The organism is Legionella anisa, assembly GCF_001467525.1.
Classification (GTDB): domain Bacteria; phylum Pseudomonadota; class Gammaproteobacteria; order Legionellales; family Legionellaceae; genus Legionella; species Legionella anisa.
The window spans coordinates 469,104-526,774 of sequence record NZ_LNXS01000054.1; the positions used below are offsets into that span (position 1 = coordinate 469,104).

Genomic DNA, 57,671 nt, shown 5'->3' on the forward strand with positions numbered 1-57,671 from the left:
TTACGATAGAGAACGAACAGCTTGGCTAAATGCTCAAGGGTTCAAAGTACTGCGTTTTTGGAACAATGATGTACTACAACAAACAAGCGTCGGTTATTGAGGCCATCTTGACACATTAACCGATTCTTGACATCCCCTCTCCCCAACCCTCTTCCCGCGAAAAACAGTATCTTACTATTCAAATTCCTTGCGCGGGAGAGGGAGCAGATCGAAGCAAGATTAAGTGATGTGCCTAGATGAATGCTGAAGAGCCTACAAAAAAAATTTAGGGACATTACCTATTGCAGGAGAGCAAAATTTTTACCGGACAGTAGTGTACCTACGCAGGGATGACAGAATATATAGCGATGATAGAATATACAGCGATGACAGTCTTTTAGGCATAACTGTATACTATAGAATGCGTATTTTCCTGTTTCGATTTTGTGAGTAACGTTCAGGCTTCGGTGCCCGGCTATTTTGATTCAAGTAGCGAATGTAAACATATCCTGATGCTTTACTAATTTACATCATTTTATGCTCATAAAATGTACTATAAATTATCTTTTTTTCTGAATTGATGGATATTTTACCTATCTTATGGTACATGATATCAATATTTATGCAGGCATTGACCAAGCAATGAATTCTTCTCTGGCGCCTGTTATAACGAGTAGCTCATCAGTTAAATCCCAATAATAATCCAAAATTAGGAGTTTGTTATGTTGAAAAAAACGATTACAGCCACTCTTTGCATGATTAACTTATCTGTTTTTATTCCTGCTTATGCAAATGAGGATCTAAGCTGTAGAGTTGAGGTTGCTGTTGCTACACCACCCGTGCAATTTAATCAAAACGTCGCATTTAATGTGACCAATGAATTTGGCTTAAGTAAGTCCCTAACGATGTTCGGTGGAAAAGCACCTCAATTTATCGATAGATTACCCTGCTCTCAAGCTCCTCTGACCATCAGTGCAACCGTGTATTCAACGCCAACTTTATTTCAAGGACCGGCTATTGGTCAATGCGTTTTAAAAGCAGGACCTGTTCTTTTAAATGGTCCAGATAACAGTGTTTCAGTAGTATTCCCTTACGATTTTAATTGCCCTTTTTAATATTGGAGTATTTTGCCTACATCACTCAAATGTAGGCAAAATAAAGTTTGAATGTACTTCTTTAAAGTGAGTCATTATCTTTCTTACAGCGCATTCCCCAGCTTGCGCCTACACAAGTAAATATAGCCCCCACGAGAAACAATACAAAAATTATGAGTGCTCCTGAAGCAAGATTTGTTGGAGTCACATTGACTTCTACTACAGCTTCTTTTTGACCATTCTTTGTTAAAGAAGAAATTTTGGTGGTACCCACAGGAGTGGAAATTTGATTCACTGTAATTGGAACGGCTACTACTGTTCGGGAAACGGAATTGGTATAGGTTACTACATATTGGCTTAAAAGTCCTATCAGTGCAGCTCCCAAGATTAAAGCCAAAACCCAGGTAGTAAAACCATAAATGATCCCCAAATTACGTTCGGGACAATACAATCGCCCCAAATAACCAGAGACATAACCAGCAGCAATCGTAGAGATCACAATACCAATAATTATTCCCAACAAACCACCCACAACCACAATAACTGATCCATTACTCATCGTTTTAAAGGCACTTAACCCAATAGCAATTCCCAAAAGATTTAATAAAAAACTAAGGCCCAGTGCGGTTAGCGCACCAACAAAAACAGCAGTCCAAGAGATGCGTCTATTTGAATGGATGTGACAGTGTTCATGATCCGGTGTATTTTTATTTACCATTTGAGCCTCCTTATCTCATGACGAACATTACAACGTCAGGGAAATTTATTTTTAAGATATACTGTCAACTAATATTGGATTTTTACACCAATAACTTTCTCAATTGTCAGGGAAAAACCGCAGAACGTAGGAAAATGTAATTTGTCCTTATTGAGAAATTACTTATACATAAGTAATTTATTTTTATTAAAAAATTAACCTATATATTTTTACTTTTCAAGAGCATACAACGGCATAGCATACGTTGTATATAGTAGCCGAATTCTTAATCCTAGGATTCAGCTATTTGCTCTACATTGCGAACAATATTTTTTGCAATAGAACCTAAAGGCAAATCATTATCATCTTTACCAAAAGGCTCTTCTAACTCCTCGGATAACATTTCCAACCCCAACAAAATATATACGATCATGACCATCATTGGAATAATCAAAAATCCGAAGGTATCTACCCAACCAAAAGGGAACATGATGGCATAAAAAAGCATTGCCTGCTTTACAAAAAAGGCAAACGCAGGCGGCACATGAGTATTTACGATTCGTTCACAACTTCCAGTCATGTCAATCAAATTGGCTAAATGTATGTCCAACGCCAAGTATTGCTCCAGTTGCAATTTATTTTCTTGACGCAATTGATTAAGAATACGATACATTTTTTGGGCTACCAAAAGTACTGGATTTTTTCCTTCGAATTCATGAATACATAAGGAAAGCAACTCCGTATGGATTTCCCCATTTTCTTTACGTAAATGGGCTTTGATAACAACTGGTAATTTTTTCAACGATTCATAAAAATCAGGACATTCATGTAAGCCAATAAACGCATCGAATTTTAAACCTAAGTTTCTACAATTATTAACGATTGAACCCCATAAAATTCGTCCTTCCCACCAACGCGAGTAACTGGTGTTTACCCTGAAACTAATAATTATGGTGAGGATAAAGCTAAAAATTAGATGGAATTGACCTAAATTATTGCGTGCTACATTTTCAAAAAAATAAAGGATTAATTCAGCATACACAACAATAATGATTGTTATTGGTAATAATTTTCGAAACACTTTTTCTTTATAAAACAAGAAAAGATGATGCACCCAGGTTAAAAGATTATGTGTTCTCATCGATGCTTACCCTACATAAAAAGATACAGTGTAACGTGAGTACTATTGTGAAGCAAAACTCTTCTGTTTATGACCCCACTTTGGCATAAAAGGTTTTGTAGATTGCCCGCTTCATTCAGGCCGGTTAAGATAGAAAGAATTAAAATCTAAGGGAATAGCTCCATGAGTGATTTTTTTCAAACACCTCCGCGTTTGGGCAATCAATATGATGAAGATCGCGTTTTAAAGGCGTATCTGGAATGGAAACTCCCCTCGTCCATGCTGACGCAAATTCAGCCGGAACTGCAACGTCTTGGTCAACGAGTTATTGAAGATATCTATAAATTAGGACAAGAAGCAGAAGCATTTCCTCCAAAGCATATACCTTATGATCCTTGGGGAAAACGCATTGATCACATTGAAGTATCCCAAGCATGGAAAGAACTTGACAAAATTTCAGCAGAGGAAAAGTTAATTGCTATAGGTTATGAACGGCAACATGGTGCATTATCACGCATACATCAATTTGCCAAATTGTATTTATTTCATCCTTCATCAGCAATCTATACCTGTCCTCTAGCAATGACCGATGGAGCTGCGCGTGCCTTAGAGCTTTATGCAGATGAATCCTTAAAAAAACATGTATTCCCCCATCTGACTTCTTCTGATCCGGCCCGTTTCTGGACTTCAGGTCAATGGATGACTGAACGTACAGGAGGATCTGATGTCAGCGGTACTTCAACCATCGCAAGACCCGATGGCTCCCATTTTCGTCTCAACGGCGTTAAATGGTTTACTTCTGCCACAACCTCACAAATTGCCATGACGCTTGCCCGTATTGAGGGAGCTCCCGAAGGCAGTAAAGGACTTAGTTTGTTTTATCTGGAACTCCGGGATCAAAATGGCAAACTCAATGGCATTCGTATCAATCGCCTAAAAGATAAATTAGGTACTCGCGCCTTGCCTACAGCAGAATTAACTTTGGAGAATACCCCTGCCCTCTTAGTTGGAAATGCAGGTGATGGAGTAAAAAAAATTTCTTCTCTGTTTAATATTACGCGGATATACAATGCGTGTTGTGCCGTTGGTTACATGCGTCGTGCTCTTGCACTTGCTCGTGATTATGCAACCAAACGTGTTGCTTTTGGCCACACTTTGTCAAATCACGTGCTCCATCTGGAAACATTAGCCAGTATGCAATTAGAATTTACAGCCGCCTTCCATCTGGTTTTTCATGCCGTTGAACTGTTGGGTAAGGAGGAATTAGGTGAAGCAACAGAAATTGAACGGGCTGTATTGAGGCTTTTGACTCCTCTAATCAAACTTTATACGGCAAAGCAGGCAATTGCCTCAGTGAGTGAGGCCTTAGAAGCTTTTGGCGGAGCGGGTTATATTGAAGATACTGGGCTTCCGGAATTATTAAGAAATGCACAAGTCTTATCCATATGGGAAGGAACAACCAATATTCTCAGCCTTGATGCACTGCGCGCTATGCATCAAGAGAATGTAGCGGTTTTTTTTCTTGAAGACATCAAAAATCGATTGAGTCATATGAACAGTAAAGAACTCATTCAATCTCAAGTAAAAACTCAGCACTCCCTGCAAAAACTGCAAAATTATATTCAGTCTATGCCGCAGATGAGTGACGAAGCGCAACAAGCCGGGGCACGACAACTTGCTTTTGCATTAGCACAAACCTATGCAGCAAGTTTATTGTTAGAGCATGCACAATGGTCTGTACTACACAATAAGGACACTCTGCCGACACTCACCGCGATTCGGTGGTGTGAAAAACATCCACCAGAACTGCTTGATTTCTCGGAGAGTCATAGAAAAGGCTCACAATTACTGGCTATGGATTATAATGACTTTCACTAGGATGACCTTGTAGCCTGGGTGCAGCGCAGCGGAACCCGGGATTAAGCATTCAGAAAACCCGGATTCCGCTGCGCTGTACCCAGGCTACAAATAATTAAAATCCGTTTTCAGCAGAAAGAAATAAAAATTTACTGACTATACTATTAGATAATTCAGCTAGGGAGTTATAAAACATGAATGGTTCACCTCTGCGCCTTTTAGCTTCTTTCTTTTTACTTTTATTATTTCCTCTGTCCTTAATCGCCGCGACTAACAGTCCAATCAGTCTGGTTGGGAATCAAGGTTATGATCTCGTATCCTATCAACAAACAAGCGGGCCCCTACGAGGAAGTGGAAACCATGTCGTATTTTATCAGGGTGTTGCCTACATTTTTGCAAGCAAAGAAAATAAAAAAACCTTTGCAGCAGATCCTGAAAAATATCTACCCGCCTATGGAGGTTATTGTGCTTATGGCGTAGCAATGGGTCATAAAGTCATCAGCGATCCCCTTGCATGGAAACTGGTGAAAGGGAAACTTTATCTGAATCTGAATAAAGAAATCCAAGGCATTTGGGCAAAAGATAGTGCAGGAAATATCAAAAAAGCGGACGAACAATGGCTGAAAATAAAAGATAAAGATCCTTCAATTTAAGTGATGCAAACGCGTCAATCTTTATAGCATAGGTTGGTATCGAGGCTACAAACAATTAAGTCTTTTTTTAAAGTATTTCAAAATATCCTGTCATTGATTCATTTTTATCTCAATTTTCAGAATAAATAAAAAAATAAAAATAGTTGATTTCTTAATCAAACCTTAAGCTTTAATGTTTATAATAAGAATAAGTAAGAGCGATAAAGAATAGCTGCTTAATCATAAGTTATGAGTTATCGTTTGTCAAGAAATTGTAAAAATTTGTAAGTGTATTTTACATATATATTATATTTAAAATGCATTTTGTTAAAATTTAATATTTTTGCATTATAATTAAACTAGTAGATATGTTTTAAGCACAGTGAGGAGAAAATGATGGCTAGAGAATTTTATGAAAAAACAGAACGATTGAAACAAAAGCAGGAAGAAATAAGACGAAAAGAAAAAGAATATGGTGGAAAAATAGAACAACCATCAAAAAAAGAGATAGAAGAAAATAAAAAACAATGGCTTGACGAGATAAAAAGCGGCAAAAACCATGATCCAGCATTTAAGGCTTATCAAGATGCTCTTGCTTTAAAAAATGCAATTCAAGCTGTCTATGATCAAGATCTTATACACCAACCTGAAACAGAACAAGCTGCAACAAGATTACTTTCAAAACTTAATATTGCAATAAAAAAATGGGAAAAAGCTGCGTTGGACAATGTTGAAATTGTCAAAGTAAATCCTGGTATGTTCAAAGATAATGTATTTTATGTTGAGTCAAATCGAGTTGATACAGCACTGATGAATAGAGAATTGACTACAGATTGTGTGAATGGGGTCCAAGCTGAAAGAAATCTGTTGATGAAAGATCCTGGATTTTGGAACCAAATTGCACAAAAAATAAATGATTTTCTTGCAGAGTATAATATAGGTCCCCTATTTAATGTGGATAAGACACACTATGGTATTGAGGACAAAATTGAAGAGGGAATGGATAAATTTGATCCACGGCCAATGTGATAGTTAAATTATTTACACCTTTAAATTCCCTTTCTTATTAGAAAGGGAATTTACTGGCTTTTGTAAAAGCTAATTGTTTGGTGACTTGCTCTTTGTTTGACTTATACTTTATTAAAGCAAAACTTTGTCTCATTCAACTCCGATAATAAAATCTGAAACACTGATATTTATTTACTCCTGTAATAAATCAAAATAGCAAGCGTAGCAAGCGTAGGTTGGGTCATTTTGACCCAACAAACCCAATTCTACAGAGTTCAACTCAGCAGAACCTGTGTTTTCTTTGTTTTACGATTTGGACGGTTCAAATACTTTAGGATCTGAAACATGAATATATACCAGGATTTAAGTTGAAAAAAATTTTACATAAAAGTTCTTTTTTAATCAAACCTTAAGCTTAATTGGTTTAAAATATACGCATAAGCAAAAAATCATTCAGATAGCTATATGTATATTTTTAGCTCCATTAGGTTTATAATTATCTTATAGAATGAATTTTTAAGCATTTAGAGGAGTCAGTTATGTTTGGCAAAAAAAATAAGGATCCAAAGAAAAAAGGAACATCCGTATCTACAGATACTCGATCACTTGCAGAAATACGAGAAGCTCAAAAAAGAAGAGCGAAGGAACAACATGAGCATTGGGAAGCAAGAAAGAGTGAGACCGCGAAGAAGGAAGAAGGCACAAATAAGAAAGCTGAAATTTCACAAGTAAACTGGGATAAATTAAGAAAGAATCTTAAAAGTGAATTCGGCAGTGATGAACAAATGCAAGCGGCTGAAGAGTTTGGTGCCCACCTAAAAGGAGCGAATGGTTTTAGCATCCAAAGGCAAGCATTTCGCCTGGCTCAGGAAAAAGTACATCCAGGACCAATACCTGGGAGTAACGAATTATCACAGCAACTAGAAAAACTTATGAAAGGTAAAAAAGTACCTGCGTCAGTAACTGCTATTTTTAACCTTGCCAATGCCCTTAATAACTATAAAGGAAACTCTAAAGGGGAGATAAGCCTTGGAACTAATTTGGCCAGATTAGCTGTGGCAGGGAGATTAGGCGAAGCAGTAGGAAACTATTTCAAAGATAAGGACGAGGAGAAATTTGTAGAGAGCTGTAACCAAATAATGACACAGTTTTATAAACCTTTAGCTGCCGATGTCAGTTTATGGAATGCTATTAAAGAGTTCATTAAACCTGCACTGGAATATTTACATATTGATACGAAACGCCTCCTTAGTTCAAACGATCTTATAAAGGATAAAAATGTACAAGGTATGTTTAAGAAAGTTGTACAACAGGGTATAGAGATAGCTGAAGAAGAGCAAATAGACACAAATCTCAACAAACCTTAATATTCAATAATGCCCTGGTTGATTATTTTTTCAACCATGGCATTCAAAGTGTAGGTTGGGTCATTTTGACCCAACAAATCCAATTCCACTCACTCTCCAAATTGATCGTTCCTAAAATCATGTTCACATGCCCAATTTATCGGTAAAAGTCCTGATTTAATGTGACGATGAATACTTGAATAAGGCCAATCAGAGGCACATGTTACATATCCATGCTTTACAGGGTTAAAGTGAATGTAATTGAAATGATGCTCATAATCTTTTTCATCACGAATGAGATGCTCCCAAAATCGTCGCTGCCAAATTCCTCGTTCACCTTGTTTCTTTCTTGATGGACTAATCGATTCATTAATCTGAAGTTGATGCGTAAAAATACTTTTGATCAATCTTATTCTGAGTGAGTAATTTCCATCTCCCGTTGGGAGTCTGATCATCATATGAAGGTGTTCGGGCAAAATGACAATGCATTCGAGCTTAAAAGGGTATTTTCTTTTTATTTTATGAAAGGCTATCCGTAACTGGTTAATCTCTTTGATTAATAACTCACTATTTCTATTTTTTAAATTCAATGTAAAGAAATAAACCCCTCCGGGTACGATTATTCTTCGATATTCCATGATTTAGACTGCTTCATATTTCCTTTAAGTTATCTTTTATATAGCTTTTGGATTGTCCTTGCAATCACTTTTAATTTTGTTGGGTCAAAATGACCCAACCTACAGCTTATTTTTGGCTTAGTGTTTTGTCTTTTCTTTAGTCCACCAAACAACCAATCGGTGCTTACTTCGAGTTCATCAGCAATTTTCTGCATGGTCATGCTATCTAAAGCAACCCCGTGCAATAACGCTTCGATTTTAAATTTAGGCAATTCGAACATCTTGGAGCACGCTTGAACGCGTTCTGTCATTAAGGCAGGAACACCCAGTTCATCAAGTTCATCGTGCAAACGTTCGGTTAGTTTTTTGTTTGACATGGTAATCTCCTTCTTCGCTTTTTATCAGTGTAAAACAAGTAAGCTTAAGGATTGATTAACAAAGAGATTTTTTAAAGTGGAAATTATATTCAGTGATGCTATAATTTGCGCACTTTTAACCATGGATTGATATCATGCCAAGTACCAAAGAAATGTTATTAAATATCTTAAAAAACGCGAAAAAGGACTCCCTCCCCCCTTTTCAGAATGAATGTCTTGACATGTTTCAAGCAAAAATTAACGCCATTCCCGTCAATGAAATAACAGAAATGGATTTACGGATCAGTGCCATTCTCCTTGATCGCTGCTTTTGTGATTTGGATAGTATCTTTAGGGACGAACAACGGATTATTAGCCTTATCAATAAAAAAAATCTGAGTAACCATGATTTTTTCAAACAAGTGAATCAAATTTTTGATGATGAAATTAAAACTTTAAATAGCTATTCATTAGTAGGTTTTCATGATCAACTTTTTAAAAATGTAAAAGCAATTTTAATTGATATGAAAACCGAACTCAGTCGATTAAAAACATCCTTAGATCAACAATTAATTGATTCTTCTGAATATCAAACAAGACATGGTCTAAATTGATAGGAAACCCGGGTTACGGCTTACGCCTGCACCCAGGCTACACGATGTTACTCGTTCATAAACTATTGTAGCCTGGGTGCAGCGAAGCGTAACCCGGGAAACTCAAGAAAAAACCCAGTTCCTCTAGTTATTCAAAAAGCAAAGCCATAAAAATATGGTTTTCATATTCCCCATCGATCCGCACCGCATTTTTATGCACCCCTTCTTTTATAAACCCATATTTTTCATACAGTGCGATCGCCGCCTTATTATGTTCACGCACGGTAAGCTCTATGCGTGTTAACCCTTTTAACTGGGCCATCTGCAGTGCCGTGCTTAATAATGCCTCACCTATACCCCGCCCTCTGTAGGGGGCAATAACGCCAATTCCCAAGGAGCCAACATGAGCAAAGACAGGCCGGTCAAGCGGGCTGATATCACACCACCCCACTAATTGATCCTGATGCATTGCTACAACTTGAGGCCAATTATTTTTAATATGATCTAAAACAAACTCTTTAGTTAACTGGAAGGGCGGTCCTTCTAAAAAAGCTAAAAATTTACGCTCGCGGGCAACACTATCAACTGCGGACCAAAATGCTTCAATATGTTTTTCTTGAATAGGGACAATAGTATATTGCATAAGATTCGACTCAATGTGGGATCGAGATGTTAGTAAAAAGAAGTTTTGTCTTGGAGTCAATACGCTTAGCACCAACCTACATTATCATTCTAGCTCGATAGGATGCCCAAAACTAAAATAAGGAGAAAACGCAAAGATCATGTTATAGTTCAAATTTATCTCACAAGAACTTGAAAAATATGAAAGAAATTATAATCTATCACAATCCTCGATGCTCCAAATCAAGAAAAACTTTGGAACTCCTTCAGAGTAAAGGTGTAGAGCCTGTTATTGTGGAATACCTTAAAACCCCGCTTAATCTAGAGCAATTGAAAAATTTAAGGGCTCACTTTGCACTTAAAGATTTTGTGCGAACCGATGAGGCTATTTTTAAAGAACTGGGATTGTCCCTGTATAATGAAAATCAAGTGTTACACGCAATGCTCAAAGAACCCATATTAATGCAACGCCCTATAGTTACTTATAAAGACAAGGCCATTATTGGACGTCCGCCTGAGAACGTTCTGAAATTATTTGAGTAATTGCTTATCGTAGCCTGGGTGCAGCGAAGCGAAACCCGGGAAATCCACGAGAGGAGGAAACCCCGGGTTTCGCTTCGCTGCACCCAGGCTACAGGTATTTATTAAGATGTTAATTGATTTGGGCATCCTGCTTGATGGAATGATACCAGTGCATCATAGATACTTTGATAGTCTGCAAATGCATTTCTATTTGCTTTAATATCATCAAAAACCAAGTCAGTTCTGCCACACGTTCCCGCATCCGTGATATTTAAATGATCACCACTCGCTTTTTTGTAGGCTATAAATGTTTCGCCGCAATGCAAATGCGGTCTTTTTGACGCGCTATTTCCCAAAAACTCCTGATTCCCGCAATACGTTTTCTTAAAGTTAGGCTTAAGATGAGACATACCTGCGAATGCATTTGCTGAAACTGAAATAACAAAACACGCTGCTGCGATTGAGAATTTATTCATCATAAAGATCCAAAAAAAATGTGAAAAGATAAATTTAACACATCTCAATACAGTAACCAAGATTCACTCTCTGAAAATAAATATCTGTCTCTTGATCATGTCCCCACCCCCGCAGCTTGTCCGCGGGGTCAAGTGTTTTAGAGCAGATCTTCTCTGTATAAGATTCAAAAGCGCTCTATTTTTGCATCACATAACTTCCAGGTGCAGAAGGTAATGAGGAATCAAGATGCGGTGATGAAACACGTCTTTGCGAACTGTTGTCGACTAACCATTCATGCCAAGCAAGCCACCAGGAGCCATCCCTTTTTTTTGCTTTGGTCATCCATTTCTTTGGCCCCATATAAGGCATGTTTTTTTTATTTTCAAGAATAAAATAATAGCGTCCAGGGTGATTCGGTTCACTGACAATTCCTGCGTTATGGCCACCACTTGTCAACACAAAGGTAATATCGGTATGCATCATAAGATGGATTTTATATACAGACTCCCAAGGAGCGATATGATCATGTTCTGTGCTCACTGCAAAAATAGGTAAATGAACATTCTTCGGCGCTACTATTTCATCCTCAACACGAAAATGCCCCTCTGCGAAATCATTTTGCAGAAAGAGTTTCTCAAGGTATTCTGTGTGCATCTTATAAGGCATCCGCGTAGCATCAGCGTTCCAGGCAAGTAGGTCAATCATACCGCGCTTTTTACCCGTCATGTAGTCGTCAATCATTTTTGACCAAATCAGATCGTAGGTGCGCAACATCTGAAAAGATCCCGCCATATGCTTGGGATCAAGATAACCTTTCTCCCACATCATGTTTTTGAGGAATGCGATTTCACTTTCAGTAATAAACAACATGAGCTCGCCTGCCTTTGTAAAATCCCCTTGTGCCGCCAGCAGCGAAAGGCTTTTAAGACGACTGTCTTTATCCCTTGCCATTGCAGCAGCTGTAATCATTGCCAGAGTCCCACCAAGACAATATCCCATCAAATGAATTTTTGTCTTAGGTAAAATATTACTTACTGCGTCAATTGCTGCCATTGCGCCTTGTCGGTAATAATCATCCATCCCTAAATCACGGTCTTTCTCATCTGGATTACGCCATGAGATCATAAAGACCGTATGTCCTTTTCCAACAAGCCATTTAACCAAAGAATTTCCAGGTGATAAATCCAGAATATAATATTTCATGATCCATGCAGGTAAGATGAGTATTGGCTCTTTAAAAACAGTTTCCGTTTGTGGTTTATATTGAATTAATTCAATCAAATGGTTCGTAAATACTACTTTTCCTGGAGTAATCGCAACATTCTTGCCTGGTTTGAACTTTCCAGCACCAGGAGGAGGCAAACCAGACAATCTTCTTAGCGTATGTTCCACAGCAATCTCTGTACCTTGAATCAAATTGATCCCCCCACAACGAATTGTTTCATAAAAAAGATCGGGATTGGTCATTACAAAATTGGAGGGCGATAACGCATCAAGTAATTGACGCATACAAAAAGAAACCGTACGTTCTGAGCGCTTGGAAAGTCCAGGAACTTTTCGTGTTGCATGACCCAACCACTCTTCAATCTGGAGAAAAACTTCAGCATACAAACGCCATGGCATCAATTGCCAATTCTCTTTATGAAAGCGAACATCTTGTCCTTGTGCTGGTTGTTTATCACACAAAAGATGAGCTAAAAACTCATCCATATGTAGAATAGGATAAAAAGCCAATGCCAATAGATGCCCCGGCGATTGAGCTAATTGCAAAAGCCAGGCACAATGAGCAGTTCCTATTACGGCAGGGCTCATCCCCATAGTAATCTTGCCGAGATTTGCCTGATACAATTTATTAATATGATAAAAAAAATCATCCAATTTATTCTTATAGAGTGAGTATTGAGAATCATTGGTTTCGGATGGAGGAGCAGGTAGATTCTTTAAGCCTAAGCGAGTTGAAACATTCTTTTTTTCAGTTCCTTTCATAGTCAAATTCCTTTTGATTCCATCCAATAATGCTTTTTGCTGCGTTTTAAATAATGTACTGATGTAAATTATAGTATTATTTTCAATAGTGTGCGGTCATTACAATACAGATAAAAAAATAAAGTCATCTTGAGTTGAGCTAATATTGAAGTATGCTTAAAGAAGATATAACAACAAATCGAGGGAAAGATGAAAAATCTATTGGCTATTTTATTATGTGCCATATGTACTTCGGTACTTGCTGATGATTTGGGCAAAAATACCTATGAAATTACATGTCAAAATTGCCATGCACCTCAATTTGCAATTGGGATGAAAGCTCCCGCTGCTTTTGATAAAAAAGCATGGAATACACGTTTTAAAAATGCTGAACTGGAAGTCAAAAAAAATCCTACAGAATATAAAACTGCAATGGATTATTTATTATACAGCATGAAGCGTGGAAAAGGTTTGATGCCTCATGGCGGGTTATGCAAAGAAGCAGATGTACCGAAGAAAAATTGCTCTGATGCAGCATTCGTTCAGGCCATAAACTATATGTCACAAAATTAGATATAACTGTTTTTATGTTAAAAAGGCCTATCATGGCCTTTTTAAGGCTTGTCATGATACAAAACAATCAATTCCTTACTGGAAGAACATCCTAGTAATTCCATAACTTTGGCCAAAGTGCCTTCCACAGTTCTATAAGAAATATTCATATCACGTGCAATTTCTTTTGAACTTTTCCCGTTGGCAAGTAATCGAAGGCAGACTGCTTGTTGTTCTGATAAATGTATCGGAAGATGTGACAACTTATGAAACAGTACCCTATCCTTCTCATTTAATTTGACTGGCTTAGATTCCTCTGTTTTATTTTCCCCAACATGCTCTAAAGCAATTAACAGATGTTTTTCCAGTGCATTATCATCTGTATCAAGAGAGATACTCGCTACATTTTCGAATAATCGGTCACGTTCCGCGTGAAGTGACTCAAAAAATGTTTCGAGCTCCGTAGGTAACAATGGTGGAGGATTGCGCGAAATTCGCACTATTTGTATTGCAGTACTCACCTGCAAAAATACGACGAACTCTGAAGACAACAATTGCCGAATTGGCTCATTACAGATAATACTTGCTTCAGTGGCGACTACTATATTTTCTTTGCTTTTCAGTGTACTCAATAGATCATATTGGCATTGGTAAAAATTTTTTTGTCCCTGTGCCCCCAAAATCTCATTTAAAGTGCGTCCAAAATGATACTCTATTCCAAGATCAGCATCGATAAACTGCCAACCCAGTTTTTCAGCCAATAATTTTGCAAATAAGCCTTTGCCAACGCCTGGTAGACCGACAATAAAAATGCGTTTGTGTGAAGCCATATTTCTTTTCCTATGTGTTACTTTTTAATTAGCACGAATTGCTGAATCTAGTAAATATTATAAGATATGTATTTAAATAGCATCAATACGTATAAATACCTATCAATTACTATAATGTTTGTGCAAATAGAGATCAGGAATTCTTCTCTACTAACAATTTTTTTGCAGCTAATAAATCAAGATATGCTTTTTTCTTATCGGCTGGATTACGTAAAAGATAAGCCGGATGATAACTTACCATGAAGGGGATATTATTGTAGTGATGTAATGTATTACGTAATTGTTTCAGAGGAAGCGGTTTATTAAGTAAGAATTGCCCTGCAAAACGTCCCAAAGCCAAGATCAAATGAGGTTGAATCAACTCAATTTGACGGGATAGATAAGAACTGCATTGAGCAATTTCATCCAACTGAGGATCTCGGTTATTAGGCGGCCTGCATTTCAAAACATTGGCTATGTAAACATCCTCTTCAACGATTTCAATACTTTGCAACATTTGATTGAGTAAACTTCCGGCTTTCCCTACGAAGGGAAGCCCCTGTTTATCCTCATAAAAACCTGGAGCTTCACCAATAATCATCAGTTTTGCTTTTGTACTACCGCGAAAAAAAACAGTTTGCGTGCGGGTTTTATGTAAAGAACAGCGAGTACATGCCGCTACTTCTTTGGCTAATGCAGATAAATCCTGCTCACATGAAGAATGAGGCTGGCGTAACTCCCAGAGCTCGATTCCCATAACCTGTAGATAATAACGACTTAAAGCATCTGACATAGAAGGCTCATTTCAAAATATAAATTGCTAGAGAAAATTGAAGGGTTATTTTCGTTTTTAATTTTTGATAAATCAATGCTGCTTTTATGAAAAATAATGTAGCCTGGGTGCAGCGCAGCGGAACCCGGGTTCAATAAGCAAAATATTTCCCGGGTTCCGCTGCGCTGCACCCAGGCTTCATAAAACATTATACAAATTTAGCGGCCTCTTTAAGCATCACGTGACGTACATCTTCAAATTGGGTTTCATTCCAGATATTTTCAACACGTAATGTTCCGTTATCGAGGCATTTCTCATAAGCGGCCAATCCAATCAATATATGTGAAAATTTAATCTTCCTAAATTTGCTTAATGCGTCAAGTAACGTCAATCGTTCAATTGCAGAACCTGAAATATCATCACCAAACTCGCCATCAATTCCATTAAATTTTGCAGCAAACCATTCTTCTAAAGGCTGACCTTTCATGATAAAGCTGTGAGATATTTGTGAACCACCCAGTACTCGAGTATCCAGGTACTGCTGAATATCAACACAAACAGTATGTCTTTTTATGTAGTGTAATGCTTCAGCAAATAATAAGGTTAATTTAAATGTCTCAACCTGCACAATAGCACGTAATTCAATAAGAGACTTAAGTGTATGCTGATTTTTCAGTTGTCTTTCTTTAGAGTGTTTACCTGAAGAGGCGTCCATAGTGCTCTTTATCTCTTCTATTTGATGGTCAAGTTTATTAATTATCCTTTGTAAGCGAGTAGCATTACTTTCCTGAGTAAAAATTTGCTCTCGCAACCAGTCGTTCAGTTCTGAAGACAGAGATTGAGCTTGCTTGCTTAAAAATGCGTTTATTAATGCCGCATTAAAATCATGCTGAGTTAAATCATCATATGATTGAGCTGCCTTGATATAAAGATTTGCATGTTCTTCCTCCAAATGCTCTTCCAACATTTTGCGCTGTAAATCATCAATTTTGGCAGAGTTGGTTATTTCAATCATCCCTCCTCCAGGCAAAAGATAAGATCCATGATGTTGTGCAAAACGAATTCGTCCCTGTGTATCGACATGGATTCGATCTACTGCCTCATTTTTAAGCTTTCCCCCCATTTGAATTTGAATGGGGTATAACTGAGCAGTAGGAGGACAATCAATATCAAGCTCATCCAAGTTAAAAAGATGTGATTTATTGGTTTTCTCCAGATGGACTTTTTGTGCTGCACGAAATTTTTTCCAAATTTCTGGCGTATACTCATGAATTGGATGTTTCAATCTCATTTGACCTGGAGTTTTACCAAACTCAAACCATGAATTTAATTGCTTATCCATTTCCATGTCATAGAAATCGAATAAAATATCAAAGTACTGCTGGTGTTCTATACGGTGCAAAACATCAGCGTAATTAATGAATGTCGCTGCGTATGCTATAACTTTATAATGAGTCTTTGCTTGAGTTTGATGAGTTACTTGTCCGGAAAGCTTCTTGATACCTGCAATTTTATCCTGCATCATGGCGCATCGGCCATGAGTATTCGCTTCTTTATATTGGATTAACATAGGGCCGATATCTGTAAATAACTGCACAATGACTCTCCTCATTCAATCAAAGCATTTTTTATACATCTAAGGCATATTCCTTTGAAATAATTAAATACCTTAGTTGATTCAAGTTTTTATGTCATTATAGTTAATGATTTTGAATTATTTTGCTAATATACCTTCTGTTGTCATTTAGGAAGAAAATAATTCATGACATTAGCGAAAAATCCAAATCCTTATTCAGCGGACACAGCGTTTCAAGATGGCAGGTTACGCCAAGCTCAATTCAAGATGCTTGCCATGCTTGAAGTAGTAGATGCCATCTGTCTTAAACATGGTTTGGACTATTGGCTTGATGCGGGGACTCTTTTAGGGGCTGTACGGCATCAAGGTTTTATCCCTTGGGATGACGATGTGGATATTGCCATGCCACGTGCGAGCTACGAACAATTTTTACGTGTAGCACCCGCTGAAATCCCAAACTGGATGTGGCTGCAAACAATTCATAGCGATCCAGGCTATTTCAATATGGCTACCCCTTTAAAAATCAGAGATCGCGCCAGCCGTTTTATTGAAAAACACGAAAAAGGTAATGAACCTTACATTCAAGGTATCTTTATTGATGTTTTTGTCTATGACACCATGCCTGTAGATCCCAAACAACGTAAGCGATATAAATTTTATGCTAAAAAGCTCTCAAGGTTGTTAAGTACTAAGTACAGTAAAGTAAAAATAGGACACTATCCTGCCTTCTATAAGGCTATAGCCTCTTTTTTTCCTAAGTCTCTGCTTGAGTTGTGTTTGCAAAAAATTATTCATCAGGCAAATACCAGTAAAAGCCCTTATATAGGAAGAGGGTATAATTGCGTAGGAAGAAATTTAATCAAAAAGGATGAGATATATCCTTTGCAACGTGTTGCATTTGAGACTAAAGAATTTAATATTCCGCAAAATGCAGAAATATTTCTTATTCAGCAATATGGAGATTATTTGCAGCTGCCTCCCGAAGAGCAAAGAGTAATGAGGCATTGCAAAGAGCTTATCCCACATCTGGAAGAAATCATCTAATCCCTCTTTCCTTACTGGCTTACTTGATATTGACAGATAATCATGCAATCGGTTATTATTATACCCAGTATCAAACAAGCACATCATTAAAGAGGCTTAAACACATCATGGACATAATCTCTTAAGTACGCCCTAAGCACGGGGCAATGACGGTAGCAGTCACATTAACTGCCCATTTGCACTACTTAAGTGAGTTACATGATGCATAAGCCAATTCAATTTAAAAATCTTTGTCTTTCTTTTCCCCATAAAACATGTTTTGTGGACTTTAGCGGCCAAATTTCCTATGGCAGTCGTATTGCGATTATTGGACGTAACGGCTCTGGAAAATCCACCCTACTTAAATTACTTGCAGGAAAACTTGAACCAACTCATGGTGATATCCGTTTTCCTCAAGAATTAAATATAGGTTTTGTGCCACAAGTTATTGAAGAATTTGATTCATTAAGTGGAGGGCAGCGTTTTCATAAATTATTAACTCAAGCACTCGCATCCGATCCTAATCTTTTGATGCTTGATGAACCCAGTAATCACTTGGATCGTCACAATCGACGCTCTTTGATGAGAATGCTTGCTGATTATAGGAACACTTTGATTATGGTGACTCATGATATTGAATTACTGCAATCCACTGTAGATACGATTTGGCATATCGATCATGCTGAAATACATGTCTTTACAGGATGTTATGAGGATTATATACGAGAAATCAATATTCAACGCAGTGCGATTGAAGGTGAAATTGCGGATCTGATACGTCAGAAAAAACAGATCCATGCAGATATGATGAGAGAACAGGCACGAGCTAAGAGCAGCAGAACTCAAGGTGAAAAACACATCCAGCAGAGGAAGTGGCCTACCATCGTTTCGCAGAGCAAAGCAAGAAACTCCCAAGAAACTTCGGGTCGTAAAAAAAGTGCAATCAATCAAAAAAAACGGGAATTAACTCAGCGTTTATCTGCGCTTTACTTACCGGAGGTCATTTATCCTAAATTTACTATGCATGGAGTAGAAACCAATCAGGCTTTAGTGACAGTCAGTGAGGGAACTGCAGGGTATGAGAAAAATAATCCTGTTCTGCGGGAATTGAGTTTCTCAATAAAAGCGCGTGAACGGATTGCGATTCACGGGAACAATGGCTCCGGTAAATCTACTTTACTCAAAGCCATTTTGAGTAATTCATCGGTAATAAAAAAAGGAAGCTGGGCCATTCCCCACCCTCACGAGATTGGTTACCTTGATCAGCACTATAACAATCTGCCATTAACAAAGACCGTATGGGAGTCTATAAGTTGTTTAACAGATAAATCCTATACCGAAATTAGGAGCTATTTAAATGATTTTTTATTTCGAAAAAATGAAGAAATAAATGCGTTGGTTTCAACCTTATCCGGTGGAGAAAAAGCCCGACTCTCCTTGGCACAAATCGCAGCAATTACACCCAAACTACTTATTTTGGATGAAATGACGAACAACCTGGATAGAGAAACTCGAGCTCATGTAATCCAGGTGCTCAAAGTTTATCCAGGTGCACTGATTGTGATTTCTCATGACCCTGATTTTTTGAGTGCTATTGAGGTAACTGACGGATATGAAATAAAGGATGGATTATTAAGATCCATATAGGCCTGCTTCAATTTCTACTCTCTTGGCCAAACTGCCCTGATTTTCTGTGTCGCTATGCTCACATACAAATCAGGTCATTTTGAGTCCAGTTAGCGAAATGTAAACAGGCGCTTCTAACAAAAACCGAGTAAAAAGTATGAATAAAAAAGACAGTTCATTAAGCAATTTTTTCCTCAGTCTGATAAAGCCCTATAAAGGGTATGTTATTGGATTATTATTTACCGCTGCATATTGGGGAATTAATAACTCACTTTCACCTTATATGTTAAAGCTTATTATTGATAAGGTTGCTGCATATTCAGGTGATAAGGCAGCTGTATTTAATGCGATAAAACCCAATGTTATCGTGTACATTGTCCTTTGGGTTTTGATTGCCATGGATATGCGTCTTTCGGATTGGTTCAGATTAAAGTTATTCCCCTACATACGTTATGATTTAGTGAATCATATGTTTGCCTATTTGAATCAACATTCGCATCGTTTTTTCCAAAATAACTTTGCAGGGAGTTTATCAAATAAAATTTCTGATATGACTGCAGGCACCATAGCAATGTTCACAACGATCGATGATGCAGCAGCTCAAATTGTTGGTCTTATCATTGCAATTATCAGTATGCTGCTTGTACATCCTGTATTTGCCTTAATTTTAATCATTTGGGCGATTATCTTTTTGGGAATTGCAATAGTTTATTTCAAGCCGGTTCAGGATTTGTCTAATTTGTTTGCTACCAGTAAAACGACGTTGGTCGGGAAAATTGTTGATAGCATAAGCAATATTACAAACTTGCGTTTGTTTTCCAGAGCAAGCTACGAAAATAAATTAATTCGAAATACAGTTCAAGATACCACAGATAAAGATCAGAGCATGCAGTGGACTATTTTGAAAATGCGTGCTTTTTGGGATGCAAGTATTATTGTGCTGATTGCTACCAATTTATATATGCTGGTCGTTATGTACAGTAAAAACCAAGTATCAATCGGCGACTTTAGTTTCATTATCTCATTATCGATCAGTATTTTTTACAATTTATGGTACCTGGCAAGTCAATTTGTACTTTTTGCAGAAGAATTAGGTAAATGCAGACAAGCCCTAACTCTGATTTCAGAGTCACATGAGATTACTGATAAACCCAATGCACAAGCTCTAATCGTCACACAAGGACATATTGAATTTAAAAATGTGAGTTTTCACTATGATGACGGAGCGCATCTTTTTAAAAATAAATCCGTGGTCATAGAGCCTGGGCAGAAAATTGGTCTTGTAGGTTTATCAGGCTCCGGAAAAAGCACTTTTGTTAATCTGATTCTCCGTTTGTTTGACGTAGAGTCGGGACAAATTTTGATTGATGGAAAAAATATTTGCGATGTGACCCAAGAATCATTGCGCGAAAACATTGCTATGATTCCTCAAGATGTGACTTTATTTCATCGCACCTTAATGGAGAATATTCGTTATGGCCGCATTGATGCAACGGATGCAGAAATCATTTCAGCATCAAAAAAGGCGCATTGCCATGAATTCATTTCCCAACTTCCTGAAAAATATAATGCTTTGGTTGGTGAACGGGGAATTAAGTTATCGGGAGGGCAACGACAACGGATAGCTATAGCCAGAGCGATGTTAAAAAATGCACCCATTCTCATTCTGGATGAAGCGACTTCTGCCTTAGATTCACTGACTGAAAAATTGATTCAAGATGGTCTGCATGTGTTAATGCAAAATAGGACAACTATTGTTATTGCGCATCGACTCTCTACTTTATCCGAAATGGATCGGATCTTGGTTTTTGAAAAAGGTCGTATCATTGAAGACGGTTCGCATGAGGAACTCATTAAAATACCAAGTCATTACAGTCGTATGTGGCAGATGCAAGCCGGTGGATTTTTACCTGATAAGATGTAGCGAGTAACGTGGAGGATTAAGCACTTGTAGCCTGGGTGAAGGCGAAGCCGTAACCCGGGAAATAATTGGTGAAATGAAATCCCGGGTTCCGCTACGCTGCACCCAGGCTACAATGCTCCGGGTTTTTTACATTGAAGCTTCTTCAGTAACTGTTCTTTTACTTTGTTCATGCTGAATGATCATTTCAGAAAGTGCTTCTGGTGTGACATCTTTTTTAGCATCAATTGCACGCTCACTCCATTTAGGAATTCGCACTGCCTTAAAAAAATTATTTTCAGCTTGTTCAAAACGTTTATCAAAATTGACCGTATGAATCTTGCTAAATCCAGTGATTTTTCCCTCATCATCTGCATCCAATTCTACAATGGCTTTTTGAACTGCAGTTTTAGCATCTAATTTTGTACCCTTGATTTTTTCCTCTAAAATCTTTTTAGCATCTTCTATCGCTTCAGAAAAAAAGACCTCATGACCTAATGAATAACCACAAACCTGTTCGAATGCTACTGTGTGGAAAGGAGAAACTACATAAGAAGCTAAATCGGTAAAACCATCACCTATCTTGGTATATGCAGGACTAACGATTGCGTATATCTTTTTCATTTTATTCCCTAAAATTAAAAATATATAAAAAGTCCGTTCACGAATATGAACTGGCCCAATCCCATTTAAATGCGTTTAAATATTATCACATTTGTCTTATTTGTATATGACTACAAAAATTCGGTGTGTTTCTGATGCAAATCTTCCCTAAAAAATAGACCTCTTTCCAAGTGCGAGAAGATGCGGACTGTACACACAGTCACATGAGAATTTGAGCACCGCATCGACGATGCAATTCGCCTCCTCAGTAGCGTTTGGAAAGAGGTCTAATGAACATTGAGAGTAATTTTCACTCGCTCATCTATACTCAAAATACCCCAGTTAAAAATTTTGATTTTTTTGCAAGACGCACTACTGGGCTGACAAAAAGGAGTTTTTTATGAAAGTTAATTATTTGGTTACTTCCCTCATTTTAATGCCACTATGTAGTTTCAGCCAGACTCAGGATGATGTTACTACTTTAAATCTGGAGAATAAAAACAGCCATGTCATTACATACTCTAATGAAACAGAAAATTTAATGCAAAATAAGTCGTTTACCCGCAGCATCGATTATCCTACTCAAATCATTCGTATGGAGAAAAATATAGAAAGTCAGCAGTTTTCTTGCGATGAGGTGAATGACCAAATTGATAAAATCTTAGTACAACATATAGTAAATGAGAAATTTATTTATGCAATTTATATTAGTTGTTATTATAACCCGGAAACCAGATTGGCAACTCAATTCATTATCAACAGTTATTTTGACCCTTTAAGCGATGAAGCAATTACCTATTTAGAATCCTATCTCAATGAATACAATGGTACAGATCTGTTAGGAACACAATACAAAATTGAATCCGCAAAAGGTCTTGTCATTTCCTTAGAGATTGCTGCAGGAATGAAGAAAAAACCCAATAGACCTCCTTTTACAGAATATAGAAAAGACCATAGCAGTTTCTATTTCAAAAGCAATTACGAAATGAAAAATAAGTTATTTAGCGATATTTATCAAAATTTCTTTACTCCTGATCCAGATAAAATACTTCCTTTCCTTGATAAATGGATTTCGTCACATGCAAGCTCTACTTATAAAGCCGTCTTAAGAGATTCAAATTACGTTGAACTACAGCCTGAAAAAATTTTTCTCATGGACAATGAGGAGATATTTGTATCGAACTTGAAACAGTACTTTTCCCATTTCTGTGAGCCCTATGAAAATCATCGATGCTTGAATCGGGCAGGAAAAATTGACCGTGAGGAAAATAATTCAAAGGTAGCCTCATAAATTATGAATCACGTAGCCTGGGTGCAGCAAAGCGGAACCCGGGATTAGTCATGCTGCATTCTCGGGTTCCGCTTTGCTGCACCCGGGCTACATCAATTAATGATACATACCTCTAACCCAGCTCAGGTTCAAATGAAGATACTTTTCTGGGCTTTAATTTAACGTGTTCCTCGGCAATGGCTTTATCATTCACAATCTTAGTCACACATGCATCAGACCAAACATTTAAAGCAGTTTCCAGCATATCGATTAAGCCATAGAAAGGTAAAATAACACCCATAAGCACAATAGGAACATTCATACTGGATAACAAACTAATACTCAGAAAAAAACATCCCATGGGTACGCCAGCATTTCCAATAGCAGCTACTGTGGCAACGAATACCCATAAAACCATTGTGCCATAAGAAATTGGCATACCGTGATTCTGCATTAAATAAATCACCGTAGCAAAAATAAAGGCTGCGCACCCATTCATATTAATACTGGTGCATAAAGGTAAAACAAAACGGCTTACCGATGGTTTTACCTGCAAATTCTTTTCTATGGTATTCATTGTGACAGGTAATGTCCCTACTGAAGACTTAGAGAAAAAAGCTACTGATAATGCTGGAAGCATGGACCGCATTGCTGCAAAAGGCTGAATTTTATTCTTTTTTAACCATAACGGTAATACCACAAAACCTTGAACTAAATTAGCTAAAACAACAATCAGTAAATATTCACCTATCCCTTTAATATCCATACCTGAGCGCAACTGAACAACCGTTGAAGTAATAAATCCAAATAATCCCAATGGAATAACTGTGATAATCCAACGCGTCATGACTAAAAACATACCATGTGCACCACGGAAAAAACGCGTAATGGTTTCACGGGACTCTTCATCAGGAATTTGTCGTACGGCAATACCGATAATAATACTTAAGAACAATACCCCCATAACTTGTTGTTCAAGAAAAGGAGATAATAAATTAGTAGGTATAATATTCGCCAAGTAACCTAAATAACCCAAACTACTCGCTGATTTGATTGTTTGTGCATCCAGATCAACCCGAACCGAACTGGGTTGGATTAAAATATAAAGCAAGCAACTAATCACTGCAGCCACGATGGTAGTAGAAAAAGTATACTTAATTGTTCGCTGCCAAATTTTTTTCATGAACCCATCATCAGTCTTATAATTGGCCAAGGTAACTATTATCGATAGAGAAATAATGGGTAAACTAATGCACTTGAACAGCTTAATAAACAAATCAGAAATCAATAAACCTGTCTCTTTCAAAACAACTATATTTGACATCCCGCTGGCAATACCCAAACCTATCATTAAAGCGTAAATCAAAGGAGTACTGAAAATGATTTTTTTTTGTTGATGCGCTGCACACATGTTGATGATCCTCAAAAAAACAAAAAAGTTAGAAATAAGAAAATTAAATTAGCAGCAACAACAAGAAACAAGCTTAAAGTGGGCGAGGGTTGAACGATGTGGTGTCTGATTCGAATGAGTTAACATAATAACCTTACATTTTTTTCTGATTAAAATATGTACAGAGAGAAGTATTCTAACACATCCAGCATGTTCGTCAAGAGATTTTAAGCTGGTAAGCGATTAGTCAACTAATTCGATACAATTGATTTGCTGCTTTAAACGAATGATCCGACGATAAGCATTTTCTATACGTTGCTGTTCTATTTTTTGCTCAAAAATCAAACGTTCAATGACCTCTATCAATTCTGGTGCCGTAATTTTTGCCAATTGATTCGCAAAAATCAGCATATCTGCTCCGGCATTGATTGTCAGACATAAAGCATCTTCAAGTGAATAATAATCTGTAATTGCATGCATTTGTAAATCATCTGCAATGATTACTCCATCATAGCCTATAGTCTCACGCAACACGCCTGTTAAAATTTCGTGAGATAAAGTTGCAGGTAGCCCCTGGTTATCTAACTGTTTATTCACTACATGCGCTGTCATAATCATAATTGGTCTATAAATATCGCGCACTAATTGATAATATGGAATCAACTCTTCTTTATGGAACGTTTTTGTAACATCGACACATCCTTTATGAGTATCGCCAATCGCACTACCATGACCTGGGAAATGTTTGTAACAACATGCAATACCATGATGATAAAAAACATCAACAAATTTTTTGGCTAAATGAATTACATCATTATGATTCGCTGAAAAACTACGTTGTAAACTTCCAATAATTCCTTGCTCGTTTTGTAAATCTAAATCAATAACTGGAGCAAAATTAAGATTGAAACCCAAAGACTTCAATGTAAATGCCATTTGAGTTAACTCAGCCTGCAACGCCTCGGGCGATAATTGTGCCATATTATGTGCACTCATAGTCGGCATACATCCTTCAACGTGAGACAATCGATCTATGGATCCTCCTTCATAATCTATGGCAATTAATAAAGGCGAACCATTATTTTTATAATTTATTTCTGCAGAATAATGATTGAGTTGATGTGTTAATCGTTTGATTTGTGTCTGATTTTTTAAATTTTTACCATATATACCCGTAGAAGCATCTTGATCAAATAACAAAACGCCGCCTAATCCATCTGTGGAAAGCCACTCAGCTACTGGACTTTTGTCATGAAGGTCACAGCCATCAAATCCCATAACCAACATTTGACCAATTTTATTTCTAAGAGTAATCATCAGTTGCTCCGTCAACAAAACAAGGAAAAATCTTGATGTTGTAACGAGAATCATATACAAAGATAAAAATTAATGCCATTTATATCTTTTTGGGAGGTATTGCCGGAATATCACTAAAATCACAACTGCAATTACCTGACCCCTTAGGAGGAAGAGGAACGAGTGAGAAATCATTCGCAAAACAAACAGTTACGTTCCAAGCTGAATCACCAGGATTTATTGTATTAGGTAAAGACCAATAATTTTTAGCAATATAAGTTTTCCCTTCGTCATTTTGCCAAAAAACTGGAGAAAACTGGGCTCGATACATTAATTTCTGGCCTGGTTCGCAAGAGAAAGTCTGGCGTGTCCAGGATTTCTTAGCAGGCACAGTAACTGTTGTTAAAACTTTGGCAGTTACAGCGTCCATTACATTTACAGATACCTCATAATCGGCCCAACAATTATCTTTAACTAAAGTGTAATAACACGTCATAGCAGCCCAAAGAGAATTTGATAAAACCAGGCTGAGAATGAAAATAAAAGTTTTTACTAACATGATTCCATCCTTTTATTTAGAGTGTAACAACAATTTGTTTTGCTTCAAAGCAGACATCATTAAAATGTATCTGAACCGTCTTTAGAGTCTATTTATTCATAGTATATACAATATCAATCATTAAGTTATAAATTTAGGCCAAGAGGTTGATTTTATTATCCGACCTGTATAAGCTTGCCCAAGTTGGAGAGATGGCCGAGCGGTCGAAGGCGCACGCCTGGAAAGTGTGTATACGGCAACGTATCGAGGGTTCGAATCCCTCTCTCTCCGCCAAGTTTGATAAATGGCAGTTAAATCATGACTGAAGGTAATAGATCAGGCTCCCATGTGAATATTTACTCGAACGGTTGGATTTAAGCACATACGACTGAAGCACCTGCCGTTTTTTATGTTTAATATTCCATAGGTGCTTTTGCAATGATGGAACTGAAATCCTTATTTGTGGGCATGCAAGAGATTATGAACAATTCATTTAGGGATATGGCATATGAAATTAATTATAATAGGAATTTTATTATCATTTAATGCAATCGCTGGTGATTATTTCCCTAAACTGACATCACAAGATCAGCCATGGTCTGTTACTGCAAGCGCTGGTGCAGGTAATTATCAGATATCACCAAGAGACAAAAGTGTTCCAATAGGACGATTAGCACTGGCCAATGAAATGATGCTTGCAGGAAATATTGCTTTGGGCTTGGAATTAGGACTGCAAACGGGTACTCACATAAAACTGAATATACCCCGGGAAACTTTTGAGGCTTTTAAAAAATGGATTCCCCTGCAAACTACCCTTGCTCCTACCTTGGATTTATTAATAACCAGTAAAAGTGATCCTCTGGGTAATAGTTCTTTTTTTGCCCAACTAAAAGGTGGGCTTGCCTACAGGCATTGGCGGGATAACCGTGTTCCTCTGAACGATATTTCTCAATTAGCAGGTGAAGTACAGGCAGGATTTGGTTATCCAATCACCGCATTAGCCAACCTAAGCTTACTATATCAAGGGATATTCAGCGGTAATGGACCAAATTTTCATTTGGATACCTATTCTAAAAGAGAGCAATTATCTAACATTCCTACGTTACATGCCGTGCTCTTGGGATTATCGGTTAACCTATAATTCATCGCTGCTCATCTAGGAGCTGTTTGCATTTTTAATATCTTGGTTTTTTGTACCTTTATGCTCACATGCATGGTGTATTCTGCGCTTCACTCGAAGTATATTAGGCTATAATGTAATCAAAATGGATCTACTTCTCTATTGAGTTGCAGGGAGTATTATCATGAAAGAACAACATTATGCCTATAAAATAACTCATGGCACATCAGGCATGAATTGCCCTCATTCTACCTTGGAAAAAGATAGGATGGTGGATTTATTAAAAGAAATAGAAAGCCAGCATAATGAAGGAATATTTTGGATATTTAAACAATTTGGCGATCAACCTCAAGAACCGTTGTGCATCATCGACTGCTCAAAAAAACGAATTTACTTTCATTATTCCGGCGAAGTTGAAGACTTAAAGAATGCTATAGCCAATCTAAGCCATTAACTTGCCGTCTCAAAATGAACTATGTAATATTTTTAAATCAAAAATAATTATTATTTGATCATTTTGATCTCATTTATCACATGAAAGCTCTGGACAAATGATCTTTTTTTGGTCAACATTTCACTCAACTTTTATTTCCACACAACGAGAATATTTATGTCTTTAAAAACCAAAATAATTATTATAAGTTCCATCATTTTTAGCCTATTACCCTGTGCTTACGCTGCCTCAGCAGCAAAGCATGTTGACAGTGATACTGCCATGCAAAATGCTGTTTTATTCTATATAAACGAATACAGACAGAAACATGGCTTATCCAAGCTTACAATGGACAACCATATGGTAATTCAAGCCAGACAACACTCCCAGGATATGGCCAATCATCGCATGCCTTTTGGTCATCAAGACTTTGGAAAGCGTATTGCTAAACTGCGCTCACAAATTAAAAATACTGGAGGTGCGGCAGAGAACGTTGCATACAACTACAAAACAGCTCAAATTGTAGTCAGTCAATGGGTTAAAAGTCCGGGGCATAGAAGAAATATTGTAGGAAATTATAATCTGACAGGGATAGGTATCGCCCGCGATAAACAAGGTAAACTCTATTACACCCAAATTTTCCTACAAACAGGCAAGAGTCCCCGAAGTTACACTGCAAGAAGACCTTACGTCGGCGTTCCCTTCTTTGGTATTAAAAGACAGGGTTAAACAAGAGAATTAAAAATTCGTAGCCTGGGTGAAACGAAGTAGAACCCGGGTTTCGCTACGCTGCACCCAGGCTACATCATTAATAGTGTCTAATAACTATTGTTTCATCCGCATCCCGCTCATTTTTCTCATCAATTCAATGAGCTGGATATTCTTTTTTCAACTTTAACGAAATCTTTGCAAAAAACCACGGAAATTATATGGCATTAGCACCAAGACTGGCCTATCATAGAATCATAGACAGTACACATTGTTCAGCCAACATTATTACTGTAGGAGCCAGATTGAGAGTGCGGTGAGCATGCTTAGCATTGTACTAAGAAGCCTAAAAACACTCCGGAGGAGTCCACCTTGGTAAAAAGGACTGTACTCAATCTTACTGTCTATCCGGATTCCATAAAAGGGGCGTATTAAATAATACGCCCCTTTTTTATTGACACTCATACATAGTCTGAACTACCCAGAATTCTATAATCATTCCTTGCCTATCCAGCTGTTTTTTTTATATATAACCGCTATAATCAAATAGTTAAACCCAAGTTAGGGTCTGTTTACATTTCTACTATCTTTGACCCAAACTAGCGAAATGTAAACAGACCCTAGTATTATAATTAAATATATGGTTACAAAACGGACATTCACTCAAATGGATATTTTATTAGTTTTTCTTGTTCTGTTCTTTTTTAGCATATCTTTGGGGCTAATCAGGTTCTATGATTATTTATCAAGGAGTGAATCATGAGCTTGTATTTATGCTGTGGAATAATTGCTTTCGGCTTATTAATTTTTTTGTTAGTTGTATTATTCAAACCCGAATTGTTCTAAGCCGTGGATTTTTAATTTAATGGGAAATGGACCCCTATGACAAAACCTGGTTTCCTGCAAATTGCATTTTATCTATTCTTTTTATTGCTCCTTGTAAAACCGTTGGGTTGGTACATGGCACGCGTATATCAAGACCGTCCCTGTTTTTTAAACACTTTGTTAAAGCCTTTTGAGCATCTAATCTATAGACTCTGCGGTATTCGTGCTCAAGAGGAAATGGGATGGAAAACCTATTTATCGAGCATGCTCTTCATTAATTTAGCAGGGTTATTGGTCGTTTATCTCGTGCAACGCATCCAATTTTATCTACCACTAAATCCTCAAAAATTTGTTTCTCCTTCTCCTGAACTTGCAATTAATGCCGCTACAAGCTTTGCCACCAATACCAATTGGCAGGCTTATAGTGGCGAAGCAACAATGAGTTATTTCACACAAATGTTTGCCCTGACAGTACAAAACTTTCTTTCAGCAGCGACAGGTATGTCTTTATTAATTGCAATAATACGAGGCCTCGTAAAACATGAAAGTAACAGTCTAGGGAATTTCTGGGTAGATACTGTTCGCGGTATACTCTATATCCTATTGCCTTTGTCATTGATTTTGGCACTCATTTTGTGCTCTCAAGGTGTCATTCAGAATTTTAAGCCCTATCAAAAAATTAATTTGCCTCACCCATTTACCTACCAGAAACCTACCACCGATGTAACAGGCCAAACGGTATTAGATAACCAAGGAAATTCTAATACAACCTCGGTAAGTGTAACAGAACAAATCATTCCGATGGGACCTGCAGCGTCACAAATTGCCATTAAACAACTAGGTACTAATGGGGGTGGTTTTTTTAATGTCAATTCTTCCCACCCATTTGAAAATCCTACTCCACTCACCAATTTTTTGGAAATGGTAGCGCTCTTACTTATTCCGGCAGCTTTTTGTTTTACGTTTGGCGCCATGGCTCGTGATAAAAGACAAGGATGGGCACTATTAATCGCCATGTCCATTCTGTTTGTTCCATGTTTAATACTCGACACGATAGTCGAACAAAAAGGAAATCCTGCATTTCAACACATGGGAATAGATACTACAGCTCAATCTGAGCTTTATCCCGCAGGGAACATGGAAGGCAAAGAGACTCGTTTTGGCATTATCAATTCAGCAATTTGGGCAACAGCTACAACCGCATCCTCTAATGGTTCAGTCAACTCCATGCTTGATTCATTCACTCCTTTTGGCGGTTTAGTACCTTTATGGATGATGCATTTAAATGAAGTGAGCTTTGGTGGCGTTGGTTCCGGATTATACGGCATGTTGATGTTCGTTATTCTTACTGTGTTTGTTGCGGGACTTATGGTCGGCAGAACGCCTGAATATCTGGGTAAAAAAATCGAACCTTATGAAATGAAAATGGCATCCATTTCTGTTTTAATTATGCCCTTAATTGTACTCATCACTACTGCCTATGCTTCAGTAACAGATATGGGCATAAGCTCCATAGCTAATCCCGGCGCTCATGGTTTTACAGAAATTCTCTATGCGTTTACTTCGATGGGAAATAATAATGGCAGTTCTTTTGCCGGTTTAAATGCCAATACCCCCTTTTATAGTATCGTTGGTGGCATGCTGATGTTAATTAGCCGATATTGGCTCGCTATTCCCGCCCTGGCAATTGCTGGCTCACTCGCTAAGAAAAAAAGGATTCCCAACAGTTTAGGCACATTAGCGACTCATACACCTCTTTTTATTACTTTATTAGTCTGTATTGTCATCATTCTTGGTGCCTTGTCCTTTTTACCAGCCCTTGCTCTTGGTCCTATTGTGGAGCATTTGATGCTTTGGGGGAAATATGGATTCTAAATCACACTCTATTTGGGATTTCGGTATTATCAAAAGTGCGTTACTCGATGCATTGTTTAAATTGACACCCCATGTACAAATAAAAAATCCCGTAATGTTTACTGTATATGTAAGCTCAATTATCACGACAGTTCTTTTTATAAAAGCACTTCTAGGAGATGGGGAAGCACCACCTTTTTTTATTCTTGCTATTAGTTTATGGCTTTGGTTTACACTCTTGTTCGCCAATTTTGCGGAAGCAATGGCGGAGGGTCGTGGCAAAGCACAGGCTCAGGAGTTACGGCGAGCACGCCAGGAAATTCAGGCTAAAAAATTAGCAAAAGCATCTAAAAGTTCAAAATTCACTATTATTCCATCAGTGCAATTACGTACTGGGGATCTGGTATTAGTTGAAGCAGGTGATTTCATTCCCAGTGATGGCGAAGTTATTGAAGGAATTGCTTCAGTGAATGAAAGTGCTATAACCGGGGAAAGTGCGCCAGTAATTCGTGAAAGTGGCGGAGACCGTAGTTCAGTAACCGGAGGCACGCAAGTGCTTTCTGATTGGATTATCATTCGTATCACCTCCGATCCGGGTGAAACATTTCTGGATCGAATGATTGCCTTAGTCGAAGGGGCGAAAAGACAAAAAACACCTAATGAACTTGCATTGACTATTTTACTTGCTGCTTTAACCATCGTGTTTTTAGTGGTTTGCAGTACCTTACTTCCATTTTCAATTTACAGTGTATCAGTATCTAAAACGGGTTCCGTCATTTCAATCACAGTACTTGTGGCTCTCTTTGTTTGTTTGGCTCCAACAACTATTGCTGGGCTACTTTCTGCAATTGGTATTTCTGGTATGGACCGAATGATTCAAGCGAATGTTATTGCTTTATCTGGCCGTGCGGTTGAGGCTGCAGGTGATATCGACGTTTTATTGCTTGATAAAACAGGAACAATTACTTTAGGTAACCGACAAGCAACAGAATTTATTCCCGCGGAAGGAGTCGATATTACAGATTTAGCTGATGCAGCTCAATTAGCTTCTCTAGCTGATGAAACTCCAGAAGGTCGAAGTATTGTTATCCTTGCTAAGAAAAAATATAAATTACGTGGCAGAGCTCTTGCTCCATTGAACGCAACATTTATTCCGTTTACAGCACAAACACGTATGAGTGGAGCAAATCTCGGCACCCGGCAAATTCGTAAAGGTTCAGATACAGCGATTGAAGAATACATCAATCAATTAGGGGGCAGCGTTCCTGAAAATGTGAAAGCCAATGTTGAAATTATTTCACGTCAAGGTGGAACAGCCTTGGTGGTTGCTGAAGGTCCCAAAGTTTTGGGCATCATTCGACTTAAAGACGTCATTAAAGGAGGAATTCGTGAACGTTTTGCGCAGTTACGACAAATGGGTATTAAAACCATCATGGTAACGGGCGATAATCCCCTCACTGCAGCTTCAATTGCTGGTGAAGCAGGAGTGGATGATTTTCTTGCCAATGCAAAACCCGAAGATAAACTGAATTTAATTCGCGATCTGCAAGCGAAAGGCCATTTAGTGGCGATGACTGGTGATGGAACCAATGATGCACCTGCGCTTGCTCAAGCGGATGTCGCTGTTGCAATGAATTCAGGAACACAAGCAGCAAAAGAAGCAGGTAATTTGGTGGATCTGGATTCAAATCCAACTAAATTGATTGAAGTCGTGGAAATAGGTAAGCAGTTACTTATGACACGTGGAGCCCTGACGACTTTTAGTCTTGCCAATGACATAGCTAAATATTTTGCCATTTTACCCGCCGCATTTGGGACGACTTATCCCGTACTGAATATACTCAATATCATGCACCTCTCAACACCACAAACTGCAGTGCTTTCCACTGTAATTTTTAATGCGGTGATTATTGTTCTTCTTATTCCTTTAGCGTTACACGGAGTTAAATACCGACGCCTTCCTGCAGCACAGCTTCTGCGAAATAATGTGCTTATCTATGGGTTAGGTGGGTTAGTCGTACCTTTTATTGGCATCAAAATGATTGATATGCTTTTAACTACATTGGGTTTAACAGGATAATAAATGGTTATAGAAGCTCTAAAACAAATAAAAACTGCTTTAATGGTTCTACTCATTTTTTCCCTACTAACAGGTTTAATCTATCCTGCTGTCGTCACCGCATTAGCCCAAGTATTTTTCCCTTATCAAGCAAATGGTAGTTTGTTGCAGCGTGACGGAATACTCATTGGCTCCGCATTAATTGGACAACACTTTGACACACCCAACTACTTTTGGGGACGACCTTCTGCCACTACTCCATTTCCTTATAATGCCGCCAGTTCTTCAGGATCAAATATGGGGCCTTCTAATCCAGAATTTTTGGCAATTGTAAAAAAACGCGTTAATCGCTTGCAACAGTATGATTTAGACAATCCAAATAAAAGAAGCAAGCAATTAATTCCAGTCGACTTAGTTACTGCATCTGCCAGTGGATTGGATCCTGAGATAAGTCCACTGGCAGCTTATTATCAGATACCTCGTATCGCCAAAGCACGTCATATCTCGGAACAAAAAATTCAAGAATTAGTGAATCAGCTCATAAAAAAACGCACCTTACACCTTTTGGGGGAACCACGAATTAATGTATTGGAGCTTAATTTAGCTTTGGATCATTTAAGGACTACTCAATGACTGACAAACGCCCCGATCCTAATGCACTATTAAAACAGGTCATCGAAGAAGAAAAACAACAACAACGCGGCAAACTCAAAATTTACCTTGGCGCTGCTCCAGGAGTAGGAAAAACTTATTCCATGCTTCATGAAGCAATGGGAGAGCAGGCAAAGGGATTGGACATCGTAGTAGGCATCGTAGAGTCTCATGGACGCATCGAAATCGAAGAAATACTTAAAAATTTCGTAGTCTTACCTAAAATAACGATTGATTATCACGGTAAAAAACTACAAGAATTTGATCTCGATGCTTCTTTAAAAAGAAACCCAGGGTTAATTCTCATCGATGAAATGGCACATACCAATGTGAGTGGCGTACGGCATAAAAAACGCTGGCAAGACATTAAAGAACTGCTCGATTGCGGAATTGATGTATATACCACACTCAATGTTCAACATATAGATAGCCTCAATGACGATGTCTCACAAATCATTCATGCTCCTGTTCAGGAAACTGTTCCAGACTTCATGGTAGAGAGAGCTAATACCATAGTGTTAGTCGACTTAGCTCCAGAAGATTTGTTAAAACGTCTGGCTGAAGGCAAAGTCTATGTTCCCCAACAGGCGCGGCTTGCTGCCGAGTTTTATTTTCGCAAAGGCAATTTAATGGCCTTACGCGAACTGGCATTACGGACTCTGGCAAAACAGGTTAATACACAAGTGCTTTTATACAGGCAAGGTCAAGGTATTAGACACATCTGGCCCATAACGGAAAAAATATTGGTTTGCGTTGGTCCAGGTCCTGAATCACATAAATTGATCAGAGCAGCCAAAAGAATGGCTACCAGTTTGCAAGTAGATTGGATTGCTGTATATGTGGATTCTACGCGCACCCAATTATCCACAACACAACGTAACCAGGCCATAAAAAATTTATTTTTTGCAGAACAATTGGGGGCTGAAACGCATATTTTGATGGGTTATGACCTTGTTAAAGAAATTATCAATTTTTCCCGTGAGCAAAATATCACCCTCATTATGATCTGTAAACGAATTCGCCATCGCTGGAGAAATTTTTTCTTTCGCAGCCTCGCAGATGAGGTTTTGCGCTTTAGTGATGAAATTGATGTTTATACCATGACCGAAGTAACAAAAAAATCAAGAAAAAAATCGCTTACCAAACCAATGACGCCTTGGCTTCATTATTTTTTATCAACCTGTATTGTAGCAATCACTACACTTATTAATTATTTAATATATCCTTTAGTTAATGAAAGTAGTTTAATCCTGGTTTATTTAATAGGAATAATTTCTATTGCCACCTTAGGACGCCCAGGTCCTGCAATTTCGGGAATTATTCTGAGCATTTTGACGTATGATTATTTATTTATCCCCCCCTACTACAGTTTTTTCATGGAAAATTCAGATTATTTCCTCACTTTAGTTATGATGTTCATTTTAGCGCTCGTTATCTGCCAATTAACTTTAGTGACTCGCCGCCAGTCAGAGATTGCGCGTCTTGCAGAATATCAAACATCCGCTTTGTACACATTAAGTCGAAGATTATCCAGAACACGTGGAATAGTCAGATTACTGCGAACAGGAATCAATTTTATTTCGGAAATTTTTCACTGCGAAGTTACCGCCTTATTACCAAAAAATGGACGTCTTGTTGTTCGTGCACGAGCAAAATCACATGCAGAATTGGATGAAAAGGAATACAGTATCGCTCAATGGGTATTTGAATTAGGGCAAAAAGCAGGATTAGGAACTGATACCCTCTCGTTTTCTAATGCACTGTTTATTCCATTACTTGGTGCGCGCGGGACCGTGGGTGTTTTAAGAGTACTCTCCTCTAAAAATAATGATTTCATAACACCTGAAAAAATACAGCTGTTGGAATCGTGTGCCAATCAAATTGCCTTGGCGTTAGAGGTAGATAGTCTGCAGGAAGAATCTAATAAGTTAAATAATTCTCATTCATAAACATAATAATGTAATTGTAGCCTGGGTGCAGCGCAGCGGAACCCGGGTTAAGATAAGCTTCATGTTTCCCGGGTTTCGCTGCGCTGCACCCAGGCTACAATTTCTACTCATCTTATTAAATGTCATCCTTAGTCTGGAAAATCAATCTAAATTACAATAGGATAATGAATATTTAGGTGAAAAGGATTTACCCATGATGATTGCAACGTTACTGGCACCAGACAATGAAACCCGAGTAGCCATTACTCCAAACTCAGCAAAGCACTTTATAAAATCAGGGTTTGAAGTTGCCATAGAAAAAGATGCCGGCCTTGCTGCAGGTTTCAAAGATCAAAATTACGAAGAAGTCGGTGTTTCTATTCATGATAAAAAAAGTATCCTGAGAAAAGCTAATCTTCTTTTTTGTATTAATGAACCTGATCCCAAAGATCTAGAAGGCTTATCCCAGGGCGCCCTGGTCATAGGCCACATAGATAATGATCCAGAAAGTAAACTCATCACTTGGTGCAAAGAAAAACAAATTACACTGCTCTCAATGAACCTTATACCCCGCATCAGCCGTGCTCAAAGCATGGATAGCCTATCTTCACAGGCAAACTTGGCGGGTTATAGGGCTGTTCTAGAGGCATGCTCTCAATTCCAACGAGCCATTCCGATGATGATGACGGCAGCAGGAATGATTCAGCCAGCTAAGGTGCTTGTTCTTGGTGCAGGAGTTGCTGGTTTGCAAGCCATAGCAACAGCCAAACGTTTAGGGGCGGTAGTTTATGCATTCGACGTACGACGGGCAGCGAAAGAACAAGTTGAAAGTTTAGGCGCAGAATTTATTGAAGTGAGTCAGGATCAAGACAGCGAAACTAAAGGTGGTTACGCTTCGGAAATGAGTGAAGAATATAAAAAACTTCAAGCAGAACTTATAGATCAATACGCTAAATTAGCAGACATTGTCATTTCAACAGCATTAATTCCAGGTAGAAAAGCACCTGTTTTAGTGTATAAAAAAACCGTAGACCAAATGAAACCCGGATCAGTTGTCGTTGATCTTGCGACTTCCCGCGGGGGAAATTGCGAAGTCAGCATACTTAATAAAACCATAAAACATGGAGAAGTGACGGTTATCGGTTTAAGTAATATGGCGGGGCTGGTTCCAGCTACTGCAAGTGAACTGTATGCTAATAATCTAGTACATCTTATTAATTTGCTAGCACCCCAACCTCCAGAAATCACATTAAACCCCAGTGATGAAATCATTCAGCAAGCGGTGCTGTGTCATCAAAATCAATATCTACCGTTTCAGGCAACAAAGGAGACACAAAGTGCATGAGATTAACACTCTAGGTAATCCCTACATTACCATACTCACTATTTTTGTTTTGGCCTGCTTTGTGGGATATTATGTCGTGTGGAAGGTTACCCCAGCACTACATACTCCATTAATGTCAGTCACCAACGCAATATCCAGTATTATTGTTTTAGGGGCACTTATAGCTGCAGGAAGCCAGTTCACAGGAAAAATCACCTGGATAGGTGGTTTAGCAATATTTATTACGTCGATTAATATTTTTGGTGGATTTGTTGTAACTCAACGTATGTTACGTATGTATAAAAAATAGTTACGAAAATTAAGGATAATTTCTTATGACAGCCCTAGTTCCTTTATTTTATCTATTATCTGCTGTGTGTTTTATATTGGCGCTCAAAGGTTTAGCCAGCCCTGCATCTGCAAGGAGAGGAAACCTTTTGGGTATTGCCGGTATGATCCTTGCAGTAGGCTCGACCTTAATGATGCCAACAACATATCATCAACCTTTACTCATTAGCTTAATGATTGCAGGAGGCATAATTGGAACTTATATTGCCTTCAAAATTAATATGACTGCTATCCCTCAACTCGTCGCGGCATTCCACTCATTAGTGGGGATGGCAGCAGTTTTAGTTGCTTTCTGTGCTTTCTTAGCTCCAGCTTCGTTTCATATTGGTGTCCCAGGCGCAATTGCTAAAGCGAGCCTTATCGAAATGAGTCTCGGTTTAATTATAGGTGCCATCACTTTTTCTGGCTCAGTCATCGCCTTCCTCAAATTACAAGGAATTATGTCGGGTAAACCGATTAAGCTCATAGGTCATAACCTAATTAATCTGATTACCGCGTTAGCCATCCTCGTTTTATTGACCTTGTTTTTTATTAACCAAACACTGACGCTTTTTAGTGTCATGGCTGGCTTATCTTTTTTAATTGGTATATTGCTCATTATCCCTATTGGTGGTGCGGACATGCCAGTAGTCATATCGATGCTTAACTCCTACTCAGGATGGGCAGCAGCAGGTATTGGATTCACACTCAGCAACCATTTACTTGTTATTACCGGGGCTTTAGTAGGTGCTAGTGGAGCCATTCTAAGTTACATCATGTGTGTGGGAATGAATCGTTCCATTTTTAATGTAATTTTTGGCGGCATCCAGTCATCAGCAGCTAATTCACACACGAATGCAGCAGATGAATCACGGACCGTACGACAAGGTAACGGTGAAGACGCGGCATTCCTGTTGAATAATGCTAAAGATGTAATCATTGTTCCTGGATATGGGATGGCGGTCGCGCATGCGCAACATGCAGTCAAAGAATTAGTTGATGCTTTAGAACATCGCAACATCAAAGTTCGCTTTGCAATTCATCCTGTTGCCGGTCGGATGCCAGGCCATATGAATGTGTTGCTTGCCGAAGCGAATATTCCATATGATAGAGTTTTTGAGCAAAGTGAAATTAACCGTGATTTTACAAGCTGCGATGTGGCTTATGTAATTGGGGCAAACGATATAACCAATCCTGCAGCAAAAACTGATCCTGGCTCACCAATTTATGGTATGCCCGTTTTGGAAGTAGAAAAAGCAAAAAATGTATTGTTTGTTAAACGAAGCATGGCACCCGGCTATGCGGGCGTGGAAAATGATCTGTTTTATCATGACAATACCTACATGCTGTTTGGCGATGCAAAAGTAATGACCGAATCCATTGCCAAGGCTTTGGAAGCATTGTAAATCCGAAGAAACAGTACAAAAACTGGGGGGCTTCCCCTGGTTTTTCTATATCCCACCCAGGTCACAATTCTGCTCCTCAAAGCATGAATATTTATTTGCCATACATACAAAATAAATGTATCTTAGTCCAGTTAATATCATTATGGAGTTATTTAATGTTACGAAAATTTGGACTTTGCTTGTTGTATTTTGCCACCTCTTTAAGTACCAGTGCATATTCTACGGAAAGCCATTTGCTCCAACGAGGAGTCACAGTTGAATATGAATTACCTAGTAATGATCCTCAAATATTTCTTAATTACCTGTTTTGGCCTGTAGAAGCCAATTGCAAAATCGACTCACAAGATGAGGGGGATGATTTTTTGGTTGTAGCATTAGCTAAAAAAGGAAAAGTTAATGGTATCGACTTGTCAGTAGGAGAGTCTTTACGAATCACTGTCCACCCAGGTGAGAATTTGAAGATAAATGCAGACTCGGGCGCAAAAGTTGAAATCACTAACTTGGGCCCGCATACAGTAAAAGCGACGTGCTCTGCTGCTTAATGTACCCAGAAATTCATTTATAAAGAACACTCTAATTATATCCTGAGTTCGGCGAAGCAGAGTAACTGTTCAGAAGTTTTTTTGAACCTTGGTGGAAAGTCAGATTTGAGCTCATCTTGAGCCAAATATGGCTTTCCGGTCATAGGGGGCATGAAGCGGGTCTCTCTAGTGTTCCCTCGTCGCATGAAACTGAATTTTGGGATATCGTTCTTCAGCCATTGTTAAATTAACCCGAGTCGGAGCAAGATACATTAAAGCATCACTTCCATCCAGCGCCAGATAATCATGCGCTTTTGTCCGAAATTCACTCATTGCCTTATCATCGTCAGAATAAACCCACCGAGCACATGCTACATTCACTGTTTCATAAATACAATCTACCTTATATTCATGTTTCAAACGATGAGCAACCACATCAAACTGCAGCACTCCAACTGCTCCCAAGATTAATTGATTGCTATTTAACGGTCTAAATACCTGGGTTGCACCTTCCTCAGATAATTCAATTAAACCTTTTAATAAGGCCTTACTCTTTAACGGATCCCTTAAACGCACCAACCGAAACAGTTCGGGAGCAAAATTGGGAATGCCGGTGAATTTCAATTGCTCACCTTGAGTAAAGGTATCGCCGATGCGAATTGTTCCATGATTATGTAAACCAATAATATCTCCAGGCAAAGCAACTTCTGTGTGTGAGCGGTCACCAGCCATAAAGGTTAAAGCATTAGAAATTTGCACTTCTTTACCAATACGTAAGTGATTGATTTTCATCCCTTTTCTATAAAATCCAGAACAAATACGTAAAAAAGCGATTCTGTCCCTATGTTTCGGATCCATATTAGCCTGGATTTTGAACACAAATCCGCTAAAAGTATCTTCATTAGGTGCTACAGCCCGCTCTTGAGTTGCACGAGGTTGAGGACCTGGGGCATAACGAACATAATCATCCAATAACTCTTTGATCCCAAAATTATTAATTGCAGACCCAAAATAAACGGGTGTCATTTTACCCGCTAAATAGTCCTCCAAATTGAACTCATGGGAAGCGCCTTTGACCAGTTCAATTTCTTCACGTAATTCCTCAGCACCATCACCTAATATTTCATCCAATTGTGGATTATCTAATCCTTTAATTTGCATCGCATCTTGTTTTTGCGCATTTTTTCCGGGTTGATATAAATAAACGATATCCTCATAACGATGGTAAATGCCTTTAAAACGTTTTCCCATGCCTACAGGCCAAGTAATTGGCGCACATTGAATACCTAAAACTGATTCAACCTCATCGAGTAAATCAATAGGATCGCGACCTTCACGATCCAGTTTATTAATAAAGGTCATGATTGGCGTATCACGCAAACGACATACTTCCATTAATTTAACGGTTCGTTCCTCGACCCCTTTGGCTACGTCAATAACCATTAATGCTGAATCTACTGCAGTCAACGTACGGTACGTATCTTCAGAAAAGTCCTCATGCCCTGGAGTATCCAGTAAATTCATGACATGCTGATTATGTACAAACTGCATAACAGAAGTAGTAATAGAAATACCACGCTCTTTTTCCATTTCCATCCAGTCAGAAGTCGCATGCCGATCGGCTTTACGTCCTTTAACAGTTCCAGCTAATTGAATTGCGCCTCCAAACAAAAGTAATTTCTCAGTTACTGTTGTCTTACCCGCATCAGGGTGAGAAATAATTGCGAAGGTTCGTCGTGTATTAAAATCCTGATAAAAATCGGACATGAAGCTCTCTAAACAAAATATAATATGATCGTATGTAGTGAATTTTAAGCCATTCCTGAACAAATACAAGATGAAGCACTGTTCTCAGGAAAAACAGCAGGCTGAGAAGACTAATTAAAATAGTCATTACACCTTAAAAACGTTATGATCAAAACTCAATTCATAAATTAAGGTGTGTTGACAAATTCACCCTAGCCTACGTTTCGCGACTTGTTCGCGGGATCCAGACATGGAGAATAAGATTAAAAATGCCTGTATTAAGCAGATCGATCCTGGATTCCGCGAACAAATCGCGAAACGTAGGCAGCAAGACGAATTGTCAACTCATCCTAATAAGTTCAAGCTAAATACAACTTTATAGGAGACATTGCCCATCATGAAACGTTGCACTTGGGTTGGAACTGATAAGCCTTATTATGAACAGTACCATGACATGGAATGGGGTATCCCTGTGCATCATGATCAGAAACACTTTGAAATGCTTTTGCTTGAAGGAGCGCAAGCAGGATTGAGCTGGGAAACAATACTTAAACGCCGCGAAGCATATCGTAAGGCATTCAAACAATTTGATCCCAATGCCGTAGCAAAAATGACGGATGAGGAATTACATACCTTACTTACTGATCCAAGCATTATTCGTAATCGCCTTAAAATTTTTTCAGCGCGCAAGAATGCACTCGTGTTCTTGAAAATTGTTGAGGAATTCGGCTCCTTCGACAACTATGTTTGGCGATTTGTAAATGGGAATCCTAAAATAAATTATCCTAAAAATCTTCAAGAGGTACCGGCCAGCACCCCCGAATCAGATGTTTTATCCAAAGATTTAAAAAAAAGAGGGATGAGTTTTGTCGGGTCAACGATCATGTATGCTTACATGCAAGCAGTTGGAATGGTCGATGATCATTTAGTCGATTGTTTTTGTAAGAATCGAGAACTTAGTTCATTTTGAAGTTGAAACCCAACCCGAGTTTCGCTTCGCTGCACCCAGGCTACAATTACAGAGAACATAAGAAATAATGGTTTTATCGTAGCCTGGGTGAAGGCGTAAGCCGTAACCCGGGTTTTTGCGAGCTCAGTTGTTATGCAGATTGGTTAACGCGTTCCTGCTTTTTAAGCTCCGCGTAAAAATCCTGAGCCTTTTGTTCAATATATTTTTTGCAACCATCCGGATCAATAAAAGGATTCTTCCTGCCCTTTTGCAATGATAAGTATTTGTTTTTGAGATCAAACATTCCGGCATGAGCCCCCAGAAAAATATCACAGCGCAACGATTCGAGTACCTTCATGGAATGCTTATAATCCTGAGCAATATTAGGATAGGTTATATTATCAACCAATTTATAACCAGGATTGACGCCAATGCTTCCTACAATTACCGCCTGATAGTGCTTACCGTGATCTTTTAGTTTTATTGTCCAAGTAGTACAACCTTTAGTATGTCCGGGAGTCACATGAGCAGTTAATACAGTTCCTCCTAATTCCACCTTATCCCCGTCGTGAAGCACCTTATCCACCGTGCTTTGAGTAAAATAAGTAGTGGGGTCATTTGCATAATGAAAATCGGATTTACCACCAGATAAAACCAAAGGTACATCTTCATCCATAACCATATATTTTGCATTGGTTTGCTGCTTAATCAATTCGCTACCTGCGGCATGATCAAAATGAGCATGGCTGATCAGCAAAATTTTTGTATCGCTGAATTTAAAGCCAAGTTTCTCTATACTGGCTTTAATCATAGGAACATTTGCCTCAAGGTCACTATTGATCAAAATGTTTCCTTTAGGTGTGACAATCAAATAATTTGCGAGATCATCAGTACCCACATAATACAAGTTTCCGGCAATCTGAAAAGGTGGAAAAGAATTTGGCATTGGATAGGCAAAACTCGAATGATTCAATACCATCATCAACGCGCTTAAACATAATACTTTTTTCATAACAAAAAAATCCAAAGAAAAATAAAGCAAATTACTTGGCAAAAGAATACTTCATTTACGAGTATATAGGATACAGATTGTTTCATTTTTTTCAAATAAAATGGGCCTGGCCGTAAATTAATGGAGTTAGCGCCTGTTTACAGTTCGCTAGCTTGAGTCAAAATGGTCTGATTTTTGAGTACTTCCTAGTAATTTTTATACTCTAATTATAGAAATTTGACGGGTCAATTTTTATTAATGATTACCATAGAGTATTGATGCATGAAAATTTAAATGATCCTCGATAAAACTTGCGATGAAATAATAACTATGATCATAGCCCTCATGCATACGCAGATTCAGTGCAACTTGAGCTTTCCCACATGCTGCCTGAAATAACTCTGGCTTAAGTTGCTCTTTTAAATAAGGGTCCTGAACACCCTGATCAATCAAAATAGGCTGATGCGGCCATCCTCTTTCTGCAATGAGCTCACAGGCATCGTACTCCTTCCAGTTTTTTTTATCTGTTCCCAGATAGCCTGTGAACGCCTTTTGTCCCCATTGACATTGAGACGGCGCACAAATTGGAGCAAAGGCAGAAACTGAACGATACTGTTTCGGATATTTCAAAGCCAAAATAAGTGCGCCATGTCCTCCCATAGAATGACCAAAGATACCACAAGCATGGTGATTGAGTGGAACATTTTGCTGAAGCACATTCGGCAACTCTTCATATACATAAGTTGACATATTGTAATATTTTGACCAAGGTGATTGTGTAGAATCCACATAAAATCCGGCACCAACACCAAAATCATAACTTTCATTATCCCCTGGCAAATTAATCTCTCGAGGACTTGTATCGGGTACAACAAGAGCCAAGCCTAAATGAGCAGCAATACGTTGAGCCCCCGCTTTAGTAATAAAATTCTGTTCAGTACACGTTAATCCTGAAAGCCAGTACACTACAGGGACACTTTGCTTCTGCGCTTGTGGCGGCAAAAAAAGACCAAAACGCATCGTACAATGAGTTACCTCCGATTGGTGGGAATATACCCGTTGCGTACCACCAAAACATAAATGCTCTTCAATAAGTTCAATGGTTGCCATTTAATTTATTCCTTAACGCTTTAAAAAGTAAGCACCGTCCGAATTGACTGTCCCTGATGCATTAAATCAAAAGCCTGATTAATCTGCTCAAAAGGAAGAACATGTGTAATTAAATCATCAATATTGATTTTCCCATCCATATACCAATCAACAATTTTAGGGACATCAGTGCGTCCACGCATCCCACCAAAAGCCGATCCTTTCCACACTCTGCCCGTAACCAATTGGAATGGTCTGGTAGAAATCTCCTGCCCTGATCCTGCAACCCCAATTATGGTACAAACACCCCAACCTTTATGGCAACACTCCAGTGCCTGACGCATCAGGTTTACATCACCGACACATTCAAAACTGTAATCAGCGCCTCCCTTAGTCAGTTCAATAAGGTAAGCCACTAAATCATTATTAATTTCCATAGGATTAACAAAATCAGTCATTCCCATTTTTTGAGCCAATGCTCGACGCTCGGGTTTAATATCGATACCGACGATCTGCTCTGCCCCAACCATACGAGCTGCTTGAACCACATTAAGTCCAACGCCGCCCAAACCAAAAACAACAACACGAGATCCTGGAGTCACTTTTGCAGTATTAATTAGGGCACCTACTCCTGTAGTTACCCCACAGCCGATATAACATACTTTTTCAAAGGAGGCATCTTCACGAATTTTCGCAACAGCAATTTCAGGTAACACAATATAATTAGCAAAAGTTGATGTCCCCATATAATGAAAGATTTTTTTTCCATTAAGACTGAAACGACTTGTTCCATCAGGCATGACCCCCTGACCTTGTGTCGTGCGAATTGCCTGACAAAGGTTGGTTTTTTGGGAAAGACAATAGTCACATTGACGGCATTCAGGGGTATACAAGGGAATTACATGATTCCCAGGCTTTAGGGAAGTTACTTCTGGGCCAATATCTACAATAACGCCAGCACCTTCATGCCCTAAAATAACTGGAAAAAGCCCTTCAGGATCATCGCCAGATAATGTAAATGCATCAGTATGGCAAACCCCTGTAGCCTTAATTTCAACGAGTACTTCTCCCTTTTTTGGCCCTTCCAACTCAGCCGTTTCAATTACCAGCGGTTTCCCAACCTCGTATGCTACTGCTGCCTTTACTTGCATCACCCCCCCTACGAATAGAAATACTTATCCTAGATAATTTAAATGCAGATGAACGCTTTAGCAACGATAAACGAATTTAAACTACAACTCTTCAATCTCATTTCTTTTCTTTTAGTCTTATTTTATACTTATAGATTAAACTAACACTAAAAAGATTAAATAAATCTCAATTCAATAGGACAGAGTATGATCATTCATAGTGAATTTAAACCTGCTTGGTGGCTTACCAACACGCATGGGCAAACTCTGTATCGGACATTGACTCATCGAGAGAATGTCTCTGTTGATTCTTATGAGCGGCTTGAGCTTCCTGATGGCGATTTTATTGATCTGGTCTGGAAAGTTAATAGATTAGGAACTGATGCCCCTTTAATTATTCTAGTTCATGGATTAGGTGGTAATATCAATTCGGCATATGTTTCCACTTTGTTCAATGCATTCAATAAATCAGGTTATCGAGCTGTTTTAATGAATCTTCGTGGCGCAAGCGGTGAGCCGAATCGTCTTCCACGCTCTTATCATGGAGGAGATACCAGTGATTTGGCTCATTTTCTCAATGTACTGAAATTGAGAGAACCCAGAACCAAAAAGGCGGTGGTGGGTATTTCATTAGGTGGTAATATACTTCTCAAATGGCTAGGGGAAGAAAGCACTCAATCTTTAATTGACGCAGCCGTTGCAGTTTCTGTGCCATTCCAATTGAAAAATGTAGTTCAAAAGATAAATAAAGGATTTTCTCGTGTGTATCAGGCACATTTGTTAGAAAAATTACGCACTGTCTTTTTACAAAAACTGGATGTTATAAATTGCCAACTACCTCTTTCAAAACAGAAGCTGTTTTCCATAAAAAGCCTATACGAATTTGACGAACAAATAACTGCTCCCTTACATGGATTTACTAATGCAGATGAGTATTATCAAAAATCCAGTTCCAGACAGTATCTCTCTCAAATTACTACACCTACTTTAATTATTCATGCTTTGGATGATCCTTTTATGACACCTGAGATTCTCCCTGCTCCTGGTGAATTATCTTCAGATATTCTTTTGGAATTAAGCCCACATGGTGGTCATGTAGGATTTATTGCAGATAAAAAGCACTATTGGTTGGAGCAACGTATACCTAATTTTTTAATGGATTATTTGCTGGTCTCTTCCAATACATGTGAATTCGAAAAAATTAATTAATAACGCATGGATTAGGGGCTGTTTACATTTCGCTAGATTGAGCCCAAATGACCTGATTTTCGAGCATCGAAGCACAGAAAATCAGGTCATTTGGACCAAGATAGTAGAAATGTAAACAGGCCCTAAGCAATTTTCTTGGATAATAAAAAATCTTATCACCTCAATGAGCGCAATAACACGTATAAAAATTCAAATGGTTCTCTTAACTGTATTTGATTCATGGTATCCACGTCTTATTCACACCGCATAGATAAAAAATAATACAATATGTTCTATAATTGAAAATATAGTTTTTTTAGAGCCTGGATGATGATTAAAACAAAAATAATTAAAAATGATGGTTTACTTAAAATCTATGGAACCCATTACTCATCCCTGGCGCATAATCGCTCTGACCTGGAATACTTTAAAAGCTCCAAGGTCCGTATTTTTTTTAGAGACTCAGAGGAAAATATGCTGGCAGGTTTTTGTATCAACTCAGGTCCTAACTATCGAACCTTTCTCCCATTGAATCCATCTCAATTGCAGGAGCTCTATAGTGACTATAGCTTTGATCAAAAGAAACCTCATGAAATCACCTGTCTTTGGATTGAAAAAACCTCACAACATGCCTCTTGGGTAGTATTTCTTTATTTTATCTTATTTCTTGATGTACTTCGTTTGCCCACGGGCCCCATTATTTTTGGTACCCATGGAAAAAATATTAACAATTTTTTTTCTCTCCCTTTTCCCAAAATTATTTTTTATGAAAAGTTATTTGTACTTACAAAAGGAGAAGAATGTGATTTTTGGATTAGAAAAGGGTCTAAGTTGCAATTCTTAAGGGGTTTTATTGTACTTGCAACAATCAGGTTATTTATGGGGAATAAAACTTTAGCTCGCTTTCGTTTGTGGCTTGGTAAAAAAAAGTCAAATTAAAAAACTACAATCCTAAGTGGTACATGGAGATAGGTAGTATGAGTAGTATAAAAAGAGAACACCATTCCCTTAATGAATTGGCATTATTTGGCGGTTCACCAGTTCGCACAAAACCTTGGCCAACCTATGACAAGGGAAATGTTATCATCGATGATGAGGATACGAATCTCATTCTGGATGTGATTAAAAGCAAGCGGTTATTTCGCTATGACAACCGGGAAATCAAGGATACAAAAGTAGGCCAATTTGAAGAAGGACTCAAGGATTACTTTAATTCTGAATATGCGCTTGCTGTAAGCTCAGGTACTGCAGCAATTTCACTACCCCTTATGGCTCTTGAGCTACCTGATGATTCATTAGTTGGATGTCCCGCATATTCATTTACAGCAACACCCAGTGCAATTATCCAAGCACGATTAAAGCCACTCCTTATCGAAGTAGATCATAATCTTCATATTGATTTAGCCGATCTTGATAAAAAAATTGCTCACATGAAAGCATTGGTAGTAGTCCATATGAGAGGCTTTCCTGCTCCGCTTCCGCAAATTCTGGAGCTTGCTGATCAGCATGGCGTACCTGTTATTGAAGATGCCGTTCCCAGCCTTGGGTGTAAGTTAAAGAATAAATATTTAGGTACATTCGGTCTAGCGGGGGCATTTAGTACCCAATCGGATAAATCATTAAATACTGGAGAAGGAGGATTCATCCTAACCAACAACAAAGATCTCTATCTAAAATGTGTTATTTTATCTGGAGCCTATGAACGTCTTTATGAAAAGCATTTTTTGAATCAACATTGCCCCATTGATTGTACGGCTCTACCCATATTTAATTTTCGTTTAGACGAAATCCGTGGCGCGCTTGGATTATCTCAATTAAAAAAACTCAATAAGCGACTCAATTTGCTCTCACAAAATTATACTTATGTCATTCAAAACATTAGAAACTTAAAATACTTAAGACCACGTGGTACCTGGAATGAAGCTGCATTACCGCTTGGTGATAATTTACTTTTGGAATTGGATGGCTCAATTGAAGACTGTTGCTGGTTTGCTGACGCGCTTACTGCAGAAGGGATAGATACAAAAGCTCTTGGAGACCTCACTAAAATCAATGTTCGAAGATTTTGGGATTGGACCTATTTATTTAAGGATCTAGCAAAACACGAAATTCCAAATCTTTATCCTGACAGTTTTAGAAACATTCAATCTTATATTGACATTGCGCTTTCACCCACATTGAACAAAGAAGATCTGGATGAATTCTTGATTGCCATCAAAAAGGTGCACCATCATTATGAACTCAAAAAATAATTTGCATCATTGTGTTGCCTTAATCACAGGTGGAAATGGCGGACTAGGTCTTGCCATGGCACTCGCCTTACGAAAAGCTGGCGCACAAGTCATTGTTTGCGGTCGAGATCAGGAAAAGCTAAAACAAGCCAAAACACATGATCTCATTCCACTTACGATGGATGTAAGCTGTGAAGAAAGTATTCATGAGGGTTTTAAAAAAATATCCGACGAATTTGGAAAACTGGATGTATTGATTAACAATGCGGGTATCTACGAAGATCAGCACCTTTTAGATCTGTCGCTTGAACACTGGGAATATCTCATAAACACCAATCTTACCTCGGTTTTCCTCTGCTCACAAAGTGCAGTTCGTCTCATGAAAATCCAACAACATGGTAAAATTATCAACGTAGGCTCTATGTATTCTCTGTTTGGCCACCCTAACTCCATTGGATATGCCACCACAAAAACAGGAGTATTAGGTTTAACGCGTTCGCTTGCATTAGAGCTTGGCCCCTGGAACATACAAGTCAATGCTATTTTGCCAGGTTGGTTTGAAACAGCAATTAACGGCTCCTTACCACAAACAAACAGAGGTGAGGAAATCAGAAAGAAAACACCGCTGGGCAGATGGGGTCAACCTCAAGATATTGGCCCTTTAGCTGTTTTTCTCTCCTCAAGTGGCTCAGACTTCATAACTGGAGCAATTATCCCAATTGATGGAGGATACTCTATCTCCGATCGTTCTATTTGGTGAGCAATGGAAGCAGACTCGAGTAGTCATGAAGTACCGTAGCCTGGGTGCAGGCGAAGCCGTAACCCGGGTTTCGCTGCGCTGCACCCAGGCTACAATACTGTGTAGCATTGTTGCGCAGAAGGAATGACAACATCCGTCGTGAAACATTTTAACTTTTTTTCGACTCCCAAAACGCGATATGAGCACCCGTTGGATCAACAACCACTGCAAAAAGACCAAAATCTCCCGCTTTAGTCACAGGGACTTTTACCGTTGCACCATGCTTGATTGCTTTGGCTAAAGTGTCCTCTATGCTTTCTACTAAAATATACCCCATCCAATGAGGCGGGATTTTATCGTGTTTCTCTTTGGGTATTTCCAAAATCCCACCGATTGAATTATCACCCGTACTTGTTCTAAATAGAGTGTAAATCATATCGCCTACTGCTTCTTCGGTATATTGCCAACCCAATACATGCCTATAAAACTCTTTTGCAGCGATGACATTAGGGGTAGCCAGTTCGTTCCAACAAAATTCACCAAACTGCGGGTTGTCCATCATTAATCTCCTTATTTATTTACTGGATTCAGCAATAATGGTACTCCTATTTGTTTGCCTTGGTGGAGTAACCGTAAGAAAAAGTGCAGAATTCCAGAACTTCCAACCATCAAATCCGCTGTGGCAACATGAGGATCTTCAGTTAGCCAATAATATGCCCCTGTTTCTGTTGTTTGTCTCATTGCATACAGAAATTTCGCTAAAAATGCCGCTCTCTCGAGCCATTCCTCATCCCCTAATATACGAAACGCTTCCAAATAAATATCTCCTAATCCACTTAACCCATGACATTGACTGAGGTTAGGATAGCGCAAATTGACAGGATGAATTTTTAATGTGTGACGAACTAAATCCGCATACTCTTTTTCACCTGTCAATTCATGGAGTCGTAAAAAGGTCAATGCAATGCCCGGGCCACCATGACACCACCAACGCCACTTAGCAGGATTTTTTGTACTGTAAGTCCACATTAGGAGAGAGTCTTCGCCTATTTGTTGATGAATCGCCTGTTTCTGTAACCAATCTATTGCGCGTAGAGCACTTGTCCACGCTGCATTATCATTTTCTCGCGCAGAAAATTCAGTTAAAAAATAAGCAATACCTGCAACACCATGAGCAAAACCAGATAAAATTTCTCCTGACATTCCAGGGACTCCTTCTGGCATAATCCAGGAACCATCAGCGAGCTGATTTGCAATTAAATAATCAACACATTGCGCTACATTTTCTTGGAAGGACGGTATGCCCAAATGATCGAAACAATACATTGCCGCTATTCCCTGACCAGCAGCACCATGAGTAACATCAGGCCAATCCACAGTTTTATTCAAACAGGTATGAATCACTTTAATTAACGATTCATCGGAATTCTGAATACCCGTTGATATCGCCTCAGTCAAAGCAACACCGACACCGGCAGCACCAAAGTGTAATCCAGGTAGTTCGCCATCAACGGTATATTGGTCTGAAATTAACCAATTTATAGCTTGTTGAATTCGTAACTTCCCTTCTTGAGGTAAAAATCCAAAGTGAGCTAAGCGGCTAAGGGCATAAACAACTCCAGCCACACCGCGATTTGCACTTCGTCGAAATTCATATTGCTGACTATAGCGGTGTTTTATTTGATGTTGCGCCCCATTTTCTATGGATACTGATAACCAAAGACCTTCTTCAGATTGAATGGCACCAGATTGTAATAAACCTCGAGTACCCTCTACTAATGTATTGTGTATTTCTTCTTGAGTTAAGAATGGTTCCTTCGGATTTTTTTTTGTTGCAGGTTTTGGCTTTAAATCTGAAATTGACTGGGTGAGCACCGATGAAATCACTTCGAGTGAAGGACGTATTGCTGGGTCACTACTAATACAATCTATTATAATTTTCAGTAATGGCAACGGAGCGCCTTGGGTTATTTCCTGTAAACAAGCGAGCAAATTATCATCATTATTCCGGACAATGCGGCGCGGATCGATACCCGTTAAGACTAACAACAACAGGCATCCAATAGCATATAAATCATCAGCGATCGCCGGAGGCTCTCGATTTGCCTGTTGTGGTGACATAAACCCAGCAGTACCAAGTCCAAAAGCGGGAGACAGATCATCTAAAGCATGACAGAGTTCTAAATCAAGCAAATAAAGCTCGCCATTCTCCGCAAGCCAAATATTGGATGCGGTTAAGTCGCGATGCACATAGCCTTTCTTATGCAGCTGACTTACAACACCTATAAGCTTTTGGCACCAATTGAGTAATAACATTTGCTTATTGAGCGGGAGAGTGCCAAAGGTAGACCCTTCTAAAGTTTGCACGGCAAATGTTTCAATGCTCTTCCCTTCAACCCACTCCAGTGGTAAATAACCATCTCCTTCGACTTCAAAGTATGCATCAGCCGAAGGGATAGGAAGATGTTGGCTAAGATTAGCGTGCAGTTCAGCCTGCCGTTGTAACCGGGTGCGCATATCTCTATTGTAATGGTCTGTCATACAAAATTGCTTGCCCTGTTTAAGCACTTTTAAGCCAACAGAATCTTGGCAACGTAAATCCAATACTTTATAAACCCCTCCCTTGGGTTGATCGCGTAGGACGTCCAAAATTAAATAACCAGGACCAAATAATTTAGTTGGTTTTCCATCGACAATGTGCACCGATTCAGGCAAATCATCATTCTGTGTTAATTCAAGACGCCAATCTTTAAATGGGTTCTCTACACCGTCAGGACATTTGAATGGAACTTGGTATTCATCGATTCTTAGTGATTGATCGGGGGCATAAATCATAAGTCGCATTAAGCCTAAGCGATCTCGTTTAATAATTGGATTAAAACCGCCATATCGTGTGTAAACGATATCACCTAAACGCATGTCTGAGATAATGCGCGGACCCAGCATACCTTGAGTTAATTGAACAAGTTCTTGGGCTAATTGTACAGCATGCTTATCATCCTTTGGGTAAATCGTCATAAATTTACCTATTTGAGTCCTCCCCAGCTCCCCTTCATTGAGATAGCCTAAAGTCATGGTATCCCTTGCAATTTTAAAACAAGGTACTTTATGCCTTAAAAGGCAAGGAATAATACAGTTTAATAATTGAATTGCCTCTCCGGGTATCGTGGAGATATGTAATTTCCATCCCTGTATTCGATCTGTTTTGCCAACGGATGCCCAAGGACCACGTAATTCGGCTTCCAGTGCAAAAGAGCGTAGATAACTTGCATAATCAACCTCTTTTGCACTGTTATTTAAAGCATTATTATGATCCTTAACTTGCTCAATATATGCCATAATTGTTCCCTAACGGATTTGTAAGTTTTGTTTACCGCATTTGAAGATGGGAGGTGTAACCACAGCTATCTCCACAGGTAGAACCACAACTATCACCAGAACACGTTACATCACACGTACTGCCACCACACGTGCTACCACAAGTTCCAGTAGTACAACAACACGTTACATTTTCGTCACATATTAAATAGCCACCACCAAATCTCGCTGATTCCAGCGCAGCAACGTGCCTTCTTTCTTTAGCATTTTTCGTGACACTACACGTGGGGCCACACGTATTTTCTGCACAGGTTTCTCCACAAGTTTGCGGACAATCTAAATAAGGAGTTTTGTTACTATCTGCTCTTGTCAACGGAATGTTACCAACTAATCCTTGCACAATAGCCTGAAGATTCGCATGCAGAATTATCTCGTTACCTGACGGATTTTTTTTCTTAAGTTCTTTAACTGCCTGTTCAGGTTCAAACACCAGCTTATGAAAAAACTCAGGATCTTTTTTAGCACGGTCAATCAATTTGGTAATTTGTTCATTGTTCATGATATCTTCCTTGACTTCGATTGCTAAATTAGGAAAAATTTGGCAAGCCAAATCTTGACTTGCCAAACGAGTTTATCGTTCAGTTTTAACGAACGTTTCCTCCAAATTTTCCTTGAAGGCTTGTTGTGTAACCGCAGCTTTGGCCGCAGGTATTATCACAACTGCTGCTGCAAGTATTACCACAACCTTCTAATGCACCCCCGCCTTCCCAGGTACCAGCACCAGCTACGTGTGTCATTCTCTCTCTTTCAAGAGTAAGGTTGGTGGTGTATCCGCAGCTTTGGCCGCACGTATTATCGCAACTGCTTGAGCACGTATTGCCGCAGCCTTCCAGCGCGTCTTTAGCATGAGAAAAATAAATGCTGCCTTTTAGTTTTTCAGCTGCAGCGATATTCGTTGTGTATCCGCAACTTTGACCGCAGGTATTATCGCAACTCGTAGAACAAGTGTTACCACACCCTTCAAGACCAAGTATATTTGCGAAAAGCGCTTCTACATTTGAAGATACGATGCTACCTCGACTGTGCCTATCCAAACTATCTAGTGAACCTAATACCTTTTCGGGTTCAAAGACAAGAGAATGGAAAAATTTAGGGTCTTTTTTTGCGCGTTCTATTAAATCATTAATAGCTTTCTGATTCACGATGATCTCCTTATATTTAATAATAAAAGTCCTTTATATACAGCTACATATACAGCTACAGCTACATATACAGCTACTAAATTCATTTTTTTATATAAATAAATCGAAGAAAATACGGCTCTTGGACTGATCAAAAATAATACAAAACTTTACTTTGGTCAAATAATATTAGGAAAAATTATATTTTTCGTCAAGTATAAAAATTATACAAAAATGATGGATGAACGATAAAATTTTATTTTTGATATGAGCGATCCAGGTGCAATAAGGGTTTTAAATTTTCTAATGAATTATCAATGGATTACCTTAGTCTTATCATGAAAACCCAGCATACATAAAAGTATATGGGCCAAGAGCGTAGAATTATAAAGCCTTAATTGATTACTTAAAAAGAGAGACCACAGTTTTTTTAACAGAGTTAAGCAAAGCTAATGCCCCAATTTCTACTACTTGGTGCGTCACTTTACCACTCCATTGTATTCGTGCTGCTTTCCAACCTATAAAAAAAGCAGAAACAAGGAGTATCGGAGTTGTTAGGTGATGGCGAGCTATTCCGCTGTGTGCAAAGTACTCTTGATGTTCAGTCACCTCATTTTTTTGGGATTGTAAGGTTCTATCCATCAGCTCAATTTGTGCGATTATCTGCTTTCTCGATTTTTTCATGTTCCTCACTCTCTTGCGAAAAAAACGCCCTTGTTTTCTGAAAACTCATACTCTTTATGTTAAAGGATAGATACTTAAGCAATCCCAGTAAGAATCCCACATTAAGAAGTAAAACAAATGAAATAGATAACAGAAGACGATTAGAAACTAAATGCACAAAATACCCTGAAACCAAGTATGCCAAATAACCGATTAAGAACATAACAGATAACCATACTGTAAGTAACACGACCAACAGCAGACCTATATTGAGTAATAACGGAAAAACACTCAACCCTGCCAGCCGTGCCTCAAGACGAATTAAAGAGCTAACTGTTTTAATAGCAGATATTTTTGCAGCAATTAGAGCTTCTAACTGTTTTAAGGCTTCCATTACTTTTTCATTAATCGAGATAACAAAAAGCCAATTCCTCCTGCGATCAAAACAGAAGCTAATGGATTATCCTGTATTTTTTTCAATAAACGATCTGAATGTTCTTTGAGGTTTTCTTCGACTTCACTTGCCTTACTTACCCCTTCTTCATACAAATGATTCACCTTTTTTTTTCCATCTGCTAATAATTCGCTTGCAGCTGCTTCAAGATGCTCTTTAGGAGTATAAGCTTGATTTTTCATGTTAGTACCCTCCTTAGTTAACAACACTATATGGGAAAATTTAGTGAAAATAATATCTTAACTATAGCCTTTGAATACGATTAATCAAATAAGCCCTTCCATTTTTAATTATTATTTATATTTAAAAGCATAAAAAATTACTTTTTTATCAAAAAGTTGAGCGGCATACTGCAAATAATTCGTTATTGAGCATCAAAACCTCACATTGACTTCAATAAGGAAATACGTACACTAAACAGACAATAATAATAAAACAGGTAAATGTGTCACATGGTAAATTTAATTCTTCTTAATAACCTACAGCAGTTAGAAGACGCTGTAACTTTTTATTGTCAGGGTAAATCTCAGCGTTTGGTTGAAAAAAGACCCTTTAACTTTCTCTCGCTTCTAAATGTTTATAACTCAATCAAGTTGTTGCCGTTGGACAGTGAAAAAATTGCGCTGATGGAACGTTTTCAGCAAAATATCATCAAACCAATGATTGGATTTCATCCTAAGCTTTATTTATCTATAAATTTTACTAATGAAATCAACACATACAAACCGTTAATCGAACAACTTAATACGCTACAAAATCAAGCTTTAGAACTTTTTAAACACTATTTTGATGAGAAACCGCGCTTTGATTGGGAGGGTTTGCGTCAACTTCGTGCCCAAATTTATAGTCTGGCAAATACTTCAGATAAAACACAACTCATGCAATTATTTCAGTATGGTGTATTAGCAACAATCACTCAAATAGAGCCTAAAGCCTATTCAGCCCTAAGTTTCGACTCTGAATTAGTAGGGGAGTTAGCAGACGATCAAAGCATGACTTACCTAAAAATCAGTTAAACAACTTAATTATAGAACTCGCAAGAGTTCTATAGTTTTCCTTTGAACTCCCAATAAAACCTCTAAAAAGTCTACTCATAGAACAATTCAGATTGGAATCAGTATTCTGAAAATCATCTGCCAGCATGAATGATAATCTTGAGGATCGCGATTAATAAACTATATTTTATTTAAGTTATTATTATTTGACCTCATTCCAAACTCGCTGTGGGGAGTGAAGTGCGAGGAGACACGGAGCGGAAAATTGAAGTGTGCACAAAGTCACATGAGGATTTGAACACCGCATCGACGAAGCAATTCGCCTCTTCAGTAACGTTTGGAAAGCGGTCCATTAGAAAACATATGAAATAAGGAGATAAATATGTTGAGCCTTGATACAGAAACAATTCGTGATCTTCTTGATAAAGCACGTCAATTTCAAGCCAAAGAAGATGTGAGCTTTCCAGAAGTTACAGATGAAATGGATGCGCTCTATGTATTAGCTGATCATCAAGATGATCCGGTTTATCAAGAGACTACAGAATTCATTGATAATTTACGACCTGATCAGCAAGCAACTTTAGTCGCATTAATGTATTTAGGTCGCGGAGATTACTCTCAAGAAGAATGGGAAGATGCGCTTAATTTCGCCGAGGATGAATTGACTGAACATACTGGGGAATATTTGTTATCCAGACCAACGGTAGCTGATGACATTGCACGAGGCCTAAATATGCTAGGGATTTCCTATCAGGAATAGTTTTTTCAGGGATTAGCATGCCATTCGTTCATATTGGTACCTCAGGATGGGTCTATAAAGGTTGGAAAGAAGTTTTCTACCCTAAATCTCTTGCAGAAAAAGATGAGCTAACCTATTATTCGAGCATCTTTAATACCGTAGAGCTTAACAGCAGTTTTTATCGCATACCTACCCCAAAATCCATTACAAAATGGAAAGAGACGACTCCAGATAAATTTATTTTTTCGTGCAAAGCCAGCCGCTATTTAACTCATATCAAAATGCTGAAAGATGTTCAGGATAGTGTTAATTATTTGCTGCAAGTACTTGAAGGATTAGAAGAAAAATTAGGGCCTATTTTATTTCAACTCCCACCTTATTGGCCTTATAATCTGGAACGTTTGGAACAATTTATTAAAGTATTACCGGAATCCTTTGATTATACATTTGAGTTTAGAAATAAAAGTTGGTTGCGTCAGGAAGTTTATGATTTACTCAAAAAAAACAATATTGCACTTTGTTTTTATGATTATAAGGGATTTCAGTGTCCAGAAATTATAACCAGTGATTTTATCTACTTACGATTGCATGGACCGCATCTCCAACCTTATTCTGGCCACTATGAAGAAAAATCGCTTTTAAACTATGCTCATAAATTTTTCAGCTGGCAGCAACACGTAAAAAAAATTTTTTGCTATTTAGATAACGATGAAAAAGTAGTTGCACCCCACGATGCCCAAGTATTGGAACGGTTAGTACAGTCGACATGGAGCAATCCCAATCAATAATCATCATTTAAAATACATGTAGCCTGGGTGCGATAAAATCACCACTTAGCTTAGGGTCTGTAAACAGACCCTGGTAAAATTAAAGAATTGTATTCA

Annotated in this window: 59 protein-coding genes, 1 tRNA gene and 1 pseudogene (1 of these 61 only partly in view); 35 read left to right on the forward strand and 26 right to left on the reverse strand. The window is 38.4% G+C overall.

Annotated features, from left to right (window positions below):
- Together Lani_RS20050 and Lani_RS18500 are read left to right on the forward strand one after the other, a co-directional pair.
- A partial coding sequence (locus Lani_RS20050) for a DUF559 domain-containing protein (RefSeq protein ID WP_156415178.1) occupies positions 1-100 on the forward strand: 100 nt, incomplete at its 5' end.
- Between the two features lie 601 nt (positions 101-701).
- A complete protein-coding gene (locus Lani_RS18500) occupies positions 702-1,094 on the forward strand; it encodes a hypothetical protein (RefSeq protein WP_019234420.1) in 393 nt (130 codons plus the stop codon).
- A 61-nt stretch (positions 1,095-1,155) separates the two neighbouring features.
- On the opposite strand, the gene Lani_RS18505 is transcribed toward Lani_RS18500, so the two are convergent.
- Together Lani_RS18505 and Lani_RS18510 are read right to left on the reverse strand one after the other, a co-directional pair.
- Positions 1,156-1,791 carry a hypothetical protein gene (locus tag Lani_RS18505; protein ID WP_019234419.1) on the reverse strand — a complete coding sequence of 212 codons (636 nt, stop codon included), beginning with the start codon at positions 1,789-1,791 and terminating at the stop codon, positions 1,156-1,158.
- Positions 1,792-2,062: 271 nt separating this feature from the next.
- Positions 2,063-2,911 (reverse strand): bestrophin family protein, encoded by an 849-nt coding sequence (locus tag Lani_RS18510; protein ID WP_019234418.1) that lies wholly within the window; start codon positions 2,909-2,911, stop codon positions 2,063-2,065.
- Positions 2,912-3,073: 162 nt separating this feature from the next.
- Here Lani_RS18510 and Lani_RS18515 point away from each other — a divergent pair, with 162 nt between their 5' ends.
- The 4 genes from Lani_RS18515 (at position 3,074) to Lani_RS18530 (ending at position 7,754) form a co-directional block, all read left to right on the forward strand.
- A complete protein-coding gene (locus tag Lani_RS18515; protein ID WP_058388745.1) occupies positions 3,074-4,768 on the forward strand; it encodes an acyl-CoA dehydrogenase family protein in 1,695 nt (564 codons plus the stop codon).
- Between the two features lie 173 nt (positions 4,769-4,941).
- Entirely contained in the window at positions 4,942-5,400 is a 459-nt protein-coding gene (locus Lani_RS18520; RefSeq protein WP_019234415.1) for a YHS domain-containing (seleno)protein, read from the forward strand.
- A gap of 372 nt (positions 5,401-5,772) precedes the next feature.
- Positions 5,773-6,408: a hypothetical protein gene (locus Lani_RS18525; RefSeq protein ID WP_127908221.1), complete on the forward strand. Its 636-nt coding sequence runs from the start codon at positions 5,773-5,775 to the stop codon at positions 6,406-6,408.
- Between the two features lie 518 nt (positions 6,409-6,926).
- On the forward strand, positions 6,927-7,754 hold the full coding sequence (locus Lani_RS18530; RefSeq protein ID WP_019234413.1) for a hypothetical protein: 828 nt from the start codon (positions 6,927-6,929) through the stop codon (positions 7,752-7,754).
- Between the two features lie 89 nt (positions 7,755-7,843).
- On the opposite strand, the gene Lani_RS18535 is transcribed toward Lani_RS18530, so the two are convergent.
- Together Lani_RS18535 and Lani_RS18540 are read right to left on the reverse strand one after the other, a co-directional pair.
- Positions 7,844-8,371: an REP-associated tyrosine transposase gene (locus Lani_RS18535; protein ID WP_019234411.1), complete on the reverse strand. Its 528-nt coding sequence runs from the start codon at positions 8,369-8,371 to the stop codon at positions 7,844-7,846.
- Between the two features lie 128 nt (positions 8,372-8,499).
- Positions 8,500-8,727, reverse strand: a pseudogene (locus Lani_RS18540) (hypothetical protein); the annotation flags it as partial.
- A 134-nt stretch (positions 8,728-8,861) separates the two neighbouring features.
- Between Lani_RS18540 and Lani_RS18545 the strand changes: the two are divergent.
- Positions 8,862-9,320, forward strand: a complete 459-nt coding sequence (locus Lani_RS18545; RefSeq protein WP_019234409.1) for a hypothetical protein — start codon at positions 8,862-8,864, stop codon at positions 9,318-9,320.
- Between the two features lie 127 nt (positions 9,321-9,447).
- Here the strand turns inward: Lani_RS18545 and Lani_RS18550 are convergent, their stop codons facing one another.
- The gene (locus Lani_RS18550; RefSeq protein ID WP_019234408.1) at positions 9,448-9,942 is read right to left on the reverse strand and encodes a GNAT family N-acetyltransferase; all 495 of its coding nucleotides are present in this window, start codon (positions 9,940-9,942) and stop codon (positions 9,448-9,450) included.
- Positions 9,943-10,121: 179 nt separating this feature from the next.
- Here Lani_RS18550 and arsC point away from each other — a divergent pair, with 179 nt between their 5' ends.
- Complete coding sequence (gene arsC / locus Lani_RS18555; protein ID WP_019234407.1) at positions 10,122-10,463, forward strand: arsenate reductase (glutaredoxin); 342 nt, start codon at positions 10,122-10,124, stop codon at positions 10,461-10,463.
- Positions 10,464-10,564: 101 nt separating this feature from the next.
- Here arsC and Lani_RS18560 read toward each other — a convergent pair whose 3' ends face one another.
- Both Lani_RS18560 and Lani_RS18565 read right to left on the reverse strand, forming a co-directional pair.
- On the reverse strand, positions 10,565-10,921 hold the full coding sequence (locus tag Lani_RS18560) for a hypothetical protein (protein WP_223499482.1): 357 nt from the start codon (positions 10,919-10,921) through the stop codon (positions 10,565-10,567).
- Between the two features lie 172 nt (positions 10,922-11,093).
- Positions 11,094-12,884: a PHA/PHB synthase family protein gene (locus Lani_RS18565; protein WP_058388746.1), complete on the reverse strand. Its 1,791-nt coding sequence runs from the start codon at positions 12,882-12,884 to the stop codon at positions 11,094-11,096.
- A gap of 189 nt (positions 12,885-13,073) precedes the next feature.
- On the opposite strand from Lani_RS18565, the gene Lani_RS18570 reads away from it, so the two are divergent.
- Complete coding sequence (locus Lani_RS18570) at positions 13,074-13,436, forward strand: c-type cytochrome (RefSeq protein ID WP_019234405.1); 363 nt, start codon at positions 13,074-13,076, stop codon at positions 13,434-13,436.
- Positions 13,437-13,477: 41 nt separating this feature from the next.
- Here the strand turns inward: Lani_RS18570 and Lani_RS18575 are convergent, their stop codons facing one another.
- The 3 genes from Lani_RS18575 to Lani_RS18590 all read right to left on the reverse strand — a co-directional run bounded on the left by Lani_RS18575 (position 13,478) and on the right by Lani_RS18590 (position 16,593).
- Complete coding sequence (locus Lani_RS18575; RefSeq protein WP_019234404.1) at positions 13,478-14,245, reverse strand: shikimate kinase; 768 nt, start codon at positions 14,243-14,245, stop codon at positions 13,478-13,480.
- 133 nt (positions 14,246-14,378) lie between these two features.
- Positions 14,379-15,017 carry a uracil-DNA glycosylase gene (locus tag Lani_RS18580; RefSeq protein ID WP_019234403.1) on the reverse strand — a complete coding sequence of 213 codons (639 nt, stop codon included), beginning with the start codon at positions 15,015-15,017 and terminating at the stop codon, positions 14,379-14,381.
- A gap of 187 nt (positions 15,018-15,204) precedes the next feature.
- The gene (locus tag Lani_RS18590) at positions 15,205-16,593 is read right to left on the reverse strand and encodes a hypothetical protein (RefSeq protein ID WP_019234401.1); all 1,389 of its coding nucleotides are present in this window, start codon (positions 16,591-16,593) and stop codon (positions 15,205-15,207) included.
- 165 nt (positions 16,594-16,758) lie between these two features.
- Between Lani_RS18590 and Lani_RS18595 the strand changes: the two genes are divergently transcribed.
- From Lani_RS18595 to Lani_RS18605, 3 genes are all read left to right on the forward strand, one after another.
- Positions 16,759-17,616 carry a LicD family protein gene (locus Lani_RS18595; RefSeq protein ID WP_019234400.1) on the forward strand — a complete coding sequence of 286 codons (858 nt, stop codon included), beginning with the start codon at positions 16,759-16,761 and terminating at the stop codon, positions 17,614-17,616.
- A 198-nt stretch (positions 17,617-17,814) separates the two neighbouring features.
- The gene (locus Lani_RS18600) at positions 17,815-19,242 is read left to right on the forward strand and encodes an ABC-F family ATP-binding cassette domain-containing protein (protein ID WP_040522884.1); all 1,428 of its coding nucleotides are present in this window, start codon (positions 17,815-17,817) and stop codon (positions 19,240-19,242) included.
- A 136-nt stretch (positions 19,243-19,378) separates the two neighbouring features.
- Positions 19,379-21,145 carry an ABC transporter ATP-binding protein gene (locus tag Lani_RS18605; protein ID WP_019234398.1) on the forward strand — a complete coding sequence of 589 codons (1,767 nt, stop codon included), beginning with the start codon at positions 19,379-19,381 and terminating at the stop codon, positions 21,143-21,145.
- 126 nt (positions 21,146-21,271) lie between these two features.
- Here the strand turns inward: Lani_RS18605 and Lani_RS18610 are convergent, their stop codons facing one another.
- Positions 21,272-21,745: a hypothetical protein gene (locus tag Lani_RS18610; protein WP_019234397.1), complete on the reverse strand. Its 474-nt coding sequence runs from the start codon at positions 21,743-21,745 to the stop codon at positions 21,272-21,274.
- A 379-nt stretch (positions 21,746-22,124) separates the two neighbouring features.
- Between Lani_RS18610 and Lani_RS18615 the strand changes: the two genes are divergently transcribed.
- On the forward strand, positions 22,125-23,015 hold the full coding sequence (locus Lani_RS18615; protein ID WP_019234395.1) for an Lpg0189 family type II secretion system effector: 891 nt from the start codon (positions 22,125-22,127) through the stop codon (positions 23,013-23,015).
- Between the two features lie 112 nt (positions 23,016-23,127).
- Here the strand turns inward: Lani_RS18615 and Lani_RS18620 are convergent, their stop codons facing one another.
- The 3 genes from Lani_RS18620 to Lani_RS18630 form a co-directional block, all read right to left on the reverse strand.
- Entirely contained in the window at positions 23,128-24,405 is a 1,278-nt protein-coding gene (locus tag Lani_RS18620) for a dicarboxylate/amino acid:cation symporter (protein WP_019234394.1), read from the reverse strand.
- Positions 24,406-24,627: 222 nt separating this feature from the next.
- Complete coding sequence (locus tag Lani_RS18625) at positions 24,628-25,701, reverse strand: glycoside hydrolase family 3 N-terminal domain-containing protein (protein ID WP_019234392.1); 1,074 nt, start codon at positions 25,699-25,701, stop codon at positions 24,628-24,630.
- A gap of 79 nt (positions 25,702-25,780) precedes the next feature.
- Positions 25,781-26,239: a hypothetical protein gene (locus Lani_RS18630; RefSeq protein ID WP_019234391.1), complete on the reverse strand. Its 459-nt coding sequence runs from the start codon at positions 26,237-26,239 to the stop codon at positions 25,781-25,783.
- 185 nt (positions 26,240-26,424) lie between these two features.
- Between Lani_RS18630 and Lani_RS18635 the strand changes: the two genes are divergently transcribed.
- The 13 genes from Lani_RS18635 to Lani_RS18690 all read left to right on the forward strand — a co-directional run bounded on the left by Lani_RS18635 (position 26,425) and on the right by Lani_RS18690 (position 39,395).
- Positions 26,425-26,512, forward strand: a tRNA-Ser gene (locus Lani_RS18635).
- A gap of 214 nt (positions 26,513-26,726) precedes the next feature.
- Positions 26,727-27,359 carry a hypothetical protein gene (locus Lani_RS18640; RefSeq protein ID WP_019234390.1) on the forward strand — a complete coding sequence of 211 codons (633 nt, stop codon included), beginning with the start codon at positions 26,727-26,729 and terminating at the stop codon, positions 27,357-27,359.
- A gap of 163 nt (positions 27,360-27,522) precedes the next feature.
- On the forward strand, positions 27,523-27,792 hold the full coding sequence (locus Lani_RS18645; protein WP_019234389.1) for a hypothetical protein: 270 nt from the start codon (positions 27,523-27,525) through the stop codon (positions 27,790-27,792).
- A gap of 156 nt (positions 27,793-27,948) precedes the next feature.
- Entirely contained in the window at positions 27,949-28,500 is a 552-nt protein-coding gene (locus tag Lani_RS18650) for a CAP domain-containing protein (RefSeq protein ID WP_019234388.1), read from the forward strand.
- Between the two features lie 738 nt (positions 28,501-29,238).
- Complete coding sequence (locus Lani_RS21250; protein WP_081595186.1) at positions 29,239-29,325, forward strand: potassium-transporting ATPase subunit F; 87 nt, start codon at positions 29,239-29,241, stop codon at positions 29,323-29,325.
- A gap of 36 nt (positions 29,326-29,361) precedes the next feature.
- Complete coding sequence (gene kdpA / locus Lani_RS18655) at positions 29,362-31,179, forward strand: potassium-transporting ATPase subunit KdpA (RefSeq protein WP_019234387.1); 1,818 nt, start codon at positions 29,362-29,364, stop codon at positions 31,177-31,179.
- Positions 31,169-33,238, forward strand: a complete 2,070-nt coding sequence (gene kdpB, locus Lani_RS18660) for a potassium-transporting ATPase subunit KdpB (RefSeq protein WP_019234386.1) — start codon at positions 31,169-31,171, stop codon at positions 33,236-33,238. Before kdpA ends, kdpB begins: the two co-directional genes overlap by 11 nt.
- 3 nt (positions 33,239-33,241) lie before the next feature.
- Positions 33,242-33,850, forward strand: coding sequence for a potassium-transporting ATPase subunit KdpC (gene kdpC, locus Lani_RS18665; protein ID WP_019234385.1), 609 nt, complete (start codon positions 33,242-33,244; stop codon positions 33,848-33,850).
- Positions 33,847-35,817, forward strand: a complete 1,971-nt coding sequence (locus Lani_RS18670; protein ID WP_058388747.1) for a DUF4118 domain-containing protein — start codon at positions 33,847-33,849, stop codon at positions 35,815-35,817. Before kdpC ends, Lani_RS18670 begins: the two co-directional genes overlap by 4 nt.
- Before the next feature lie 193 nt (positions 35,818-36,010).
- Positions 36,011-37,141, forward strand: a complete 1,131-nt coding sequence (locus Lani_RS18675) for a Re/Si-specific NAD(P)(+) transhydrogenase subunit alpha (protein WP_019234384.1) — start codon at positions 36,011-36,013, stop codon at positions 37,139-37,141.
- Positions 37,134-37,430 carry a proton-translocating transhydrogenase family protein gene (locus Lani_RS18680; RefSeq protein ID WP_019234383.1) on the forward strand — a complete coding sequence of 99 codons (297 nt, stop codon included), beginning with the start codon at positions 37,134-37,136 and terminating at the stop codon, positions 37,428-37,430. The genes Lani_RS18675 and Lani_RS18680 overlap by 8 nt, the downstream gene beginning before the upstream one ends.
- Positions 37,431-37,455: 25 nt before the next feature.
- Positions 37,456-38,853 (forward strand): NAD(P)(+) transhydrogenase (Re/Si-specific) subunit beta, encoded by a 1,398-nt coding sequence (locus Lani_RS18685; RefSeq protein ID WP_019234382.1) that lies wholly within the window; start codon positions 37,456-37,458, stop codon positions 38,851-38,853.
- Between the two features lie 155 nt (positions 38,854-39,008).
- A complete protein-coding gene (locus Lani_RS18690) occupies positions 39,009-39,395 on the forward strand; it encodes a hypothetical protein (protein ID WP_019234381.1) in 387 nt (128 codons plus the stop codon).
- A gap of 165 nt (positions 39,396-39,560) precedes the next feature.
- Here the strand turns inward: Lani_RS18690 and Lani_RS18695 are convergent, their stop codons facing one another.
- Positions 39,561-41,141 carry a peptide chain release factor 3 gene (locus Lani_RS18695; RefSeq protein ID WP_019234380.1) on the reverse strand — a complete coding sequence of 527 codons (1,581 nt, stop codon included), beginning with the start codon at positions 41,139-41,141 and terminating at the stop codon, positions 39,561-39,563.
- A gap of 229 nt (positions 41,142-41,370) precedes the next feature.
- Here Lani_RS18695 and Lani_RS21080 point away from each other — a divergent pair, with 229 nt between their 5' ends.
- Together Lani_RS21080 and Lani_RS18700 are read left to right on the forward strand one after the other, a co-directional pair.
- Positions 41,371-41,502, forward strand: coding sequence for a hypothetical protein (locus Lani_RS21080; RefSeq protein ID WP_019234379.1), 132 nt, complete (start codon positions 41,371-41,373; stop codon positions 41,500-41,502).
- 15 nt (positions 41,503-41,517) lie between these two features.
- Positions 41,518-42,090 carry a DNA-3-methyladenine glycosylase I gene (locus tag Lani_RS18700; protein WP_019234378.1) on the forward strand — a complete coding sequence of 191 codons (573 nt, stop codon included), beginning with the start codon at positions 41,518-41,520 and terminating at the stop codon, positions 42,088-42,090.
- A 130-nt stretch (positions 42,091-42,220) separates the two neighbouring features.
- On the opposite strand, the gene blaFEZ is transcribed toward Lani_RS18700, so the two are convergent.
- The 3 genes from blaFEZ to Lani_RS18715 form a co-directional block, all read right to left on the reverse strand.
- The gene (gene blaFEZ, locus Lani_RS18705; protein ID WP_040522927.1) at positions 42,221-43,081 is read right to left on the reverse strand and encodes an FEZ family subclass B3 metallo-beta-lactamase; all 861 of its coding nucleotides are present in this window, start codon (positions 43,079-43,081) and stop codon (positions 42,221-42,223) included.
- Between the two features lie 234 nt (positions 43,082-43,315).
- On the reverse strand, positions 43,316-44,170 hold the full coding sequence (gene fghA / locus Lani_RS18710; protein WP_019234376.1) for an S-formylglutathione hydrolase: 855 nt from the start codon (positions 44,168-44,170) through the stop codon (positions 43,316-43,318).
- 20 nt (positions 44,171-44,190) lie between these two features.
- Entirely contained in the window at positions 44,191-45,300 is a 1,110-nt protein-coding gene (locus Lani_RS18715; protein WP_019234375.1) for an S-(hydroxymethyl)glutathione dehydrogenase/class III alcohol dehydrogenase, read from the reverse strand.
- Between the two features lie 186 nt (positions 45,301-45,486).
- On the opposite strand from Lani_RS18715, the gene Lani_RS18720 reads away from it, so the two are divergent.
- From Lani_RS18720 to Lani_RS18735, 4 genes are all read left to right on the forward strand, one after another.
- Complete coding sequence (locus Lani_RS18720) at positions 45,487-46,488, forward strand: hydrolase (protein WP_019234374.1); 1,002 nt, start codon at positions 45,487-45,489, stop codon at positions 46,486-46,488.
- A 306-nt stretch (positions 46,489-46,794) separates the two neighbouring features.
- A complete protein-coding gene (locus Lani_RS18725; protein ID WP_019234373.1) occupies positions 46,795-47,406 on the forward strand; it encodes a hypothetical protein in 612 nt (203 codons plus the stop codon).
- Between the two features lie 38 nt (positions 47,407-47,444).
- Positions 47,445-48,719, forward strand: coding sequence for a DegT/DnrJ/EryC1/StrS family aminotransferase (locus Lani_RS18730; RefSeq protein WP_019234372.1), 1,275 nt, complete (start codon positions 47,445-47,447; stop codon positions 48,717-48,719).
- The gene (locus tag Lani_RS18735) at positions 48,703-49,458 is read left to right on the forward strand and encodes an SDR family NAD(P)-dependent oxidoreductase (RefSeq protein WP_019234371.1); all 756 of its coding nucleotides are present in this window, start codon (positions 48,703-48,705) and stop codon (positions 49,456-49,458) included. Before Lani_RS18730 ends, Lani_RS18735 begins: the two co-directional genes overlap by 17 nt.
- 148 nt (positions 49,459-49,606) lie before the next feature.
- On the opposite strand, the gene Lani_RS18740 is transcribed toward Lani_RS18735, so the two are convergent.
- The 7 genes from Lani_RS18740 to Lani_RS18770 all read right to left on the reverse strand — a co-directional run bounded on the left by Lani_RS18740 (position 49,607) and on the right by Lani_RS18770 (position 55,235).
- Positions 49,607-49,996: a VOC family protein gene (locus Lani_RS18740; protein WP_019234370.1), complete on the reverse strand. Its 390-nt coding sequence runs from the start codon at positions 49,994-49,996 to the stop codon at positions 49,607-49,609.
- Positions 49,997-50,007: 11 nt separating this feature from the next.
- Complete coding sequence (locus Lani_RS18745; RefSeq protein ID WP_019234369.1) at positions 50,008-52,776, reverse strand: class III lanthionine synthetase LanKC N-terminal domain-containing protein; 2,769 nt, start codon at positions 52,774-52,776, stop codon at positions 50,008-50,010.
- 31 nt (positions 52,777-52,807) lie between these two features.
- Positions 52,808-53,314 (reverse strand): hypothetical protein, encoded by a 507-nt coding sequence (locus Lani_RS18750; protein ID WP_040522923.1) that lies wholly within the window; start codon positions 53,312-53,314, stop codon positions 52,808-52,810.
- A gap of 85 nt (positions 53,315-53,399) precedes the next feature.
- Positions 53,400-53,957, reverse strand: coding sequence for a hypothetical protein (locus Lani_RS18755; protein ID WP_019234367.1), 558 nt, complete (start codon positions 53,955-53,957; stop codon positions 53,400-53,402).
- A gap of 381 nt (positions 53,958-54,338) precedes the next feature.
- Entirely contained in the window at positions 54,339-54,620 is a 282-nt protein-coding gene (locus Lani_RS18760) for a hypothetical protein (protein ID WP_019234366.1), read from the reverse strand.
- Positions 54,583-54,993, reverse strand: a complete 411-nt coding sequence (locus Lani_RS18765) for a hypothetical protein (RefSeq protein ID WP_019234365.1) — start codon at positions 54,991-54,993, stop codon at positions 54,583-54,585. Before Lani_RS18765 ends, Lani_RS18760 begins: the two co-directional genes overlap by 38 nt.
- Complete coding sequence (locus Lani_RS18770) at positions 54,993-55,235, reverse strand: DUF883 C-terminal domain-containing protein (RefSeq protein WP_019234364.1); 243 nt, start codon at positions 55,233-55,235, stop codon at positions 54,993-54,995. The genes Lani_RS18765 and Lani_RS18770 overlap by 1 nt, the downstream gene beginning before the upstream one ends.
- Positions 55,236-55,505: 270 nt before the next feature.
- Between Lani_RS18770 and Lani_RS18775 the strand changes: the two genes are divergently transcribed.
- The 3 genes from Lani_RS18775 to Lani_RS18785 all read left to right on the forward strand — a co-directional run bounded on the left by Lani_RS18775 (position 55,506) and on the right by Lani_RS18785 (position 57,575).
- A complete protein-coding gene (locus tag Lani_RS18775; RefSeq protein ID WP_019234363.1) occupies positions 55,506-56,069 on the forward strand; it encodes a hypothetical protein in 564 nt (187 codons plus the stop codon).
- Between the two features lie 361 nt (positions 56,070-56,430).
- Complete coding sequence (locus Lani_RS18780) at positions 56,431-56,808, forward strand: DUF3775 domain-containing protein (protein ID WP_019234362.1); 378 nt, start codon at positions 56,431-56,433, stop codon at positions 56,806-56,808.
- Between the two features lie 17 nt (positions 56,809-56,825).
- Complete coding sequence (locus Lani_RS18785) at positions 56,826-57,575, forward strand: DUF72 domain-containing protein (RefSeq protein WP_019234361.1); 750 nt, start codon at positions 56,826-56,828, stop codon at positions 57,573-57,575.
- Positions 57,576-57,654: 79 nt separating this feature from the next.
- Here the strand turns inward: Lani_RS18785 and ligD are convergent, their stop codons facing one another.
- On the reverse strand, positions 57,655-57,671 hold the 3' end of the coding sequence (gene ligD / locus Lani_RS18790; protein ID WP_019234360.1) for a DNA ligase D. Its footprint extends 1,777 nt past the window's final position; the window shows 17 of its 1,794 coding nt (coding positions 1,778-1,794); its start codon lies off the right edge, out of view; its stop codon occupies positions 57,655-57,657.

What these genes read in the sequence shown, in the direction of transcription:
- Lani_RS18500 (WP_019234420.1), top strand. Translation starts at nt 702, where the DNA reads ATGTTGAAAAAAACGATTACAGCCACTCTTTGCATGATTAACTTATCT.
- Lani_RS18505 (WP_019234419.1), bottom strand. Translation starts at nt 1,791, where the DNA reads ATGGTAAATAAAAATACACCGGATCATGAACACTGTCACATCCATTCA.
- Lani_RS18510 (WP_019234418.1), bottom strand. Translation starts at nt 2,911, where the DNA reads ATGAGAACACATAATCTTTTAACCTGGGTGCATCATCTTTTCTTGTTT.
- Lani_RS18515 (WP_058388745.1), top strand. Translation starts at nt 3,074, where the DNA reads ATGAGTGATTTTTTTCAAACACCTCCGCGTTTGGGCAATCAATATGAT.
- Lani_RS18520 (WP_019234415.1), top strand. Translation starts at nt 4,942, where the DNA reads ATGAATGGTTCACCTCTGCGCCTTTTAGCTTCTTTCTTTTTACTTTTA.
- Lani_RS18525 (WP_127908221.1), top strand. Translation starts at nt 5,773, where the DNA reads ATGATGGCTAGAGAATTTTATGAAAAAACAGAACGATTGAAACAAAAG.
- Lani_RS18530 (WP_019234413.1), top strand. Translation starts at nt 6,927, where the DNA reads ATGTTTGGCAAAAAAAATAAGGATCCAAAGAAAAAAGGAACATCCGTA.
- Lani_RS18535 (WP_019234411.1), bottom strand. Translation starts at nt 8,371, where the DNA reads ATGGAATATCGAAGAATAATCGTACCCGGAGGGGTTTATTTCTTTACA.
- Lani_RS18545 (WP_019234409.1), top strand. Translation starts at nt 8,862, where the DNA reads ATGCCAAGTACCAAAGAAATGTTATTAAATATCTTAAAAAACGCGAAA.
- Lani_RS18550 (WP_019234408.1), bottom strand. Translation starts at nt 9,942, where the DNA reads ATGCAATATACTATTGTCCCTATTCAAGAAAAACATATTGAAGCATTT.
- arsC (WP_019234407.1), top strand. Translation starts at nt 10,122, where the DNA reads ATGAAAGAAATTATAATCTATCACAATCCTCGATGCTCCAAATCAAGA.
- Lani_RS18560 (WP_223499482.1), bottom strand. Translation starts at nt 10,921, where the DNA reads ATGATGAATAAATTCTCAATCGCAGCAGCGTGTTTTGTTATTTCAGTT.
- Lani_RS18565 (WP_058388746.1), bottom strand. Translation starts at nt 12,884, where the DNA reads ATGAAAGGAACTGAAAAAAAGAATGTTTCAACTCGCTTAGGCTTAAAG.
- Lani_RS18570 (WP_019234405.1), top strand. Translation starts at nt 13,074, where the DNA reads ATGAAAAATCTATTGGCTATTTTATTATGTGCCATATGTACTTCGGTA.
- Lani_RS18575 (WP_019234404.1), bottom strand. Translation starts at nt 14,245, where the DNA reads ATGGCTTCACACAAACGCATTTTTATTGTCGGTCTACCAGGCGTTGGC.
- Lani_RS18580 (WP_019234403.1), bottom strand. Translation starts at nt 15,017, where the DNA reads ATGTCAGATGCTTTAAGTCGTTATTATCTACAGGTTATGGGAATCGAG.
- Lani_RS18595 (WP_019234400.1), top strand. Translation starts at nt 16,759, where the DNA reads ATGACATTAGCGAAAAATCCAAATCCTTATTCAGCGGACACAGCGTTT.
- Lani_RS18600 (WP_040522884.1), top strand. Translation starts at nt 17,815, where the DNA reads ATGATGCATAAGCCAATTCAATTTAAAAATCTTTGTCTTTCTTTTCCC.
- Lani_RS18605 (WP_019234398.1), top strand. Translation starts at nt 19,379, where the DNA reads ATGAATAAAAAAGACAGTTCATTAAGCAATTTTTTCCTCAGTCTGATA.
- Lani_RS18610 (WP_019234397.1), bottom strand. Translation starts at nt 21,745, where the DNA reads ATGAAAAAGATATACGCAATCGTTAGTCCTGCATATACCAAGATAGGT.
- Lani_RS18615 (WP_019234395.1), top strand. Translation starts at nt 22,125, where the DNA reads ATGAAAGTTAATTATTTGGTTACTTCCCTCATTTTAATGCCACTATGT.
- Lani_RS18620 (WP_019234394.1), bottom strand. Translation starts at nt 24,405, where the DNA reads ATGTGTGCAGCGCATCAACAAAAAAAAATCATTTTCAGTACTCCTTTG.
- Lani_RS18625 (WP_019234392.1), bottom strand. Translation starts at nt 25,701, where the DNA reads ATGATTACTCTTAGAAATAAAATTGGTCAAATGTTGGTTATGGGATTT.
- Lani_RS18630 (WP_019234391.1), bottom strand. Translation starts at nt 26,239, where the DNA reads ATGTTAGTAAAAACTTTTATTTTCATTCTCAGCCTGGTTTTATCAAAT.
- Lani_RS18640 (WP_019234390.1), top strand. Translation starts at nt 26,727, where the DNA reads ATGAAATTAATTATAATAGGAATTTTATTATCATTTAATGCAATCGCT.
- Lani_RS18645 (WP_019234389.1), top strand. Translation starts at nt 27,523, where the DNA reads ATGAAAGAACAACATTATGCCTATAAAATAACTCATGGCACATCAGGC.
- Lani_RS18650 (WP_019234388.1), top strand. Translation starts at nt 27,949, where the DNA reads ATGTCTTTAAAAACCAAAATAATTATTATAAGTTCCATCATTTTTAGC.
- Lani_RS21250 (WP_081595186.1), top strand. Translation starts at nt 29,239, where the DNA reads ATGAGCTTGTATTTATGCTGTGGAATAATTGCTTTCGGCTTATTAATT.
- kdpA (WP_019234387.1), top strand. Translation starts at nt 29,362, where the DNA reads ATGACAAAACCTGGTTTCCTGCAAATTGCATTTTATCTATTCTTTTTA.
- kdpB (WP_019234386.1), top strand. Translation starts at nt 31,169, where the DNA reads ATGGATTCTAAATCACACTCTATTTGGGATTTCGGTATTATCAAAAGT.
- kdpC (WP_019234385.1), top strand. Translation starts at nt 33,242, where the DNA reads ATGGTTATAGAAGCTCTAAAACAAATAAAAACTGCTTTAATGGTTCTA.
- Lani_RS18670 (WP_058388747.1), top strand. Translation starts at nt 33,847, where the DNA reads ATGACTGACAAACGCCCCGATCCTAATGCACTATTAAAACAGGTCATC.
- Lani_RS18675 (WP_019234384.1), top strand. Translation starts at nt 36,011, where the DNA reads ATGATGATTGCAACGTTACTGGCACCAGACAATGAAACCCGAGTAGCC.
- Lani_RS18685 (WP_019234382.1), top strand. Translation starts at nt 37,456, where the DNA reads ATGACAGCCCTAGTTCCTTTATTTTATCTATTATCTGCTGTGTGTTTT.
- Lani_RS18690 (WP_019234381.1), top strand. Translation starts at nt 39,009, where the DNA reads ATGTTACGAAAATTTGGACTTTGCTTGTTGTATTTTGCCACCTCTTTA.
- Lani_RS18695 (WP_019234380.1), bottom strand. Translation starts at nt 41,141, where the DNA reads ATGTCCGATTTTTATCAGGATTTTAATACACGACGAACCTTCGCAATT.
- Lani_RS21080 (WP_019234379.1), top strand. Translation starts at nt 41,371, where the DNA reads ATGGAGAATAAGATTAAAAATGCCTGTATTAAGCAGATCGATCCTGGA.
- Lani_RS18700 (WP_019234378.1), top strand. Translation starts at nt 41,518, where the DNA reads ATGAAACGTTGCACTTGGGTTGGAACTGATAAGCCTTATTATGAACAG.
- blaFEZ (WP_040522927.1), bottom strand. Translation starts at nt 43,081, where the DNA reads ATGAAAAAAGTATTATGTTTAAGCGCGTTGATGATGGTATTGAATCAT.
- fghA (WP_019234376.1), bottom strand. Translation starts at nt 44,170, where the DNA reads ATGGCAACCATTGAACTTATTGAAGAGCATTTATGTTTTGGTGGTACG.
- Lani_RS18715 (WP_019234375.1), bottom strand. Translation starts at nt 45,300, where the DNA reads ATGCAAGTAAAGGCAGCAGTAGCATACGAGGTTGGGAAACCGCTGGTA.
- Lani_RS18720 (WP_019234374.1), top strand. Translation starts at nt 45,487, where the DNA reads ATGATCATTCATAGTGAATTTAAACCTGCTTGGTGGCTTACCAACACG.
- Lani_RS18725 (WP_019234373.1), top strand. Translation starts at nt 46,795, where the DNA reads ATGATGATTAAAACAAAAATAATTAAAAATGATGGTTTACTTAAAATC.
- Lani_RS18730 (WP_019234372.1), top strand. Translation starts at nt 47,445, where the DNA reads ATGAGTAGTATAAAAAGAGAACACCATTCCCTTAATGAATTGGCATTA.
- Lani_RS18735 (WP_019234371.1), top strand. Translation starts at nt 48,703, where the DNA reads ATGAACTCAAAAAATAATTTGCATCATTGTGTTGCCTTAATCACAGGT.
- Lani_RS18740 (WP_019234370.1), bottom strand. Translation starts at nt 49,996, where the DNA reads ATGGACAACCCGCAGTTTGGTGAATTTTGTTGGAACGAACTGGCTACC.
- Lani_RS18745 (WP_019234369.1), bottom strand. Translation starts at nt 52,776, where the DNA reads ATGGCATATATTGAGCAAGTTAAGGATCATAATAATGCTTTAAATAAC.
- Lani_RS18750 (WP_040522923.1), bottom strand. Translation starts at nt 53,314, where the DNA reads ATGAACAATGAACAAATTACCAAATTGATTGACCGTGCTAAAAAAGAT.
- Lani_RS18760 (WP_019234366.1), bottom strand. Translation starts at nt 54,620, where the DNA reads ATGAAAAAATCGAGAAAGCAGATAATCGCACAAATTGAGCTGATGGAT.
- Lani_RS18765 (WP_019234365.1), bottom strand. Translation starts at nt 54,993, where the DNA reads ATGGAAGCCTTAAAACAGTTAGAAGCTCTAATTGCTGCAAAAATATCT.
- Lani_RS18770 (WP_019234364.1), bottom strand. Translation starts at nt 55,235, where the DNA reads ATGAAAAATCAAGCTTATACTCCTAAAGAGCATCTTGAAGCAGCTGCA.
- Lani_RS18775 (WP_019234363.1), top strand. Translation starts at nt 55,506, where the DNA reads ATGGTAAATTTAATTCTTCTTAATAACCTACAGCAGTTAGAAGACGCT.
- Lani_RS18780 (WP_019234362.1), top strand. Translation starts at nt 56,431, where the DNA reads ATGTTGAGCCTTGATACAGAAACAATTCGTGATCTTCTTGATAAAGCA.
- Lani_RS18785 (WP_019234361.1), top strand. Translation starts at nt 56,826, where the DNA reads ATGCCATTCGTTCATATTGGTACCTCAGGATGGGTCTATAAAGGTTGG.